The organism is Nocardia sp. NPDC004260, assembly GCF_053603155.1.
The window spans coordinates 113,827-168,855 of record NZ_JBSGEZ010000002.1; the positions used below are offsets into that span (position 1 = coordinate 113,827).

Sequence of the window (55,029 nt, forward strand, 5' to 3'; positions counted from 1 at the left end):
GCTCCTCGCTGTCGCGGTGCCCCCGACCGTGCCCGAAGGCTTCCCGGTCACCGATACGCCTCGATATCGGCGGATCGCCGACAGCTTCGGCATGATCGCCCATGAACAAGGACTGTCCGGATGCCATGTGCATGTCGGTGTGCCCGATCGCGAGACCGCGATACTGGTCGGCAATCACGTGCGTCCGTGGTTGCCGGTATTCCTCGCGTTGACCGCCAATTCGGCGATCTACCGTGGCAGCGAGACCGGATACGCGAGTTGGCGCAGCATTCTGTGGCGGCGCTGGCCCAGTGCGGGACCGCCACCGTACTTCGCCTCCGTCGAGGACTACGACGCGATCGTCGCGACGATGCTCGCCAGCGGCAGCATTCTCGACAACAAGATGGTGTACTGGGACATCCGGCCCTCGGAATCGTTCCCTACCGTCGAGGTGCGGGTCAGCGACGTACCCGCCACCGCGGAGGAAGCCGCGCTGCTCGCCGCCTTGATCAGGGCCACCGTCACCATGGGGGTGCGGGCGATCGAACAGGGTCAACCCGCCCCGCCCGTCCCTGCCGAAGTACTTCGCGCCGCCTACTGGAACGCCGCGCAGTCGGGTCTGGACGGTGACGGACTCGATCCCGTCGAAGGGCGGGTGATTCCACACCGAGATCTGCTGGACGAACTCGTTGCGCACATCGAGCCCGCGCTGCGGGACTTCGGTGACCAAACCTTCGTCACCGAAGCGATCGCCGACCTCGGCAAGCGTGGCAACGGCGCCCGACGCCAGCTCGAAGCGCTGCGTGACCGTCATGAGATCGGCGACGTGGTCGATGAACTGGCACACGCGACCCTGGAAGGGTGCACCTGACGGGGCTGATCGCGGATCGCCCCGGAGCCGCTAGCGCAGAACGGATTCGAACAAGGGCCAGCTGTTGTGCAGGTCGTGCTGCCAGTAGCCCCAGGAATGGGTGCCGCTCGGCCGCAGATCGAAGGTGGCGGGGACGCCGAGTTCTGTGAAGCGGTCGCGCAGTGACCTGGTGCAGCGGTCGGAGATGGCTTCGAGCATGCCGCCGATGGCCAACTGGTCCGCCATCTTCGCGGGGTTGCCGTCGATTCCCGTGCTGTGCGGCTGGTCCAGCGGGCCCGCCTGCCCGTTTCCGGAAGCCACGTAGATCGTCGTGCCGCGCAGCCGATCCGCGTGCACGTAAGGATCGTTGGCCGCCCAGGCCGGATCGCCCGGCGCGCCCCACATGTTCGCCACCGTGCCGCCTTCCGCGGTGACGATCATGGCCACCATGGCCTGTCCGGCGGGGTCGCTGGTGCGCACGCAGCCGCTGTAGGAACCGATGGCCTGGTACAAACCCGGTGCGGCCATGGCCAGCTGGAACACCGAGGTGCCCGTCATCGAGACTCCGGCGATGGCGTTGGCGCCGGTGCCGCCGAAGGTGGCGTCGATGATCGGGGGAAGCTCGCGGGTGAGGAACGTGGTCCAGCGCGGACGGCCGAGGACCGGGTCGTCGGCGCGCCAGTCGGTGAAGTAGCTTCCCGCGCCTCCGACCGGCACCACCACGGTCACCTGCCGGTCGGCGAAGAATCGGTCGACGTCGGTCCGGTCGGTCCAGCCATCGCCCGCGGTGCCGCCGTCGATGCCGTTGAGCAGATACAGCACCGGAGCCGGACGGGACGGGTCCGGGCGTGGCAGCACGACGACCGATACCGATGCGCCCATCGCGGGGGAGAAGACGGTCAGCTCGACTGCTCGCCCGTGTGCGGGTCGCATCGGGGGTGGTTCGGCGACCGCCGGGCTTCCGGAGCAGATCAGCATCAGCAGTGCGAAGAGCATTGCGCGCCGGACCGTTCCGCGTGAGTCGCGGCACAGTCGAGGGAACGCCATGCTCTCGACGCTAGGTTCCGCCGCACCGGGATCGCAATGGTCGCGGGCCCGGTTTGGGAAATACGGCAAATAGTCGACGAATCGAATTGGTAGGAAACACAGGATCATTCGAAAATCCGGCGGGTGGGCCGCCCGATGTTATTGACTGCGAATTCTCGCCCTCCTACCCGGGGCCAGGAGTCGACATGCCCGGATATTCGCATCGAACAGGCGCGGTACTCGCCGCGGTCCTGATTTTCACCTGCGTGATGATCGGCGCACAGCCGGTGGTCCGCGCCGAGCCATCGCGACCCGTCGCGGCGGACGGCTCGCGAATAGTGGAAACCCGGTTCGAATCCGACCGGCAATCCGAACTCGAGGTGTACTCGGCGGCGATGAACAGCGCTACGCGAATTCGGGTGCTGCGCGCGGCCGATCCGGACACACCGGCGCCGACCTTCTATCTCCTCAACGGCGCCAACGGTGGTGCGGAGGGGAATTGGCTCGACGGCACCGATCTAGTCGATTTCTTTCGCGACAAGCAGGTGAACGTCGTGATCCCGTTGGGCGGTGCGGGAAGCTACTTCACCGACTGGCGCAGCGACGATCCGGTGCTCGGCAGGCAGCGCTGGTCGACCTTCCTCACCGAAGAGCTGCCACCGCTCATCGACGCCACCTTCAACGGCACCGGGAAGAACGCCATCGCGGGCATCTCGATGGCAGGCACCTCGGTTTTCCAGTTGGCCATGGCCGCACCGGGTTTGTACAAGGCCATCGGTTCCTACAGCGGCTGCGTGCGCACCAGCGACCCCGCGGGGCAGGCGGTGGTTCAGGCGGTGGTCACGCAGCAGCGTGGCACCGTCGTCAACATGTGGGGGCCGCCGACCGATCCCGCATGGCGCGCCAACGATCCGTACCTGCACGCGGACCGGCTGCGCGGCACCGCCATCTACGTTTCCACCGGTACCGGGCTGCCCGGCCCGAAGGACAACTTCGAGGGCGCGCACGGCGACCTCGCGCACCTGCTCTACCAACTGGTGTTCGGGGCACCGTTGGAGGCGGTGGCGAACCTGTGCACGCACCAGTTGCAGGACCGGTGCGTCAGCTGGGTGTCGCTGCGACCTTCGACTTCCGGCCGAACGGCACCCACTCCTGGGGTTACTGGCACCAGGACCTGCGCAATTCGTGGCCGATGATCGAAGCGGCGATCCGATGACCCGCAAAGAGGCCGCGGTGGCGCTCGGATCGTTCGGGGCGTGCCTGATCTCGGTCTTCATGCAGATGATCGATGTGACGATCGTCAACACCGCCCTCCCGGTCGTCACCGCGGAGCTGCGGGCGTCGCGGTCCGAGCAGTTGTGGGTGGTGGCCGGGTACTCGCTGGCGTTCGCCTGCGTGCTCTCACCGCCGCTCGCGTCGGTGCGATCGTCGGCCGCCGCCGGATGTTCCTGTGGTCGGCGGTGGCCTTCACGGTGGCCTCGGTGTGGTGCGGGGTGTCCACCACCGCGACGGAACTGGTGCTCGCCCGGATCGTGCAGGGCGTGGCGGGCGCGGGGTTCCGGGTCGACGCCGCCGGTGCGATCGAGCGTCACCTGGTGCCCGAGGAGGACGTCGATTTCGTGCCGGTCGACTACGGCCACGTGGACGAGGCAAGGGCGATCCGCGATCACGTCCAGAAGACGACGCCGGGGCCTTTCGACTGGGACTGCTTCACCTTCGGGGCGATCGAACGCGAGGATTCGACGACGGTCTACCTGGCGGTCGATCATCTGCACACCGACGGATTCGGCCAGTACCTATCCGGGTTCGACCTCGCGCTGCTGTATCTGCGCGAGGTGTGGGAAGACGTCGGCATGCTGCATCCCGCGGCCAGCTATCTCGACTACTGCACCGCCGAACGGGAGTACATCGGCCGGATGACGCTCGCCTCGCCCGGCGTACAGAAGTGGCTGGAGCTCATCCGCGGGAACGACGGCGAACTGCCTTCTTTCCCATTGGATCTGGGCAGGCGGACCGATGTGTACAACCGCAGTGCGCACCGCACGGTCACGCTGTTCGACGAGCACACCGCGCTACGGTTCGAGCGGGTCTGCCGCGACAACGGCGCGGAGTTCGTCGGCGGGATCTTCGCCGCGGCGGCGCTGGCGGAGCGCGAGCTCATCGACAGCGACTACTACTTCGGCATGACACCGGTCAGCACCCGCGGTTCCGCCGCCGAGCGCGCGTCGGTCGGCTGGTATGTGACGTTGCTCCCGGTGGCCTTTCCGATCGCGCCTACCACCACCTTCGCCCGGGCCGCGGCCATCGCGCAGCACGCCTACGAGAACGGCCTGCGCCTGGCTCCCACCTCGTTCCAGCGCGTGGTGGAACTGCTGCCCGCCGACTCCGATCTGGACCTGGAACCGGGCTGGTCCACGCCGATGATCTCCTACGTCGACGCCCGAGAATTGCTCGGCAACGAGATGTTCGACCTGGCGTCGTGCGGGTTGTACGCCAATCGTGCCGCGTCCGAACAGGTGCTGATCTGGATCAACCGGCTCGCGTCGGAGACCACGCTGAGCGTCATCTACCCGGACACGCCGGTGGCGCACGGTTCCGTCGAGCGCTACGTGGCCACGCTCGAAGCGGTGTTCGCGGCGGCGGCCGAGGACACGGTGTGAGGAGGACATGTGCGCACCGCTTTTCGTGACCCGGGGATACCCGACGGAGAGAAGTCCGTCTACACCGTCAGCGTGGCCGATCGGCCGCCGAAGCTCGATCTGATCAGCGTGATATCGCACGACGGCGACGGTTACCGCTCGATGCTCGAGGTCGGCCTCGGACCCGCGAATTTCGCGATGACCATCGAGCAGCGGTTCCAGCGCTCGGGAGATCGGTTGTCGGCCGAGCGCTATCGCGCCGAGACACGCTCGGGCACCACGGTCGTCAGCCGCGAGGAGGCCAACTTCGTCGGCACCACCCATCTTCAGTTCGGCGGCGGGATCGCGCCGTTTCCGGCCAACGTGATGCCGCTCGCCGGCGGCATGACGCTGCTGCGCGGCCTGGACTTCGCCGAGGGCGCCGAGGAGTGCGTCGACCTGTGGCTCGCCTTCTCGGTGCACGTCCCGCTCGGGGCGAAAGTGGAGCAGCGCACCGTCGTCGACGTACCGGCCGGTCGCATCACCAGCTGGCAGGTACGTCTGCGACCGCGGCTCACCGGGCTGAACACGATGGTGGAAAAGGTGATCGGCGGGTTCCTGCCACCCGCGGTGGCGCACTTCGACGCGGTCGCCCCGCACCGGTTGGTCCGGATGAGTTTCCCGACCGGGCCGATGCCGTGGGATCCACGCGGCCTGCTGGAACTGGTCGCTTAGCACCGCTGGACTCCGTCAGGCCGCGGACGTGCGTTCCCGGATGCGGTCGACGGTGGCCGGGATGATGCGGCGGCGCGGTGACCACCAGTTGGCCGGGCCCATCAGCTGGACCAGCGCGGGCACCAAGAGCATGCGGACGAGGGTGGCGTCCACGACGAGTGCGATGATCATGCCCAGACCGAGGAAGCGCATCGGGGTCAGCGGGGAGAGGGTGAACGCCCCGGTGACGATGACCAGCAAGGTCGCCGCTGCGGTGATCACGCGCGCGGTCTTGACCGTGCCGACGCGCACCGACGCCGCGGTGCCGGCGCCCGCGTCGTGCGCTTCGACCATGCGCGACAGCAGGAACACCTCGTAGTCGGTGGACAGCCCGAAGACGACCGCGATGATCAGCACCAGCATGCCCGCGGTGATCGGGCCGCTGCTCACGCCGAGCGGACCGGACAGATGCCCGCCGCAAAAGATCCAGGTGAGCACGCCGAAGGTCGCGGCGAGGCTGAGGAAGGCGAGGGCGACGGCCTTGAGCGGCAACACGATCGAACGGAACGCGGTGAACAGCAGCACCAGCGTCGCGCCGACCATTACGAGGATCATCCACGGCATCCCGGCGACGATGGACCGCACGCTGTCCACGGTGGCCGCGGTGTCGCCGCCGACCCACAGCACGGTGCCGTCCGGCGGCGTCAGGGCACGGATGCCGCGCACCGAGGCGCTCGCCGCTTCGGTGCGATCGGTATCGCGCAGGAACGCGTGGAAGACGACGAAATCCTCGGCGCGACCCACCTGGACGACCTGCCGCACACCGTCGACCTTGCCCAGTGCCGCCGCGGCGGCATCCACCGCGGCCGACTGCGGCGGCCCGTTCGTGCCGTGCAGCACGGCGGTGGCTCCGCTGCCCGCCGCGGGAAACTGCGCGGTGAGCTCTTCGATGGTGACGCGCATGGCGTTGTCCGGGGGCAACGCGTGGTGGTCGATGTCGCCCAGCCGCAGCCCGGCCAACGGCGCCGCGAAGACCAGCAGGACGGCGCCGACGACCACGGTCACCAGCCCCGGCCGCCGCAGCACGCGGTCGACCAGGCCGCCCCAGAACCGGTCGGTGCGATCGATCGCGCGCGCGGCGCCGAGGCGCGCGCCGAACAGGGCGAGCAGGGCGGGCAGCACGGTGAGCGAGAGTCCAGCGGCCAGCGCGACCGCGGTGATCGCGCCGATGCCGAGCGAGCGCAGCACCGCCTGCGGGAAGACGAACGTACCCGCGAACGCGCAAACCAGCAGCAGTGCCGAGAATGCGATGGTTCGTCCCGCGGTCGAGTAAGTGCGGGTGATCGCGGAGCGCACGTCGTGCCCCTCGGCGACCTCCTCGCGGAATCGGGTGACCAGGAACAGCCCGTAGTCGATGGCCATTCCGAGGCCGAGCAGGGAGGCGATGTTCACCGCGAATGTGCTCACCTCGGTGAGTTCGGCGAGCACGCGGATGGCGCCCAGCGCGCCGAGCACGGTCAGGCCGCCGACCACGACCGGGAAGGACGCGGCGACCAGACCGCCGAACACCAGCACCAGGATGAGCAGCGTCAGCGGAAGCGAGAGCGCTTCCGCCCGGACCAGATCGTGCTGGGACTGCGCGTTGATCTCCGTGGAGACCGCGCTGTAGCCGGACAGATCGGCCGGAACACCCGGAACGCGAAGCAGCGGTTCGATGTCGGGGTACGCGGCGACACGCTGGTTGGCGTCACCGGCGAGATAGACCACGGCGAGCGCGTGCCGTCCGTCCGCCGCGCGCAGGAACTGCTTTCGCGCGAACCCAGCGTTCCAATAGGTTTCGATCGGCCGTTGCAGCATCGCCGGATCGATCCGCGCCAGCGACTCCTGCACCGAGGGGCCGATGTCGTCGAGCGTCTGTCCCTCCGGAGCGGTGTAGCGCACGACCACGTCGGGATTCTGCGGTCCGAAGTGCTCGCTCACGAGCTGATCCACGTGCGCGGACTCGCTGCCGGGATCGATGAACCCGGCAGCGGTGACCTTGTCCGACGCTCCGATGCCCAGGAGACCGGACAGCAGCATCACCCCGGTCACGACGGCGAGCACCATCCGTGGCCGGGCGAGGACGACCCGGGCGACGGCGGTCATGCCACGGCCGCCTCGTGCGGCGCGAGCTCGGCCTCGAGCCGCGCGGTGATCTTGTCCAGCAGCGCCTCCAGCCGGGTCTCGATGCCCGCGCCGTTGCGGCAGGAGACGGTCAGCTCCAGCTTCCCGCGCGATTCGACCATGGCGAACAGCAGCGGCATCGCGCCGCTGTGCTGCGGCAGCAACCGCATGGTGGTCGGTGTCCAGCCGGGGACGGCCAGCTCATCGAGATCGCAGCTGCCCATGTGGGAGACGGTGGCCGACACCATGTTCCGGTTCAGCCGTGCTCCCAGCCAGTTGCTCCCGCGCAGCACCGTGCGAATGACGGCGTCCGGGAACTTCGACAGCTTGCCGTTGTCCAATTCGTTCAGTTCGCGTTTCTCCCGCAGACCGACCCGCATCCGCTCCCTGACCGCCTCCCAGTCTTCGCCTGGCGCCACGTCGAGAAACAGGGGCAGCGCCAGGTTCGCGGTGGACCGCAAGCCGGGATCGTGCCTGCGCAGATCGACCGGAATCATGAAGCGCGACTTCGTCTCCGACTCTTCGGCCAGGATCGCCGCCACGCGCGCGACGATGCCCCTGCCGGTCGCCTCGATCGTGCGGTGGCGCAGCAGCCAGCGCGGGGCCGCCGGATCCTGGCGGCCGTGTCCGGACGGCGCCTGGAATGTGGGCAGCACCAAAGTCGGTCTGCCCGCAGCGCCGACCCGCGCGACCAGTTCGGCGTCCGCGACCGGGTCGGGAGCGCCGAGCGGCCGCTGCCCCCGCAGGGCGCGCAACACGTCGTCCACCCACATGCGCATGCCCATGCCGTCCATCACGCCGTGGAAGGCGCGGAACAGCACGGTGGTCTGCGCACCCGTGAGCAGCAGCACCTCGGTGGTGCGGTCCGGTGTGGGACCGATCGGGCTGTTGAGCACCGCGTCATGCTCCAGTGCGTCGTAGTTCAGCGACCATCCCGGCACTACGCGCACGGTGGCGGCCAAACCGCTGTCCACCCAGTCGCGGCCGTCGCGGACGAGGCGGGCGCCGGGAGCGGCGGCCGAGGCCACGTCGACGGCGGCCTGCACGGCGGCCGGGTCGAGGCTGCCTTCACCATGGACGGCGATGTGCATCACGAACGGCGGAGTCACCTGTCGCGTGGCGAAATAGAGGCGTTCGGTGGGGGTGATCTTCCTGCGGAAGACGGGGGCGTTGCTCATGCTGGTCTCCGGTAGCGGGGAAGTGCTCAGCGCAGGTCGCGAGTGAGTTCGACCGCTCCGCCCTGGCTTTGCAGCCAGGTGAGGAAGGCGGTCAGCCCGCTGTCGCGGTCCACGACCGGCCGGTAGCCGAAATCGCGCGCGGCGGCGCTGGTGTCGTAGGTGGCGCTGCGGGTGAGCAGAGCGACGGCGTAGCGCGAGAGCGGAGGCGACCAGCGTGTCGCGACGGCGGGGATGCGCCAGATCGCCTCGATGACCCGCACCGCCGCGTCGATCACCTTGGGGTTGGGTTTCCTGGTCGGCGGCTGGTATCCGAGCTGGGCGGTCACCTGGCCGAGAAAGCCCCAGACGTCGGTCTTCTCCGCGTCGGCGATGAAATACGCTTTGCCGCCCACCGTGTCCGAGGCGGCTGCTCGCACACAGGCCTCGACGATGTTGTCGACGTGGCACAGCGAGGCGTACACGGTGCGGCCGAACGACAAATCCGGCAACGTTCCCGCGCCGGCCCGCCCGAGCATCCGCACGATGGGACCGGACCGGTCGCCCGCACCCCAGATCGCGCGCGGGCGCAGCGCGCAGGTGCGGAATCCCTCGGTGTCGGCGGCCAGCACCGCCCGCTCGGCCGCGGCTTTGGTCTCCGAGTACAGGTTCAGGTAGCGCCGCGGATACGGCACCGACTCGTCGACGTCGATCTGGTCGCCGCCATAGTAGTCCATCAGCGCACTCGGGCTGGAGATGAACACGAACCGCGCGGTCCCGCCGCGCCGAGCCGCCTCCAGCAACCGCTCGGTGGCCCGGACGTTCTCGTTCCAGAACTGTTCCCGGGTGCCGCGCTCGTCCACCCGGGCCGCGCTGTGGAATACGATGTCGACGCCGCGGGTGGCTCGCTCGAGCGACGCCGGATCGGCCAGGTCGCCGTAGACCAGCTGGATCTTGTCGAGGTCGGCGCTCAGGTCGGACAGATCGCTGGTGCGGCGCACCAGGATCGACACATGGTGCTCGCCGTCGCGCACCAATCTGCGCACCAGCGCTCCGCCCAGAAAACCGGACGCGCCGGTCACCAGAACTTTGCTCATTGCCTTTCCTCCTTGCCGGGCTGGGTCCGCCACCAGGTCAGGCCGAAGATCTGCGTCAATATCGCCGTACGGAGGCGACCGCTGCCGGATCCCTCGGCGGCGCGCAAGGCCACCGGAATCTGGGCCGCGTGCACGACGACGCTGAGGAACGCGTCGATCCACCAGACGGTGCGCAGGATCCGGCTGTCGGGGGCATGGCCGGTGGTCGCGGCGAGCGCGCCGCCCGCCAGATACAGCCATCCCAGGACGGGAACCGCCCGCAGTGCGGTCGTTTTCATGATCAGGTATCCGTTCCGAGGCGCTCGGCCGCCCACCCTGTGAGCTCTTCGCGCCCGATCTTGGCGTTGTGCCGGATGTCCACCGGGAACGACGGATGGACCAGGAAGTCGGCGATCGTCCTGGTGAGGTCGAACTGCGCCCCGTGGGCCCGCAGCGCCGGCTCGACGACGGCCGGGTCGGCGCCCGGCTTCACTTCGACGCAGAGCACCGGTCGCTGCGCGCCACGCCGACCGATCCCGACCAGCGCCGTGCGGGCCACACCCGCGACGGTGTTGAAGATCTGCTCCACCTGGACGGTGAACATGGGTCCCCGCGCCGTGACCACGCGCTGACTCTTGCGGCCGCAGAACCAGATCCGCCCCTGTTCATCGATCCACGCGAGATCGCCGGTGCGATGCCAGACCCGATCGCCGTCGACGATCTTGCCCAACGCGTTCGCCTGTTCCGGCCAGTAATACCTGGTGCTGACGTTCGGCCCGCTCACCACCAGTTCGCCGATGCCACGAGTGCCCGCAAGGCCGCCCGCGAGTTCTTCGGCCCGCGCCCACGTCGGTATGGGGTCGTCGGTGATGGCGACGACGCGCGCCTGCACCTGGTAGGAGGGCCTGCCGATACAGGTTCCCGCGCCGCGGTGCGCCCGTTCGACCAAGCCGTCCAGCAGTTCCCTGGACTCGATGGTGGACATCGGCAGCGCCTCGGTGGACCCGTATCCCGCCACCACCTTCGCGTCCTCGCCCAGCACCGCGCGCAGTCCGGCGATGCACCAGTCCGGCACCGGCGCGCCACCGGAATAGATGCTCTCCAGCGACGCGAGCGGAGTCGGGTGGGCACGCAGGTATTCCAGTAGCGGGATGAGTACGGCGGGGGAGGCGAACATGGTATTCACCCCGAACTTCTCGATCGCGTCGGCCACATGCGCCGGATCCGTCGCGCCCACCTTGCTCGGGATGAGCGGCGGCAGCACGCAGCGCGAGCCGAGCAGCAGATCCAGCACGCCGACCAGCGGAAGGGTGATCAAGGAGGCTTCCGGCGCCACCTCCCCGCGTGCTACGTGCACCTGCTCCACCATCGCGGCCAGGTTGCCGTGTGTCAGCTGCACGGCTTTGGCCGGGCCGGTGCTGCCGGTGGTGAAAGCGATGAGCAGCAAATCGTCTCCGGTGGCCGGGCGGCCCACAGGCATCGAGCCGGTGGGCGTGCGGCCCCAGTCCCGCAGTGACTCGCCGCGCCAGAACCAGCGTCTGCCGACCGTCACCGCCGTGTGGACGGTGCGGAAGCCGCGCCGGAACAACACGCGCAGCGCATGCGCCTGCGGGATGCCGATGAACGCCTCGGCATCCACGGCGCGCAAGCAGCGCAACATCTTTCGCACGCCCATGCCCGGGTCGATCACCACGGCCACCGCGCCGATCTTGAGCAGCCCGAACATGATCGCGTACAGCTCCGGGCTCGGCAGCACCAGCACGATGGTGCGCGTCCCGGTGCCGACACCCGACGCGGCGAGCCGCTGGGCGATCGTGTCCGACCACGCGTCCAGCTCGCGATAGGTCAGGTGCCGGTAGGCCGGCAGGCCATCGGGGCCGACCCCGTCCGCGTAGCGCACGGCCACCCGGGTGGGGTCGGTGCGGACGACCGCACGGAACCGATCGATGGCCTGCCAGTAGGTTCCCGTTGTCACGCAGGCGCCCCGGCGAAGGCGGGCAGCCGGTAGAGCACCGCCGCCGCGGAGGGACCCGCGCCCGCCGCGACGAACAGCAGTTGGCGATGAGCGGCGAGGGTATCGTCCGCTACCGCCTGGTCGTAGGCCGCGGTGAGCGCGGCCGTGTGCGGGTCGCCGTCGCGCAGATCCGGTGTGCGGACCGAGCTTTCGTCGATGCCGAGCGCGGCGGCCAGCTTCTTCGGGAACTCCGGGCTCGGCGTCGAGGCGATCAGCGCGATCTCGTCGAGCGAGGCGTGGTCGGACTCGGCGAGCGCCCGGCGCGCGGCGTCGACGGCCACCTCCAGCAGGCGGTCCTCGAAGCCGGGCTCGCGTTCCACCGTCATGGCGCCGCGGCCGGTGTTGCCCATGGTCGTCACGTCGACGTAGGCCTCGATCGCGGGCGTGCCCTCGCCCGCGACGGTGTGCACCCTGCCGAAGCCGGTCGGCTCGTCGGTGTGTTCGAGCAGCAGCGCCGCGCCGCAGGTGGCGTACGGGAACCGGTCGTCGCCGACGGAACGCAGCAGGGACGGATGGGTGTCGCCGGAGACGACGAGCACGTGCTCGGCGCTGCCGGTCTCCAGGACCGACGTGGCCACCTGCACCGCGTTGAGCACGCCGATCGCGCCGTTCATCAGATCGAACGAGAACGTCCTCGGGTCGTCCTTGGCGTATTCCAGGCCGATTCCGGCCGCTTTCTGGATCAGCGCCGACACCGCGGGCTCGACCGTGTTGGAATCCCGGAAGATACCCGCGTTGATCAGCAGGCCGACCTGGTCGGGACGGATGCCGGCCCGCTCGAGGCACCGCTTGGCCGCGCGGCCGTTGTGCTCCACGATGCTGTTGGTGTCGCCGCCGCGGCTGATCGCGGTGGACTTGATACGCACACTCATGACCGGCCTCAGACCTTCAGTGACGAGATGGTGGTGGACAGGAAACCGGTGACGATGCCGGAAGCCGCGGGCACCAGCAGCAACTTCGAGCCCGCGGGGATGCTCTGCTCGCTGAGCTGATCGTGCAGCACGATGAAATGCGAAGTGGTGGAAGTATTTCCGTACTTCTCGATGACCCGCAGGTCCGGCGGCATCGGACTGCCGAACTCGCGCTCGGCGATCGCGTTCATCCACGGGATGGCGGTGGCGCCGAACTGATGGTGGATGACGTAGTCGAACTTCTCGTCAGCGAAGGTCTTGCCCTGTGCCTCGAGGAATTTCCGCTGGGTATTGGTGCCGAGCAGGAAGCGATCCTCGTTGTGCATCCTGCGGTTGTCGGTGTACATCGCGATGCCTTGCGTCTTGCCGCTCGGCATGCCCAGACACAACTGCGCGTATTCCGCGGCGGTCATCATTTCGATGTAGTGGATCATGTCGTTTTCATCGACTGCGCGATCCAGCACGATCGCGCATCCGGAGTCGCCGACGGACAGCGAAGCGAATTGCGGATCGTATTTCTGGGAAATCTCGGCAACTGCGGTCTCGGCGATCGGGGAAATGGCTTCACCACTGACCACGAGGCCATTGCGAACGGCGCCGGAACGGATCATCCGATCCAGGATGTACGTGCCGGTGAGCATTCCTGCGCAGGCATTGGTGATATCGAATGTGATCGCGTTCTTCGCGCCGATAAGGCGGCTTATCGAACCGGCGAACGACGGCTCCATGTACACCCTGGTCGCGTTCTTGCTCCGCGTGATCGAGGCGGAGATGATGACGTCGATCTCCTCCGGTGCATACTGTGACCTGGACAGACAGTCTTCGACAGCTTTGATGGCCAGTGTGAACGAGTCCTCGTGACTTTCCGGCCTGGTATCGCGGAACCGGCGCTCACGGACGCCGGTGATTTTCTCAAGATCGAATGAAGGCGGTTCTTTCAGCCCGGAAAGAAGCTCCTCCGTGGTGACGACTCTGGAAGGCAGATAGGCGCCGATGGATTCGAAACGAGAATGGGGAGACACGAGCGCTCCTGAAATCGTGGGGAAATACGGTTCCGGATCGACTCTGATCGTCGGTGCAGTGAACACTACCCGACAGTAACAACGAATGGCTATATCACCTTCGAGCGCTCCGTCTGAGACGGAAATCACTGCCGATGGTATCTGTTTCGTGAGGTATCACCAACCGGTGACCGGCTGGCTATGGCGTTCGCAGTATTGCGATGTGGACTGCCGTTTCGGCTTGTCGCGGCGTTTCCCGTCGCGGGCCGTATGCGGCGGCCCGGGTGGGCGAATGCGTCGCTTTCGGAATGGCAACCGATCGGCTATTGCCGAATGGCGGCAATGTGTGAGTACTCGGGGAGACGTCTCTCTCGTCGGATGTGAGTGACTTCACTGCGAACCGTGCGCCCGGTGCGGGATCGGAGTGCTGCGGCCGGTGCTCCGATCCGTGCCGAACATCGCTGTGGCACAGAAGGTTTGCCCACTATTGGACGTGCCGAACGATCCGGGCGGCGCCGCAGTGTGTGCGGTCGCTGCTCGGCAGGGGTTGTAACTCGACGGTGGAGATGGTCAGGGCGCGATCCCGGTGAGGGAGAAGAACTCCTGGCGAGAGCGGGCGTCGTCACGCAGTGTGCCGAGCATGGTGGAAGTGACCGTGGTCGCGCCGACCGCCTGCACGCCGCGCAGGGTCATGCAGGTGTGTTCGGCTTCGATGACGACCCCGACCCCTTTGGGGCTCAGATTGGTCGCCAGCCAGTCGGCTATCTGTTTGGTCAGTCGTTCCTGCACCTGCGGGCGGCAGGAGAAGTGCTCGACTATGCGGGCGAGCTTGGACAGTCCGAGGATGCGGTCGCCCGGTAGATAACCGACGTGGGCGACCCCGACGAACGGCAGCAGGTGGTGCTCGCATACCGACCGCAACGGGATGCGGCGGGCCAGTACGAGCTCGTCGTAGCCCTCGTCGTTGGGGAAAGTGGTCAGGTCGAACGGGCGGGGAGTGAACAGTTCGGCGTAGGCGCGAGCCATGCGGCCCGGGGTGGCCTTCAGGTGTTCGTCGTCGAGGCCGACGCCGAGCGCGGAGAGGAACTCGCCGGCGGCGCGCTCGGCGGCGGTCAGGTCGACGGTCGTGCCGGAGTCGTGGACGACTCGTAACGCGGAATGGGACATGAACGCTGGCTCCCATGTCGAGGGCGGCTCGTGGCGCACCGCCGTGGCTGGTCCGAATACGGTCGGCTTATTACGACAATTATTATTGGTTAAATTCTCCGATGTGGTCAAGAGCTGGGCATATATCGCTTCAAACTGATTTCAACCAGTGTGGTGAGTGCTATCGTGATCCTGTGACCAGCGATGCGGCGATCGGTGCAGTGGCCGCCCTCGACGACGAACTGCGCCGCGGGATGTACCGGTTCATCCGTCGCGCCCGTCGCCCGGTGACCCGGGACGAGGCCGCCGAGCAGGTCGGGATATCCCGCAAGCTGGCCGCGTTCCACCTGGACAAGCTCGTCGACGCCGGATTGCTGCGGGCCCGCTACGAGCAGGTCGGCGGCGTCCGGCGGGTCGGGCGCACGCCGAAGGTCTACGAGCCCGCCGACACCGAGGTCCAGGTCAGCATTCCCGAACGCCGTCACCAGGTGCTGGCGGAGATACTCGCCGACGCCGTTCTCGCCGAGTCGGCCGACGAGACCTCGCGGGAGGCCGCGATGCGGATAGCCCGCGATCGCGGCGCCGAACACGGACAAGCGCTACGGCAACAGCTTCGGCCGGGACGCCTCGGCGCCGAACGTGCGCTGACCCTGCTGCAGTCGACGCTCACCGATCAAGGGTTCGAACCCGGCCGGGAAAGCGCGGGATGTCTGCGCCTGCGGAACTGCCCGTTCCACCCACTCGCGGCCAAGGCTCCGGACCTGGTGTGCGGAATCAACCACGCCTACCTGCGTGGGTTTCTGAACGGCCTGGAAGCCGACACTGTGACGGCAATGCTCGCGCCGGCGGCGGGCGAGTGCTGCGTCGAGCTGCGTTCGCCCGGCGGCCGCGTGTGATCGATCACCGGCCCGGAGCGGCCGGTCGGCCACGTTCGGGTGGCGCCCGTCGAGCCGCGTGGTCCGATCGGGCGCTCGGCGTCGGAGCTAGGCTTCGGTGCTCAGCGAGGAGCGCGCTGTGGCGATCCGTTCGAGCACGTCGGACGTGTGCGCGTCGAAACGCTCTCGGGGGACCTGGATCTCACCGTCGAGCCAGGGGCGATAGAGGTAAGCGAGCGCACCGAAGATGGCGCTGGCGTTGAGTTCGTGGTCGTGCTCGTCGGGCATCGGCTCGGTGTAGTCGCCCGCGCTGATGACCAACGCGATCGGCGCGGTGAACAGGCCGATGAGTTCATAGGCGCGCGGCAAGAGCACGGGCGTGGCCTGCGACTCGACGAACATGATCCGCCCGCGGCGGCGGTCCTCCAGCAGATAGTCGGTGAAGACGGCGACCATGTGGCGGAACATCGCGTCGCGTTCGACGGGTGCGTTGGGCAGCTCGTCCAGCAACCGGTCCCGCGCGCCGAGCACCACGGTGTCCAGCACGGTGGTCAGCAGCGCGTCCAGGTTCGGAAAGCTCTCGTAGAAGTAGCGCTCGGTGAGTCCGGCCTGTCGGCAGACACCTCGCATGGACGTCTCGGCCGCGCCCACGGTGGCCATCAATTCCGTGCACGCCTCGATCAGCTGTTCCCGGCGCGCGGCGACGCGATCGGCGGGGGATTGCCCGCGCCAGCGGCGCATGCCAGGAATCGACCCGTCGGCTTCGTCCATGGCCGTCATCCTCTCATAGCGGCCGAATTGACATCATGTGATGTTGACAGCATGTGATGTCACCAATACATTGCGAAGACCGCCGATCGATCACGAGGGGTGCGAGATGGGTTCTGCCGTATATGCCGACCAGACACACGCCATCAACGCGCGGGCCGTGGAGTTCGACTTCGCCACGGTGCCGATGCATTACATCCCCGGCGAGGCGATGGCCACCCACATCATCAACGTGATGCACCTGGTGCTGCCCGAAGGCGAGCGCGCGATGGCGCAGGCGCTGGCCGAGGCACTGCCGCTGATCGACGACGAGCGGTTACGCGAGGAAGTCCGCGGCTTCATCGGCCAGGAATCCATGCACGCCAGTTCGCACGAGAAGGCGCGTGAACAGTTGGAGCGGCTCGGCTTGGAGGTCGGCCCGATGGTCGACCGGGTCACCTGGCTGGTCGACCGGATACTCGGCGATCACGGACTGTCCGGCCGGGCCAAGCGGGAGTGGTTGTGCGAGCGGCTGGCGTTGTTCGCGGGCATGGAGCACTACACCGCGGTCATCGGGGAGTGGCTGCTCACCAACGACAAGCTCGAGGCCAAGGGCATGCACCCGGCGATGCTGGATCTGATCCGCTGGCACGGCGCGGAGGAGGTCGAGCATCGCAGCGTCGTCTACGACGCGTACATGCACGTCGACGGCGGATACGCGCGCAAGGCGCGGCAGGCGCTGTTGGCCAGCGCGGGCCTGCTCGTGTTGTTCGTCATCTCCGGGGGCTACCTGTTCCACAAGGACCCGTCGAAGCACAAAGGCCGATTCTGGCCACTCCAAATGGCCAGCGCCTCGGTGCGCGGCGTGGTGCCGAGCTTCACGACCTTCTTCACCGAGATTCCGCGTTACCTGCGGCCGGGCTTCCACCCGTCGCAGCTCGGCCCGATGGACAACGCCCTGCGTTACCTCGCGCAGTCGCCCGCGGCACGGGCGGCGCGCGGGTGACCGCCGTCGAGCGGTTCCAGCCGGGGACCGCGCTGCGCCTGATCGGCTCGGCGGCCGACGCCTACAAGCGGCTGTTCGTGGAAGGCGACGCCGCCCGACTGCTCTCGCGCCCGGATCCGGTCCGCCGCACCGGCTACGAATTCGAGGTGGTCGTCGACCGGATCGGCCAGGAGGCCGACGGTGTGGTGAGCTTGTGGTTGCGCCACCCCGACGGCGGCCCGCTGCCCGCGTGGACGCCCGGCGCGCATCTGGACGTCTTCCTGCCGTCCGGTCGCCAGCGGCAGTATTCGCTCACCAACGACCCCGCCGACCGCGGGTTCTACCGCATCGCGGTCCGTTTCATCGCCGACGGCGAGGGCGGCTCCGCGGAGATCCATCGGGATCTGCGGGTGGGTGACCGCCTGGGCGTGCGCGGGCCGCGCAACGCGTTCCCTTTCGTCGCCGCGCCGTGTTATCTGTTCGTCGCGGGCGGCATCGGGATCACGCCGATCCTGCCCATGGTCGCCGCGGCCGAGCGTGCCGGGGTGCCGTGGCGGTTGATGTACCTGGGCCGCTCCAGGACGCGCATGCCGTTCCTGTACGACTTGGCCCGCTACACCGGCGGTGACGTGGTGGTGCGGCCGGACGACGAGTTCGGCGTACCCGACGCGCGGATGATCTTCGAGCAGACGCCGCCCGGCGCCGCGGTCTACGTCTGCGGGCCGCCGCCGCTGGCCGAGGCCGCGCGCGGGGTGCTCGCGCTGCACGATCCCTCGGCCTCGCTGCACACCGAGCGGTTCTCGCCGCTGCCCGTGCGGGACGGGGAGCCGTTCCGGATCAGGTTGCGTCGCAGCGGGTTCGACGTGCAAGTCGCCGCCGACGAGTCCGCGCTCAGCGCGATCCGCCGCGTGCTGCCCGGCGTGGCCTACTCCTGCGGGCAGGGTTTCTGTGGCACCTGCAAGACCCGGGTGCTCGCGGGCGCGGTGGAGCACCGGGACCGGTCACTGCTCGAGTCCGAGCGCGCGGAGGCGATGCTGACCTGCGTCTCCCGCGCGCACGGCGGCGAACTCGAACTGGATCTGTGAGCTCGCCGGCCAACGTCGCCCGCGGGTGGGAGGAGGACATGGCAGTGGCTGCGCATGCGGAGCACGTCCCGATCGCGGTGATCGGAGCCGGGATAGCCGGAATCGGTCTGGCGGTCGCGCTGCGCGAGGCGGGTATCGAGGATTTCGTGCTGCTCGAGCGCGCGGACGACCTCGGTGGCACCTGGCGGGCGAACACCTATCCGGGCTGTGCCTGCGACGTGCCCTCGCATCTGTATTCGTACTCCTTCGCGCCCAATCCGGATTGGTCGCGCACCTACGGGTCGCAGCCGGAGATCCTCGCCTACCTCCGCTCGGTCGCGACGCGCCACGACGTGGTGCGCCACATGCGGTTCGGCGTCGAACTGCTCGAGGCGCGCTGGGACGAAGCGGCCACGCGGTGGCGGCTGCGCACCGATCGCGGCGATCTGACCGCGGACGTACTGGTCTCCGCCGTGGGGCCGTTCAGCGAGGCGCGGATCCCGCGGCTGCCGGGCGCGGAGACCTTCGAAGGGGCGCAATTCCATTCGCTGCACTGGGACCACGAGCACGATCTCACCGGCGAGCGGGTCGCGGTGATCGGCACGGGCGCGTCGGCCGTGCAGTTCATCCCCGAGATCCAGCCGCTGGTGGGCGAGTTGACCGTGTTCCAGCGTTCGGCGCCGTGGATCGTCTCGCGGTTGGATCGCCGCACGCTGCCCGCCGAACGCGCGCTATTGCGCCGGGTGCCTGCGCTCGGCCGCGCGCTGCGCGGCCTGTACTACACCGGCATCGAAGGGTTCGGCCTGGTCGGCTTCGTGGACAAGCGATTCCGCCATCCGTACGAGGCGCTCGGCAGACTCCAGTTGCTGCGTCAGGTTCGCGATCCCGAGCTGCGGCGCAAACTCACCCCCGACTACGTGATCGGATGCAAGCGGGCGATCTTCTCCGACGCCTACTATCCGGCGCTGACCCAACCGAACGTCGAGGTGGTGACCGAGGGCATCCGAGAGATCCGCGCCGGGTCGATCGTCACCGCCGACGGCGCGGAGCACCCTGTGGACACGATCATCTGGGGTACCGGATTCGGTGTTCCCCCCGCCGTTTTCGATCGGGTGCACGGAATCGGCGGGCGCTCCATCGGTGAGCGGTACCGGGAGCGGCCGAGCAGTTACCTCGGCACGACCATGGCCGGGTTCCCGAACTTCTTCTGCACGCTGGGTCCGTTCGGGGCGGCGGGCAATCAGTCCGCCATCTATATGATCGAGGCGCAGGTGCGCTATATCGTCGATGCCGTGACCACCATGCGTGCGCAGAACATCCAGCGGATCGATGTGCGCGAGGAGGTGCAGCGCGCCTTCCTCGACGAGGTGACCGAGCGCAGCCGCGACACCGCTTGGCTGACCGGCGGTTGCCGCAGCTACTACCAGACCGCCGACGGCGGCAACGCGGGCCTGTACCCGAACTGGAGCTTCGAATATCGCAGGCGAACAAGTCGTTTCGACCACGAGTCCTACCGGCTGCGGGCGGGGTGAGGGCCGTGGTCGTCGGCCTGCTGCGTCAGCTGCTTTCCTCGCCCGCCGAGCACCCCTTCGACGTCCGCGACCGAGTGGTGGTGATCACCGGCGCGGGCACCGGCATCGGCCGGGCGCTGGCCGAAAAGCTCTACGCCTCGGGCGCTTCGGTGGCGCTGATCGATATCGACGAGGCCGCTGCCGCGGCCGTCGGGCGCTCGATGGGGGAGCGCGCGCTGGTCGTGCGCGCTGACGTCTCCGATCGAATCGGCATGCGCGAAGCCATCTCCCGGGTGCGCGAGCGGTTCGGACGGATCGATGTCGTGGTGGCCAACGCGGGCGTGGTGCCCGAGCCCGCGACCATCCGGACGATGAATCCCGGCGACTTCGATCGGGTCATCGGCATCAACGTGACCGGCGTGTTCAACACTGTGCATCCGGCGCTGGACGACGTCGTCGCCGCGAAAGGGCATGTGGTGGTGGTGTCCTCCGCCGCGGCGTTCGCACCGGGCATGGCCGGTTCGCCTTACATGGTCAGCAAGGCCGCCGTCGAGCAGTTCGGGCGGGCGCTGCGGGTGGAGCTGGCCGCGGTCGGCGCGACCGCGGGCGTGGCGTACTTCGGCATCGTCGACACCGCGATGACCCACGGCACCCTCGACGAAGACGATCTGGGCGCCGATCTGGGCGCGTTGCTGCCGTGGCCGCTCAACCTGCGCATCACCGTGCGCGACGCGGCGGAATCCATCGCCGACGGCATCGCCCGTCGCGCCGCACGCACCATCGCGCCGCCGCAGTGGGAGCCCTACGCGTTGTTCCGCGGCGCGATCAACGTGGTGCTGGACAGCAGGCTGGCCCGGGACCCGCGCGTGCACGACCTGATCCACCGGGTCGAACAGCGCGTCCTCGACAGCCACCCCGTCACCCCGGTTCCGCGCTGACGCGCGGGCCGGGCTATGGCTCGGCGGGGAAGATCGTGGGCAGCGTCAGCGCGTATTCCACATCGGCCCGCGTGCCCAACGTCGTGAGCAGCACCCGGATCATGGTCAGGCGTGCCGCCGCGACCGTGTCCGCGTCCGGCTCGGCGCCGGGTGCGGTACCGGCGGAGATCCGGTAGACCACGTACTCGCACAAATGCAGCGCGGCGTCGAGGTCCAGCGGACTCGGCACCGGGCGGCCCAGCCCGGCGAACGTCTCGCGCACCAGCGCGCGGATGTCGTCGAGCGCGCGCTCCCGGTACACCGACACCGGCGAGCCCGGATCGTGCAACTCCGCGAACAGTGGCCGCAGCATGGGACCGTGCCCGCGCGCCCAGTCCAGGTAGGCGTCGATCAATCGGATGCCGAGCTCGACCGGCTCGTCGGTGCCGGTCAGCGCCGTACGAATGCCGCCGACCAATCCCTCGTTGGAACTGTCCAGCACCGCGAGCAGCGGTTCGTTCGCGTTGGCGAAGTAGCGGTAGAAGGTCGGACGCGCCAACCCGGCCTGCTCGATGATCTGCGCGACGCTCAGCCCGCGGGAACCGGTGCGGGTGAACACTTCCGCCGTCGCCAGCACGATCCGGGCGCGCACCTCTTCGGCTTGTTCCGGGGTCTGCGGCGGTCTGCCGCGCCGCGCGGCCGACGTCTCAGCGGGCATGGTGCCACCTCACAAAGCGGCCCCCGGGATATCTGTGCGCCACGACGAACAGCTTGACACGAGCAGTGACATAGACATTAATCTAACACCACTGTTCATTTAATAGGGCGCGCACGCGGCCCACCGTTCTCGAGAGGGCCGAACATGACCATCGCCTCCCACCCGGTCACCGTCGCCGCGCTGCCCTCCGCGTTGGTGCGCCCGTTGCTCGCGCACGCCGTCGCGGGCGGCGCCCCCGCGGTCGAAGTGTTCGCGCCCGCGACCGGCGCGAAGATCGCCGACCTGCCGCAGTCCTCCACCGGCGACATCGAGACCGCGTTCGCCACCGCCCGCGAAGCGCAGCGCCAATGGGCGCGGCGTCCGGTGCGGGAAAGGGTCGCGGTGCTGCGCCGGTTCCACGACATCGTGCTGGCCGAGCAGGACACCATCCTGGACATCGTGCAGACCGAGACCGGCAAGGCACGGGCGCATGCCTTCGACGAGGTCGGCGACGTGGCCGTGAACGCCAGGTACTACGCCTCGGTGGCCGGGCGGCTGCTGGCCATCCGCAAGCCGCGCGGAGTGCTGCCCGTGCTCACCCAGGTCGACGTGCTGCACCGGCCCAAGGGCGTGGTGGCGGTGATCTCGCCCTGGAACTACCCGTTGGCACTGGCCGTCTCCGACGCGCTGCCCGCCCTCGTCGCGGGCAACGCGGTGGTGGCGCGCCCGGACAACCAGACCGCGCTCACCGCGCTATGGGCCATCGATGCCGCCGTGCGCGCCGGACTGCCGCGTGGGCTCTGGCAGGCGGTGCTCGGCCGCGGCTCGGTGATCGGCGGCGATGTGATCGCCCGCGCCGACTACGTCGACTACACCGGCTCCAGCGCCACCGGGCGCACCATCGCCCAGCAGGCGGGCGAGCGGCTGATCGGCTATTCCCTCGAACTGGGTGGCAAGAACCCGCTGCTGGTGCTCGCCGACGCGGACCTCTCCCGTGCCGCCAAGATCGCCATCCGCGCCTGCTTCGCCTCGGCCGGGCAGCTGTGCGAGTCGATGGAACGGATCTACGTACACGACAGCGTCTATGACCGCTTCGTCGCCGAATTCGTCGGGCACGTCGAGGCCATCGAACTCGGCGGCGGGCTGAACTACGACAGCGACATGGGTTCGCTGACCTTCCAGCGTCAGCTGGACACGGTGCTGGCGCACGTGAACGACGCGGTGGCCAAGGGCGCCACGGTGCTGGCGGGCGGTCGCGCGCGCCCGGACCTCGGCCCGTACTTCTACGAGCCCACCGTGCTGGCGGGCGTGCGGCCGGGCATGACGGTGCATCGGGAGGAGACCTTCGGCCCCGTGGTCTCGATCTACCGCGTGAGCAGTGACGACGATGCCGTTGCGCAGGCCAATGACACCGCCTACGGCCTCAACGCCAGCGTCTGGACCAAGGACACCGCCCGCGGCCGTGCGGTGGCGGCGCGGATCAACGCGGGCTCGGTGAACGTCAACGAGGGCTTCATCGCCGCGTGGGGCAGCGCCGACGCGCCGTCGGGTGGGCTCGGCATCTCCGGCACGGGGCGCAGGCACGGTCCCGAAGGCCTGCTCAAGTACATCGACACCCAGACCATCGCGGTGCAGCGGGTGCTGCCCATCGCGCCGCTGCCCGGCATGTCCGAAGCGCTCTGGGCCAAGACCATGACGCTGTACTTCGGCGTCATGAAATCGCTTCGGCAGAAGTAACTCGCAGGACTCACGGATCAGGAAGCGGTACGGATGAAACTGGACACGGTGGCGGGCAAGAGGGTCCTGGTCACGGGGGCCGCGATGGGCCTGGGCAAGCTGTTCGCCGAGCGTGCGGTGCGCGAAGGCGCCGCGGCGGTGGTGCTGTGGGACATCAACGAGGCCGCGCTGAAGGAGACCGCCGCCGAGCTGACCGGCCGCGGCAGCGCCGTGCATCATCTCGTGGTCGACGTGGCCTCGGCCGAGTCGATCACCGAGGCGGCGGCGAGCGCGCGCGAGCAGGTCGGCGGCATCGACATCCTGGTCAACAACGCGGGCATCGTGCGCGGCAACAGCTACTTCTGGGAAACCGACAATCGCGCCGACATCGACAAGACGATGGCGATCAATTCGCTCGGCCCGATGTACGTCACGCTCGAATTCCTGCCCGCGATGGTCGCCGGATCCACCGAGGCGCGAGTGCTGACCATCGCTTCCTCGGCGGGCCTGGTGTCCAACCCGCGCATGAGCGTCTACGCCGCGTCCAAGTGGGCGGCGCTGGGCTGGTCGGACTCCGTGCGCATCGAGCTGGAACAGGCCGGCCACGACCACGTGAAGATCACCACGGTCTGCCCGACCTACATCGACACCGGAATGTTCGAGGGCGCCAAGGGATTCCTGTTCACGCCGATCCTGGACCAGCAGAAGGTAGTCGACACCTCGTGGCGGGAGATGAAGAACGGCACCCCGCTGCTCGTACTGCCGTGGACCTCACGCTTGAACAAGGCGCTCTCCGGTCTGCTGCCGATCAAGCTGCGCGACCTGTTCCTCGACACCGTCGGTGTCTACCACTCGATGGACGAGTTCACCGGCCGCAAGAAGTAGCGCGGCGTCCGGGTCGGAGCCGGGCGATGCGTCCTCGTCACCGGGGGCGGGTGCCGATGACCACGGTCGCGTACTGCTCGTCCGACTCCGCGACGCGCCCGGCGAGGCCGTGCTCGGTCAGCACGCCGAGCGCGATCGGCGCTTGGTCCTCGCTGGACTCGACGAGCAGATGTCCGCCCGGGGCCAGCCACTCGGCAGCATCGGCCGCGACCCGGCGGAAGACATCCAATCCGTCCGGGCCGCCGTCGAGGGCGGTGCGCGGCTCGTGATCGCGTGCCTCCGGCGGCATCCGCGCGATCATCTCCGAGGGCACGTAGGGGGTGTTGCAGAGCAGGACGTCGACGCAGCCGCGCAATTCCCCCGGCAAGGGCTCGAAGAGGTCCCCTTCGTAGACCGGAACGCCGAGCGGGGTGAGGTTGCGGCGGGCGCACGCGACCGCGACCGGATCGATGTCGGCGGCCGCAAGCGTGATCGATCGGCCCGCGTCGGCGGCGGCCCGCGCCGCAGCGAGGCCAAGGGCGCCCGAGCCGCAGCACAGATCGACCACCACCGGATGGCCGGTGCGGTCGCGGATCAACTCGACCGCAAGATCGACGAGGAACGTGGTGCGCTGCCGCGGCACGAAGACGCCGGGCGACACCGCGACCCGCAGTCCGTGGAACTCCGCCCAGCCGAGCAGGTGCTCGAGCGGACTGCCGGTGACGCGCCGGGCGACCAGCGATTCGAGGGGCACACCGGTCTCTGCGGCGGCGGCCGTGAGCAGCCGCGCCTCGTCCTCGGCGAACACGCAGCCCGCCGCCCGGAGCCGAGCCACCACATCGGTACTTCCCGCTGACGTCACCGGGCCATCCTGCCGCGCGCGCGTGACGCCGCCAACGGATTTCCCCGGGCGATCGGGACCGGCGTCTCGGGCGCGGGTCCCGATCGGCCCGGAGTCAGCGTGCCGTGTCGAGCTGGAAGGTGCGGGTGGCGTCGAGGTAGATGCCGCGCTGGCCCGCTCGGCCCGGCGGCGGCAGTTGCGAGACCAGCTGTTCGAGCGAGGTCGTCGCGCCGACGACCCTGGCGCCCGCGACGATGAAATCCGCCACGGCACGGCGGATGTGATTGGGCGAGGTGACCACGATCGCGCTCGTCGCGCCTACGTCCCGCAGCAGCCTCGTGCTGAACAGGGCGTTCTGCACGGTGGAGCCCGCGCGGCTCTCCACGTGGACGCGCGTGGGGGGCACGCCGTGGGTGACCAGCCAGTCGCGCATGGCCTCGGCCTCGGTGATGCCGTTCTGCGGATTGCCGCCGGTGACGACGATCGGCGACAACGGCGCGGCGATCGACTGCAACCAGGCCGCGGTGAGCCGGTTCACCAGCTCGGGACGCAGCGCCCCGTCCGGGAGCAGGCCGTAGCCGAGCACGACGATGCCGGTCTGCGGCCCCGCCAGCGCGGGCAGCGGGTTCGGCAGGGTGCCCACCGCGGCGCGGATGGCGCCGAGCACGTTGTCGGTGCCCTGCGCCAAGCCCGGATCGACCGCGTGCAGCCGGGCCATGGCGTCCACCAGCGCGGGCAGGTCACCGGCGTAGTCCGACCAGATCGCCTGCAGGGCCAGCGCTTCGGCGTCGGCGGGGTCGGCGCCGATCAGGTTGCGCAGGTCGGCGCGGCCCGCGTTGTCGTCGCCGTTGGCGAAGTGCCGCTGGGCGGAGTTGTAGAGGGCGTCCGTTTCCGGCGCGGCGTGCGCGGGGACACCGGCGAGCCCGGTGAGCGAGAACGCGGCGAACGACGCCGCGACGAGAGATTTCCAATGCCTCGAGATCATCACTACAGTCGTCACCTTTCCGCTGCGGAACGGGTTGGCACGTGCTAGCAGTTAGCTGGGGCAAGCAGGAATTACCATACGGCCGAAGTTCCCGGTGATCCGGCAATTGGCGAACGGGTCATGCGCCGCCGTCATGGCTGCGTGTGCTCGGCGGAACGACAGGTCGCGAAATCCGCTGCCGGCGATCTTCGATGCCGAGTCGGCACGTTCATCTTCGTTCGGTACCACGAAGGCGTTCAGTTCGGCGCAAGGCGGGCTGCCATGGACAATGGTCGTCCGTGTCTGCCGGCCCGGTGGTGGACGAGTGCCTTCCGGCGTGTCGGAACGGTCTTCGTTCGATTCGCCGAGCGTCCGCCCGCGGTACGGCATTCGATTGCCATGCATTAGCTCAACTCGACGTGGGCGCGGGAGGGATTCGTCCGGCCGCGCCCGTTAGGCTGTGTCAACGTGGATACCGTTTCGCTGTCCGGCAAGGAACTCGCCGCCGCCATCAACGCCGACACCAAGGCCCGCGCCGCCGCGCGCACCGAAGGCGGCGCTGCCCCGCGTCTTGCTCTGGTCGTGGCGAACGACGACCCCGCGAGCGCCTGGTATGTGAACTCACTTCGCAAAGCGGCCGAACGACTCGGAATCGCTTGCGACACGGTCGATCTGGGGGCAGCGGCCGGTGCGGCGGAGATCCGTGCCGAGCTCGCCGCGCGCGGTGCGGATCCGGCGACCGACGCGATCATGCTGCAGACCCCCCTCCCGAAGGGCGTCACCCTCGACGACGTGAGTTCCGCGATCGTCGCGTCCAAGGACGTCGACGGCGTCAGCCCGCTGTCGCTCGGCCTGCTGGCGGCCGGGCTGGACGGCTTCGTCCCCGCCACCTCCGAGGCCGTGGTCGAACTGCTCGAGCACCACCAGATCCCGCTGGCAGGCCGCCACGTCGCGGTCGTCGGCCGGTCGAACGTCGTCGGGAAGCCGCTCGCTCAGCTGCTGCTGGCGAAGGACGCGACCGTCACGGTGTGCCATTCCCGCACCGCCGACCTCGCCGCGGTCACCGCCGCCGCCGACATCGTCGTCGCCGCGGCGGGCCGCATCGGCCTGATCTCCGGCAAGCACGTCCGGGAGGGCGCGGTGGTCATCGACGTCGGCACCAACGAGGCCCCCGACGGCAAGATCGTCGGCGATGTCGACGCGGACTCGGTACGCGGCAAGGCCGCCGGGCTCAGTCCCGTCCCCGGCGGCGTGGGCCCGGTCACCACCGCCCTCCTCATGCGCCACGTGGTCACGGCCGCCGAATCCGACTGAGCGGGCGCTCGCGCCTGCAGAGAGCTGCCGGATGGGTGCGGTCGGACGTAGTCCGTCCTCAGCCCGCGCATGGCCGGAGCGAAGGCGGGGGTACGCAGCTTGCGCATGGCCGGAGCGAAGGCGGAGGTACGCAGCACGCGCATGGCCGGAGCGAAGGCGGAGGTACGCAGCACGCGCATGGCCGGAGCGAAGGCGGAGGTACGCAGCACGCGCATGGCCGGGGCGAAGGCGGAGGTACGCCTAACCGCGGGCGATGGCGCTGATGAGAGTGCGCTCGCCCTCCTTGGTGGTGGTGACGATCTGCGGATTGTAGGTCACCGGTTGCTGTCCTGGGCGGTGCTCGGTGATCACCACGATGTACTGGCCCGCGAAGGCGCCGGGACTGATCGCGACACAGTGGGTGGTGCCCGTGGGAATGCTGTCGATGCCGCGCTGGATCGCGTCGGCTGCTTGTACGGCGGCGTCCGCGGTGGTGGTGGCGCGGACCTGCTCGCCGGACCGGTCCACGTAATAGGCGTGCTGGAAAGCGAAGATCACCGCGGGGCCGGAGTCGAAACCGCCGACGCCATTGCCCTGGATCCGGTTGCCCACCCGCTCGGCGGGGCACTGCGCGGTCGGTGCGGCGGGCGCGGTGGCCTGCGCGGACGGAGCCGGTGCGGCGGCCTGCCGATCGGGGCCGCCGGTCCCGACCAGCACATAGGCCACGAGGGCCAGCGCGGCGATACCGAGTATGCCGAGCAGCGGTACCGCCCACCGCCGTGCCGCACGCGGCGCGGGCGAGCGGTCGATCAGCCCGGCGAATTGATCCTCGTACGGGTCCGGCCCGGGTTCCGGCGGCTGCCCGGGTTCGGACGGCGGCACGGGCGGCCGATCCACCCACGCGGCCCACTCGCCGCGGTAGTCCTCGCCGGACGGCGCCTGTACCGGTCGTTCGGCGCCGTACGGATGCCCCCGGTCGTAACCGGGTCGTGCGCTCATCTCCGGTCGATCCATCGCCCCACCCTTCATCAGGTCCCCGTCAGATTAACCGCATCGTCCCGAGCCGGGAACGCCCTGCCGCGTTCACAATTGAGCCGTCCCGCCCCTCGGAGGGTACCGCCCGGTACGTCGATCCGGCGCACGTGTGCCGCGCCCATCGGCCCGGCTCGCTGATTCGCGCCGACCGCGACCGAGTCGCACAACGCCGTTCCGCGGCGCCGAGAGTGCGGGCGCTGTCGCCCGAGAAGCATTTCGGGAAGCCGGCACTACCGCAGTAGATCCAGCCATTCGTGCTCGGGATAGTGGTCGGTCACGTAGGTCCGCACCACCGCGCGCTGTGCGGCGCTCAGCTCCGGCCAGGTCCGCTCGAGATCCACGCGGTCTTTCGGCCTGCGCTGCTTGGCCTTGAAGATCAGCACCAGCTCCGGGTTGAGGTATCGGATGCCGTCGTCGGCGATCCAGGTCACCTCGTCGAGCGGTGCGACCATGGAGCGATCGCGCCGGTTGACCCATGCCCCGTCCTGCCCCGGATTCAGCAGAAGGTCGATCAGCCACGGGGATCGCGCGTTCGCGCGCAGCCACACCTGATCGGCGCTCTCGGCTACGTCGGGGCAGCGCTCGTCGACGGGGCGGATGCCATCCGGGCCCGCCGACCAGATGTGCAGGCGACCGCGCGCGGCGGTGCGCAGGGCGGGCAGATCGGCACGGAACATCGCCACGTCCACGTCGCTGTGCCGCCGCCGGGTGCCGGTGCAGGCGTCGATCGCCCAGCCTCCCGCGATCCACCAGGGAGCGTCGATGTCGCCGAGTATCTCGCCGACATCGCCCGGCGTGACGAATGCCCACGGGCCCCAAAGGTCTTGGAAATCGGCTTCTTTCGCGTCACGAGGCGGTGGGATCGGAAACTCGCGCAACGGTGGCCCTCCCTCGGGTACGTCTTCCGAACGCTACTCGGAGGAGGGCGCCGTTCACCAGTGCGTGATGACCAGGTCGCCGACGCCGATCGTGTGATAGACCCATTCGGCGTCGTCGCGGGAGAGGTTGATGCAGCCGTGGCTCACGTTCGAGTAACCTTGCTGGTCCACCGACCACGGAGCCGAGTGGATGAAAACACCGCCCCACGTGAGCCGTTCGGCGAACTCGCCGTTGATGATGTAGCCCTCCGGCGAACTCAGCGGAATGCCGATGGTGCGGGAGTCGAACACGACGGACCGGAATTTCTCCAGAACCGGCCACGTGCCCGTGGGCGTTTCGTATCCGGGCTTGCCCATCGAGGCGGGCATCGTCCGGACGACGGTGCCGCCGACGGTGAGCGTGAAGGTGTGCGCCGACATGTTCGCTTCGCCGAAAACGCCTGCGTTGGTGGTGAATTCCGTGCGCACGCCGCCGACCGAGACGAGGATGTTGGAACCGGCGGGTAGGAATCCGGTGGGCGTCCACGTCACTTCGCGATCGTCGGTCCACGCGAATGTGCCCGGCAGTGGCCGGGTCGTTCTGATGTCGATGGATTGTTCCGTCTGCGCGCGATTCGCGACAGGTGCGGCGAAACGAACGGTCACGGGCTGGGCCACGCCCACCACCTGGCCGTTCGAGGGTCCGATCGCCGCCACCGCGGGCGTCGACGGCTTTCCGATCATCGTCGCTGTCGCCGCGCCCGACCCGAACGCGGCCAGTGCCACGATCACGGTCGCGAGGAACAGGTACCGAATGGCGCTCCTCATGGCGTCCACCCCTTCGAGCTGGTGTGGTAGGCAAGGGACAGTCTAAGGCCCCATGATCAACTCGGCCACGGATAGAACTTGGTCCGTGGTCCAGTTGTGATCGGGGACACGCCCACCGCTGAGCGCTTACCCCGCGCGGTCGCGTCGAAACGGGCACGCGTACCGATCGGGGCCTCCGGCGACGGTCAGCGCGCGCCGCCGACGGGCAGCGGTTCCGGCGCGGCTGCCGCTCGCGCGTCGAAATCCGCTCGGGCGGCGAGGATCCGGTCCTGGTGCTCGACGGCCCAGATGCCCATGGCATGCGTGATCGCGCCGATGCTCGCGCCGAGTTCGGTGAGCGAGTACTCCACCCGGGGCGGCACCGTGGGGTAGACCGCGCGGTGCACCAGTCCCTCGCGCTCCAGGTCGCGCAGCGTGCGGGTGAGCATCTTCTGGGTGATGCCGTCCAGGCGGCGGCGCAGCTCGTTGAAGCGGATCGGCCCGCCGTGGCCCCGCAGCACGCCGAGCACGAGCATCACCCATTTGTCGGCGAGCACGGTCAGTACTTCTCGTGCGGGGCAGTAGTGCAAGTAGTTGTCGACCAGGCTGCCGGCCGCGGGCCGGTCACAGATAGTATCCATTGGGTACCTCGGTATCAAAAAGGTGCCTTCTTTCCGAAAGGTACCACGGGTGGCCAGAATCGATGCATGCTCGCAATCACGCAATACGCGTTCGGTGGCCCGGAAGTGCTCGAAGTGGTCGAGGTGGATCGGCCGCGGCCAGGTCCGGGGGAGGTGCTGGTGCGGGTCGCCGCGACCAGCGTCAACGCCGCCGACTGGAAGGTGCGCGCCGGACTGGTCGGGAAGCTCGGCGACCCACCGCTGACGCTGGGGCTCGACGTGTCGGGTGTCGTGGCCGAACTCGGACCCGGTGTGGACCGGTTCGCCGTCGGTGATCCGGTGTACGGCATGGTCTTCGGCGGCGCGAACGCGGAATACGTTGTGGCGCAGGCGCACGCCCTGGCGCCGAAGCCGAGGAGCCTCGACCTGGTGCACGCCGCGGCACTGCCGACGGCGGCGCTGACCGCGTGGCAGGCGCTGGCCGCTCTGGGGGCGGGGCAACGCCTGCTGGTGCACGCAGCCGCGGGAGGCGTCGGGCATCTGGCGGTGCAGATAGCCCGGCATCGCGGCGCGTACGTGATCGGCACCGCACGCGCGGTCAACCACGAATACCTGCGCGAACTCGGCGCCGACGAGGTGATCGACTACACCGCGGTCGATTTCGGCGCCGCGGTGCGCGACGTCGACGTTGTGCTCGACCTGGTCGGCGGTGCGTACGGTTCTCGCTCGGTCCCGGTGCTCCGGCCCGACGGCAGGTTGATCGACACCCAGGGCTCGGATGCGGAAGCCGATCCGCGTTACGAGCGGTTCTATGTGGAGCCGTCCGGGGTATCGCTGCGCGAGATCACCACGATGGTCGAGCGCGGTCATCTGCGCGCGACCATCGACCAAGTGCTACCGCTCGCGGATGCCGCGAAGGCGCACGAGCTCAGCGAATCCGGACGGGTGCGCGGCAAGATCGTGCTGGTCGCTTGGAACCCGCCCGCCTGACGGAGCCGGTCCGCGGGCCGCGCGAGCGAGTCAGCGGCGAACGGCGTGCACGACGTCGGCGTGCAGGGCGTCCGCCCGCGCGGTGAGCTCGTCGATCCGCACCAGGACCACGGCGAACAGGTCGCCCTCGGCGGCGGGCAGCGACGCCACGTTGATCTCGATGTTGAGCTGCGAGGAGGTCGCGGCGGCGCGGCAGGCGTCGGCGGCCGCGCCGATGTCGGTGACGACGTTCGGATTCCCGATCGGGAACAGCTCCGCCGCCAGCGACAGCACCTCGTCTGCCTCGTCGACGACGGCGGCGGGCACGCGGGCGGCCTCGATCAGCGCGGCGTTGATCGCCGCGGTGCGGGCGGCGAGGTCCTCCGGGGTGTCCTTGGGCAGCTTGTAGGCGGCGCCGACAGCCGTGAACGCGGCGGCGTCGGCGTCGGCCAGCGCGAGAGCGCGCTCGCGGGCCGCGTCGGCGGCCTCGATGATCCGATCGACCACCGGCCGGTTCTCGGCGTCCTTGGCGCGGGTGGTGTAGCGCGCGACCATCGCGACGAGCGCGGCGGCCTGCGCGGCGTGCAGCGCGGCTACCGCGCCGCCGCCCGGTGCGGGAATCTTGGCGGCCAGATCGCTCAGATACTGCGCCAGGGCGACCCCGCCGAAGGACGGCGCAGTTTCCATGGACGACGAGCTGGTCTGCGACACGAGGGTGTTGCCTTTCGTTTACGGCGAGGATGGTCTACGAGTAGACGCTACCCCCTGACGCCGGTCGTACGGTCGTGACCACGCCTTGCCGGGCCTTCCCCCGTGGCCGGTGCGCGGCCCGACCGTACCCGCCGTTATGTTGAGTGCCATGCGCATCGGATTGAGCATCAACTACTCGGGGGGTTTCAAAGAGGCGGCGGCCGAAGTCGCCGACCTCGAGCGGGCGGGCCTGGACATCGTGTTCGTGCCCGAGGCGTACTCGTTCGACGCGGTGAGCGCGCTCGGTTACCTGGCCGCGAAGACCACGCGCCTGCAGTTGGCCTCCGGCATCCTGCAGCTCTACACGCGTACCCCGAGCCTGACCGCCATGACCGCGGCGGGCCTGGACTTCGTCTCCGACGGACGCTACGTGCTCGGCCTGGGCGCGTCGGGTCCGCAGGTGATCGAGGGCTTCCACGGCGTGCCCTATGACGCGCCGATCGGCCGGACCAGGGAACTGGTCGAGATCTGCCGGAAGGTCTGGCGGCGCGAGCGCCTGGAATACCAGGGCAAGTACTACCAGATCCCGCTGCCCGCCGAACGGGGCACCGGTCTCGGCAAGCCGCTCAAGCTGATCAACCACCCGGTGCGTGAGCGCATTCCGGTGCTGCTGGCCGCGCTCGGACCGAAGAACGTGGAACTGGCCGCCGAGATCGCCGAGGGCTGGCAGCCGATCTTCTTCCTGCCGGAGAAGGCGAAGGATGTGTGGGCGGACTCGCTCACCGCGGGTCTGGCCAAGCGCGACCCCGCCTTGGGCGACCTGGACGTGTACGCGGGTCCGGCCCTGGCCATCGGGGACAACGTCGAACCGCTGCTGCAGTTCGTGAAGCCGCATCTGGCGCTCTACATCGGCGGCATGGGCGCCAAGGGCAAGAACTTCTACCACACCCTGGCCACCAAGTACGGCTACGGCGCCGAGGCCGACCGCATCCAGGAGCTGTACCTGGCGGGGGAGAAGGAGGCCGCGACGAAGGCGGTCCCGGACCAGCTGGTCCGGGACATCTCCCTGGTCGGCTCGGCCGGATACGTCAAGGAGCGGGTCGCGGCCTTCAAGGAAGCCGGCGTGACGGTCTTGAACGTCGTTCCGATGGCGGCCACCGCCGCCGAGCGCGTCAAGCTGATCGAACAGCTGCGCGAACTGGTCTGAGAAAGGCGCTGCCGCCGTCGACGGGCGCGACGGCGGCAGCGGCAGGCGTCATCTCTGCCGGAGCGCCGCCAGCGCGGCGTCCAATGTCGAATGCAGCGCGAACACCTGATCAAGGCTGGTCATCTTGAGCTGCCGACTGGTCGCCGGGCCCTCGGCGACGACGGCGATCGCGGTGGTCGAGCCGGCGCGCTGGTGGGCCGCGACGAGCGTCGCCATGCCCGCCGAGGCGAGGAAGCTGACCGCGGTGAGGTCGATGATCAGGGCCGCGGGCTTGCCGCTGAGAATGGCATCGATCGCATTCTCCAGCGCGGGCGCCGTCGCCAGATCGACCTCGCCGGCCACCGTCAGCACCGTGGCGCCGTCGTGGGCCGCGACCGTGGTGGTCATCGTGTCCGCGAGGGGATACGCGTCTCCGGAAGTGTTGGTCACAACTTCACAACACACAAATCGCGGCGGATTCGCAACCTTTGGGTGTTCATAGAGCTAACCATACCCCGTTTCGCCGACCGGCCTGCCGAGCCGACGGCCGCGGTGGCGGCGCTCGCACGCCCTCAGCTCGGCAGCCCCAGCCGATCGGCGAGCGTGCCGAGGATGCGATGCAGGTCGGCACGCTCGGCGGCGGTGAGGTCCGTGGTGATCTCGGCATCGATCGCCCGCGCGGCGTCGAGGCATTTGCGCAGTAGTGCGCGGCCGTGCGAGGTCAGGTTCAGGTTCTGACGGCGGCGATCCTTCGGGTCTCGTACCCGTTCGACGGCCCCGAGGGACTCGAGGTGGTCGGCCAGCGCGACGACCAGACTCGGCGCGACGCGCAGTATTTGTGCCATCTCCATCTGCGATGTCGGTCCGTTGGCCGCCAACACATTCAGCATCCCGGCATGCTTCGGCTTGAGCTCGAGATCCGACACGTCGGCGCTGAAGCGGTCGGTCAGAAACGCGCCCAGCAGTCCGAGCCGGAAGCTGAGGGTCTCCGGCAGCTTTTCCGCCTTGACGTTCTTCATGGCGAGCATAATACTGTCCCTAAATCAGTCATAGTCTGAATGATTTTTGGAGTGAAAGATGCAGGACCAGAAGCTCAATCGAAGCACGGTGATTCTCAACGCGATCGGCGCGGCCACCGCCGTGGCGTTCAGCGTCGCTGCACTGGTCGATCCGACCGCCGCGATCTCCACCGGCGCGGCATCGCCCGGGATCGATCTGTATGCCCAGGCGTACGCGGTCCGCGCGATCCCGCTGGGCGCCGCGCTGCTGTTCAGCCTGGCCGGCCGCCGCAACCGGGCACTCCTACCGCTGCTCACCGTGTCGGGCGCGGTACAGCTCGGTGACGTCGCCATCGGCGCCGCGCAGGGAATTCCGGGCATGATGGCAGGCGGTAGTGCGCTCGCGCTCATTCACCTCGCCACCGCGGGTCATTTGGTTCTCCGCAGTAGCCGCTCCGCCCCGGTCGCGGCCTGAGCCGCGACTTCGGCGTGAGTCGGACATGCTCGGCGAAGCCGAGGTCGGCGACGATGGAAATCTCGGTTCGGATGGCTCGTGTCAGCAATCTCCGAGGAAACTTCTGTGGCAGGGTGGTCGGCTGTGCGGACAATCCTGATCACGGGGGCGACATCGGGTATCGGGCTGGAGTCGGCTCAGCAGCTCGCGGCGCAAGGGAATCGGCTCGTGTTGGTCGGGCGGAATCCGGAGAAGCTCTCCGCCGCGGCGAAGCTGGTCCGAGGCGCGGGGGCGGCGGGAGTCGACACGCTGGAGTGCGATTTCGCGTCGCAGTCGTCGGTCCGGCAGCTGGCGAAGGAGGTTTCGTCCGCCTACGACCGGCTGGATGTGCTGGCCAACAACGCAGGTGGCTACCACAAGACCCGGAGCGAGACCGTGGACGGTATCGAGGCCACGTTCGCCGTCAACCATCTCGGTGGTTTCCTGCTCACCGAGCTGCTGACGGATCTGATGGTGCGCAGCGCCCCGTCGCGCATCGTGTTCACCTCGTCGGTCATGCAATTCGGCGCCACCATGGATTTCGCCGATCTGGAGTTCCGGCAGAGTTATTCGGGAGAAAGGGCATACAGCCGGTCCAAGCTGGCGAACGTCCTGTACACCCGGGCGCTGGCGCGGCGTCTGGAGGGAACCGGCGTAACGGTCAACGCCTTTCACCCCGGTGCGGTGGCAACCGGGATCTGGGATTCGATGCCGTGGTTCGGGCAACCCTTCGTGGCGCTCGCCAAGCGATTGTTCATGATCTCCGCCGCGGAGGGAGGACGAGCGCTGACCTACCTGGCCGCCGACCCGGAAGTCGCCGCGGTCAGCGGCTGTTACTTCCAGAACAACCGCGTCAAGGCTCCGTCCCGTCTCGCGCAGGACGTCGCGCTCGGGCAGCGGCTGTGTGAAGTCAGCGCCGCTCTGGTCGGACTCACCGGGTAAGCGCACACACGACCAGCGACACCGTTATCGCTGAGCAACACGACAATCGACGCCGACTGAAGCGGAAAGCGGGGGAGCATGCTTCGTACTCGTTTCGAGTCGATCGGCGCGTACACCCGACGACTGTCCGCTCCACCGAGGATCTGATCGCCGAGCTGGCCGTGCCGCGGTCGCTGGATCTGGAGAGCATCACCGGCATCAAGAATCGTCGTGTCTACGACTCGGATCCGGACCGGTACGAATCATCCTTCGAGCTGGCGTTGCACGCGATCGAGGACTGTCTGTGGCATTCCGGGTATCGGGCCGACGAATGGACGTCGTCATCTCGGCCTCGATCACGCGTACAGCGGCGCGGGAATCTTTTGCTACGCACCGTCTTTCGCGCTCATGCTCGGCAATGCGATCGGCGCGAACGCGGCTCGGCACTTCGATGTCTCCAATGCCTGCGCCGGGATGATCACCGGAGTGAAGGTGCTCGATCGCATGATCAAGGCCGGTGCGGTGCGCAACGGCCTGGTGGTCAGCGGCGAGCAGATCACGCCGATCGCCGAGACGGCGTGCACGAGATCAGCCGCCCCTACGACCCGCACACAAGCAATACGCGGGTGTCCATGCTGTGGACATCCGCGACAGCGCCGAACCGATACGGCCGGGCCTCGTCGACGCCCGACGGGCTCAGGAATCCGCGATGCGGTCCGTCGGGGCGGCTGTCGCACCAGCGGACAGCAGTTTGTCGGCCAGCGCGCGGGCGCGGTGCACGAGCTCGGGCGGGTCGAGTATCTCGAAGTCGTGCCCCAGCAAAAGCACATGCACGAGCACGATGTCCAGGCTGTGGTCGGCTCCGCTGCGGACCTCGCAGCGTCCGCTGCCGCACGGCCGTACGACGGCCGCCGACGCCGGAATCTGCGCACGCACCGTGTCGGCGGAGGCGTGCACCAGGAAGCGGGCCCGCAGCGGGTACACCCGGCTCGCCACGCCTTCCTGCACGTAGGCCGCCGCCTCGGGCGCCGCACGCGGGCGGAAGCGCCACGTCCGTGCGGCGACATCGGTCATCCGGTCGACGCGGAAGCTGCGCCAGTCCTCGCGATCGAGGTCGAAGGCCAGCAGGTACCAGCGCCGGTCGGAGGCGACCAAACGGTACGGCTCGACCCGCCGCCGTCGCACCCCGTCTCCGGCGGGATAGTCGAAACCGGCCTCGACTTCGTCCCGGCACGCTCTGGCCAGCGTCATCAGCACCTCGGGGTCGACGGGCGGGTGACCTCCGCCGAAGGACTCCACGGAGCCGGAGAGCGCCTGCATTTCGTGCCGCAAACGGGTGGGCAGCACCCGGTCGAGTTTGGCCAGCGCCCGGAGCGCGACATCCCCGGCGCCCGCGACCGCCGCGCCCGCGCCGCCGAGGAGCGAGACCGCGGTGACGATCGCTTCCTCGTCGTCGAGGAGCAGCGGCGGCAGCTCCTGCCCGCGGCCGAGCTGATAGCCGCCGCCGACGCCGTGGCAGGCGTGCACCAGGTAGCCGAGCGCCCGCAGGCGCTCGACATCGCGCCGTACCGTGCGCGGCGTGACGCCCAGCCGCTCCGCGAGCTCGCGCGCGGTCCAGACCTGGCGTTGCTGCAGCAGTCCGAGCAGGGTCAGCACCCGCTCGGTCGTGCCCCGCTCGGCACCGCTCGCCGCCTCCATGTCGCTCAGCCTGCCAGAAATAGCGGACCGATTCTGTCCGCTAGGGGTGCCAGGGTGGGCGGCATGAACGCAGACGCACTCGACTGGAACAGGACACTGCGGGAGCAGTGGGAAGCCCACTGGAACCATCAGCTACGCGACCGGCTCCACGGTCTCACCGACGACGAGTACTTCTGGTCGCCGGTACCGGACGCCTGGAGCGTGCGGCCGCGTGGCAGTTCGACGGCGCCCGTGCAGGCAGGGGCCGGGGACTTCACGATCGACTACGCCTTCCCGAATCCCGTCCCCGCGCCGTTCACCACGATCGCCTGGCGACTCGGTCACGTCATCGTCGGCGTGCTCGCCGCGCGCAACGCGACCCATTTCGGCGCACCGGCGGCCGCGTACGAGACATGGGAATACGCGGGCGACGCGGCCACCGCGCTGGACCAGCTCGAAGCCCAGCTCGACATCTGGCTGACCGGAGTGCGTGGTCTCGGCGATGCCGGACTCCGGGTCCCGATCGGCCCGAACGAGCCCTTCCCCGAGGCGCCCATGGCCGATCTGGTGCTGCACATCCACCGTGAGCTGATCCACCACCTGTCCGAGGTCTGCGTGATCCGCGACCTCTATACGCACTCCGACGCTGTCAGGAAACCCATGATCACGAAGACGACCCACCTCGACCCCGAGGAACTGCAGCACAACCCGGCCTTCACACAGGGCGTGATCGCGCCCGCTGCCCAGACCGTCTATGTCGGCGGTCAGCTCGGCACCGACAGCACGGGAGAACTGCTGGACGGCTTGGAAGCGCAGACCATTCAGGCCATGCGCAACGTACTGACCGTGCTGGCGTCTGCGAATACCGGTCCCGAACACGTCGTCAAACTGACGATCTACCTTGTCGCCGGGGCCGACGCTCAGGCGGGCTACGCGGCGGCGCGAAAAGTGTGGGGCGATCACCGCACTGCCATCACGGTCGTCTCCACCGCGGGACACGCTCGCCCCGGCGCGCTGGTGGAGATCGATGCTGTAGCGACCATCCCCGAATAGCCGCGCCTGTGGCCGATTCGCCGCGCGGTCGGGCATCGCCGCGCGGAGAGATGGGCGGCTTCGCGGACCCCCGTGCGTTCAGCGGTGCGCCGCGCGGTCGGCGCTGATCTGGGATGCGACGATGCGGACGAGGTCGCCCAGTGCGATCTCCACGTCCGCGAGGTGCAGGCCCCAGGTCGCGTCCGGGACGGCGTACAACTCGGCGCTGCCGGGTTCCGGCGTCGCCAGTAGCGCCGTCGCGTCGCCGTCGCGGACGCATTGGAGCCGGTACTTCTCGGCGGGGACCAGCCACGGAGTCGGCGCGGCGACAGCGGACGGCCCGTGGCGCAACGCCAGTTCGGCGGCGAGTGGGCTGGGCACGGGACCGGTGCGGAGCACGGTGGCCGCGGTGCGGGACTCGTTGCTGCTCAACGAAGTCGGATTGGTGCAGGCGACCTCGTAGTCCGGGCCGTACGGACGCGGCAGCGGCTCCGGGGTCGTCGGGTTGCGACCGAATCGGCTGTCCGGGGGCGGGGTCGCGCCGAAGGTCTGCCAGGCCAGGACGCACCGTGTCTGCTGTTCGCCGCGGCACAGCGGAAGGTGCTGGAAGTCGCCGCCGACGTCACCGTTCTTCGGCACCACCACATTGCCACCCAGCAGGATCGCCGACAGGATCCGCTCGCGCACCGCCTGCTGCGGGTCGATCTCCTCCCGGATCAGTTGGCGCAGCATGCGGGCACCCTGCGAATGCCCGAGAAGGACGATCGGCCTTCTGGTTTCGCGCTCCGCGAGGAACTGCCGCCACGCGCGCAGGACGTCCTCGTACGCGATACGCGCCATCTCGGCGCGCTCGTCGGGGGAGTATGCCCGTTCCCGCGCCAGCGCGGTGAGGGTCCGCTGCCGGTACACCGGCGCGAATACCTGACAGACCTGGGAGAATCGGGCGGCCTGTTGTTCGGCCACCGCCCGCACCTCCCGGGTCGCCGCGGTATCGGAGTTGGGCGTCGGCTCCAAAGACACCGTCGGATACACGTAGAAGCAGTCCACCCCGGAATCCCCAGCAGGCGTGGGGTCTTCCCGCACATCGGGTTGCCCCGCCTGCCGCACCGTGGTCGCCGAACTGCCTCGGCAGGGGTCGTCCGCTCGATCCGGCCTGCACAACCACACGACACCGGTGTCACCGGCCGGGTCCGCCACCGCGCCGACCGACGATCCCGCCAGCACTCCGACTCCGCACACGACGGATGCGACCACCCGCCGCCACCGACTGTCCCGCATAGCGCATACCTCGCTTTTCCGCGCCCGACCGTTGAGGACGGCCTCGCCACACCGGGATCGGCCGTTCGGTCACCTTCGACGGCGTCAGCCTAATGGCGAACGCACCGGCTCACGCACGCATCGCCTCGGACGGCGGAGAACTCGCTCGCGGTGGCGGATGGCTCCGAGAGCGGTCAGGCCCGGCGGGACAGTCGGCCGCCGCCGTTGCGGAAACGCGCTCGGCCGTCACGGATGTCGTGAAAGGAGACGAGCAGCAGTCGCAGGTATCCGTCGAACGTCTCGAACGGGTATCCGGCGGGCGCGAAAAGGCCGGGCCGGATCGGCACGTACCGCTGCGGAGGGGCGGCGGTCGTGCCCCCGGCGAACTCGGTGAAGATCCGCTCCTGCGATGCGTCCGCCGGTTCGTAGGTCACGCGCTCCTCGAGTTGGCCGTCGACGACGCCGACCTCGACGCGCAGCTGATCGGAACGGTAGGTGCCCACGTAGGGTGTGAGATCGATGTCCTGCGCCGATTCGTTGATGAGGGTGGGGATCCGAACGCCGAGGTGTTCGCTCAGCAGCCAGCGCAGGATCTGGTCGTGCAGCATGATCGCCCCCGGGGTGTTGCCGAAGGCGGTGAACACGAGGTCGTGCTCGGGCACGACGCACAGAATGGACACGCCGCCGGGTGACGCGCCCGACATCGCGAGGACGATCGTGTCGCCGAACGGATACCGCACCCAACCCAGGCCCATCGGGGGGACGTTCGGGGTGGCCATGTCGTGCGAGACCTGTTGCATCAGTGCGGTCGACCCGGCCGAGAGGACGCGCGTTCCGGAAGGGGACACACCGCCCGCGAGATGGGTGCGTCCGAAGGCGAGCAGGTCGGCGACGGTGCCGATCGGCGTGCCGCCCGCCGGTCCCCAGGTGTCGGGCAGTGTGAACATTCCGGTGGGCTCGGCCGCCATGGTCTCGGGGTCCGGGAAGTGCCCGATGGCGGTGCTGCGCAGGATCGCCCGTTCGGCCGACGTGCTGGAGTCGGTCATGCCGACAGGTGCGTAGACATCGCGCTCGAGCAGGTCGGGGAAGGACAGACCGGTCACCACCTCCAGCAGGCGGCCCGCGACGATCATGCCGCCGTTGGAGTAGCTGAGCTGCTCGCCGGGCTCGAACAGGACACCGCAATTGCGCGCGAGACCCTCGACGTAAGTTTTCAGGGAGTCGCGCCCTTTCGCATCGGGGAAGAACAAGTCCGCATCGATGCCGTTGGTATGCGAAATGAGGTGGCGAACCAGGATCTTCTGCGCGGCGCCCGGCGCGGTCAGGGCGAACTCGGGCAGGTACCGCACCACCGGCGCGTCCAGATCGAGCAGCCCCCGCTCGACCTGCTGGAGGACCAGCGTGGTGGTCAGCACCTTGGTCACCGAGCCGAAGAGGAACCCGGTGTCCGCGCGCATCGGCGCCCCGGAGGCGATGTTCGCGGTGCCGTGGGCGACGACGATCTGCTCGCCCGCACAGTAGACGCCCGCGACGAATCCGGGGACTTCGTTGGACATGCAGTAGGCGGCGATCTGCTCGCGGATCCGGGCTTCGGCGGTGTGCAGTGCGTTGTTGTTCATGCCGACCACCGTCCAACCTTGCCCCCGGGGCAAGGTCAAGCCCGTGCGACGGAGTCCATTCCCGCCTACGCCTTACGTGGCGGCGTGGCGGGGTGCGCGGTGCAGGACCAGCTTCGTGGTGTGCACCGTGTAGGCGTCCGGGGCGTCTTCCCAATCGGCGGTGATGGTGGTGTGCGGGCACAGTGTCGCGCAACAAGTAGAATGATCATCAACATGATCTGGTCGGCTCGCTGCTCTCATGGGCCTATGACCTGCATATATCCAGATTATCGGTCCGGATCTCTCAATATCTCTTCCGTATATGAAAGAATATCGACTAACATAAGGCGCGGATCTCGTTGACTGGCGCGTGCGGCCGGACGCCCCTTCCGGTGGAGTCCGATGCGTGTGCGGCGGCGTGGATCGAAGCGAAAGGATGCATCGACGCATGCTCAAGAAGCTGGACCGAATACTCGGTTACGAGATGAAGGTCTCCGAGTTCCTCGGCACTCTCATCATCATCGGCGTTCCCTACGGCGTGGCCGGGGTGATCTGGACGCTCACGCACACCGGTCATCTGCGCGATATGCACGGCATCGATCTGCTGATGTCGTTCCTGGGCTCGATCGTGTGCTGGCCCGTGCTGACCTTCTCGAACGTGTGCATGACCTGATGATGGCTTTGGTGTGGCTCATCGACGTTCTCGTGATCGTGGTCAAGATCCTCGGTGGGCAGATGAAGGTCAATCCCGTGCTCCGCTTCGGGCTGTGGGTGGCCGTACTCGGTCTCTTCCTGGCCGGCTGCGCGGTGCTCGTCGCGCTCGTGGTGCTGTTGCAACGTTGACTGGAGACCCTCGCCTAGCGGCTTCGCCGACTCGACTCTGGTCGTACGAGTGTGGAATAGATGATTACTTAACAGCGAGAGGCGCTTTCCGGCGGGGTCATCTATGTGCGGTGTTCGTACATATTCGCAGGAAAAGACAGTACCGGGCGAGGTCCTCGGCGCGGACCGGTGCAAGTCGGCGGATGTCGACTGAATAGAATAGCGAATAACTTGTTACTTGTCTGGCGTCTGTGAGGTGTGCAACACTTCACCCGCTCCGCGCCATCGAAGGGGCGGCCGCCGGCGCGGTGGACGAGAAATCGGAAAGGAACGGCTACCGGTGACTGCCTCGTTGCGAACGCCAGCCGACAAGCAACCGCCACTGGAACCGGGCGAACTCGGGAAGTTGATCGACAGTGCTTCGGGCTTGTGGCGGCGACATCCCCAGCGTTCGCTGGAAACACTGGGCAGGCAGGTCACTCTGGGCCGCGAAGCCTTCGTCCAGCTGTTCGTCTCACTGGTGCGGGGACGATTCCCGTACCGGGAGTTCATCAAGCAGTGCGCCTTCATGGCCAACGTGTCGGCGGCGCCGACGGTATTCGTGGCCATCCCGATCGCCGTCGTGGTCTCCATCCAGGTCGGCGCGCTCGTGAATCAAGTCGGCGCAACGACATTCATCGGCGCGGTCGCCGGATTGGGCATCATCCGCCAGGGCGCTCCGCTGGTGTCGGCGTTGATGGTCGCCGGTGCGGTCGGTTCGGCGATCTGTGCCGATCTGGGATCGCGAACCATCCGGGAAGAGATCGACGCGATGATGGTGATGGGCGTCGATCCGGTACGCCGCCTGGTCGCGCCCCGGCTCGCGGCGGCGGTGCTGGTGAGCGTCCTGCTCTGCGGATTTGTCGTGTTCGTCGGATTCGCCACCGCGTACATGTTCAACGTGTACGCCCAATCCGGTACGCCGGGCTCGTTCATCAGCTCCTTCGCGTCCTTCGCGGTGGCGAACGATCTGATCATCGCCTTGGTCAAGGCCGCGATCTTCGGGGTGCTGACCGCGGTCATCGCCTGTGATATCGGCTTGCACGCGCACGGTGGCCCTGGCGGTGTCGCGAACGCGGTGAACTCGGCGGTGGTCAGCTCGGCGCTGATGTTGTTCGCCACCAACATCATTCTCACTCAGCTGTACAACACGCTCTTCCCGGCGAAAGTGGTGTGAGCATGGCGAGCAGCTACACACCTCCGGCGCTGCGGCCCCTGCATGCCGCCGGGAAAGTTGCGCTGGCGCCGGTGCACGCCAATCAGCGTGTTGGGCATCAGGCCATCACGTTCTTCCAGGCGCTGATCGCCATCCCGTTCGTCCTGAAGCACTATCGCCGTGAGGTGGCCCGGCTGACGGCCGATGTCGGCTGGGGCAACGGCTCGCTCATCGTGGGCGGCGGCACGATCGGTGTGGTCGTCATCCTGTGCGCGTTCGGCGGCATCATCGTCGGCATGGAGTCGTTCACGGCTCTGAATCTGCTGACGATGTCTCCGCTCACCGGAGCGATCTCCGGATTCGCGACCACTCGTGAACTCGCGCCTATCCTGGCGACCTTGGCCTTCGCCATCCAGGCGGGATGCCGATTCACCGCACAACTGGGCTCGATGCGGATCTCCGAGGAGATCGACGCGCTGGAGTCCATCGCCATCCGCCCGCTGCCGTATCTGATCAGCACCCGCATGATCGCCGCGACCCTGACCATCATCCCGCTCTACAGCATCGGTCTCGCCACCGCCTACCTGGCCACCAAGATCACGGTGCTGTTCCTGGGCGGCACGGCGGCGGGCACCTACGATCACTACTTCTTCCAGTTCCTGATCGGCCCGGATGTCTTCTTCTCGCTGCTCAAAGTGGTGGTGTTCGTGCTGCTGTCGACGTTCATCCAGTGTTACCACGGCTACGTCGCCACCGGTGGCCCGGAAGGCGTCGGGGTGGCGGCCGGGCGCGCCATCAAGATGGTGATCGTCGTGATGGTTTTCGCGAATCTTTTTCTCACGCTGACGATCTGGGGCATCGATCCCGGATTCCGGATCTCGGGGTAAGGCCGACGATGATTCTTGACCCCAGTGGTCGCGGACCGACCGCGAGACAGCTGACCCTCGCCGGGTCGGCGGTGCTGACGACGATAGCGGTCCTGCTGTACCTGCTCGCGCTGCGCTACACCGGCTACTTCGAGGACAAGGTCCCGGTGACCGTGGAACTCACCAGCACCGGCGACGGCTTGCCCGGCCGGGCGGACGTCAAATTCCGCGGCATGGTCGTGGGCCGGGTGGCCGCGGTGGACGTGGTGGCCCGCGGCGCCCGGCAGCAGGCGCGCGTGGATCTGAAACCGGGTGTCGCCTCGACCATTCCGGTGAACGTGACGGCCAGGGTGATCCCGAACAACCTGTTCGGCGTCACGGCGATCGAATTCGTCGACAACGGCCCGGAACCGAGGACGCTGCGCGCCGGCGCCACCATCGCGGAGGACACCAGCAGCGAGACGGTGGCGTTGCAGACGACGTTGAATGTGCTGCGGAACGTGCTCGAGAACATCCAACCGGAGAAATTGGGCCGAGTGCTGGCCACTCTCGCGGCCGCGCTGGATCCCGCGGCGCGTGCGCCCGGCTCGACGGTGGAGAGACTGGACCACTGGCTGACCGAAATTCGGGCGACGCCCGGCATCGACGCGCTCCTCGGCGATCTCGGGCGGGCCTCGATCGCGTTGAGCCAGTCGGCTCCCGAACTGGTCGGGGTGCTGTCGGAGTCGGTGACCACCGCCCGAACGCTGGCCGAACGACGGACGAAGCTCATCGACTTGCTGGCCACCGGCAACGCGACGGTCGAGTCGGTCAATTCACTGTTCGCTCGCAACCCCGACGCGGGCAAGTTCCTCGTCTCCGGTCTCGACGATCTGTTCGGCGGGCTGGCCAAGGATCCCGAGGCCATCCCGTACACGGCCGCGAATCTGAACGTGGCCCTGCAACGGCTGGCGCCCACGTTCCACTTCGGTCCGTCCAGACAGATGGTGTGGAAGATGGATGTCTCGTTCACGCCGTTCCAGCAGTACACGGCGAAGGACTGCCCGCACTACGGCGACCAGTACGGTCCCCGCTGCGGAGGCGCCACGGTGCCCGAGGTGGCGCCGGAGCAGAACTACCCGCCGCAGCTGATGCCGAAGTGGCTCGACGCGGCGGGGCCCGCACCCGTACCGGTCGCGCCAGCGCCGCTGGGCGCGATGGGGCTGGTGCTGCCAGGCCTACCGGCGATACCCGGTCTCCCGTTCATCCCGGGTCTGCCGTCCATCCCCGGCCTTTCGCCGAGCGCCGTGGCACCCGGCGAGCCCGGCTCGCAGGGTCCGGGTCCCGAGGCGCGGCCCATCGCGCTGCGCGGTTCCGACGCCGTGGCGGCGATCGTGGGAGCGCGGCCGACCGTGGCCCAGTACCTGCTGCTGACTCCGGTGCTGGCGGGCGGATCGGTCACCGTGACCGCCGCCTACGAGGGAGGGACGCGCCGATGAGATCAGGCAAGGCGCTGGCGGGATTCAGCTTGTTCGCGGTGCTGGCGATCGCGCTCACCGTTACCATCTGGTCCACGTTGCAGCGGTCGGTAACCGGGGATACCGCGCGCTACTCGGCGGTCTTCTCCGACGTGCTCGGCCTGCGCGTCGGGGACGACGTACGCATGGCAGGCGTGCGGGTCGGTCGCGTGGACAAGATCGACTTCACCGACGGCTACCGCGCCGAGGTGGAGTTCCGGATCGATGCGCGCCAGCATCTCACCACCACGACGAAGGCGCTGGTGCGCTACCAGAATCTGATCGGTCAGCGCTATATCGCCCTGGCGCCGGGCAAGGAACCGGGCGCCGTCGTCGCGGCGGGCGCGCGGATTCCGCTGGAGCGAACCGAGCCGTCGTTCGACGTGTCCGCGTTGTTGTCCGGCTTCGAGCCGTTGTTCAGCGTGCTGCAACCCGATCAGGTCAATTCCCTGTCCGAGACGTTGATCCAGGCCCTGCAAGGCAATCAGGTGTCGCTCAGCGGCCTGATCACCCAAGCCGCGGATCTGGCGGGCACCTTCGGGCAGCGGGACAAGGTCCTCGGGGAGGTCCTGAGCAATCTCAGCTCCGTGATCGGCGGCCTGGCCAATCGCAGCGGCGAGCTGGAGACGCTGCTCACCCAGGCCAGGGCTCTGGTCGAGGCGCTCTACTCGCAGGGCGAGAGTCTGAAGCAGTCGGTGGACCGCGTCGCGCACACGACCGACTCGCTTACTCAGCTGATCATGCAAGTCAAGCCAGGTTTGTCGAAGGCGCAGAACGATGCCACCACAGGTGTGGCGTTGCTGCTGCTCAACGGCGCTTCCTTGGACCGGACGGCGGTCGAACTGCCCGCCGTCCTCAACGGCGTCGCGCGCTTCACCAGCAACGGCGCCTACGGCAACGCGTATTTGTGCAGCCTCGACGTGTCGTTGTGGGGCGTGCTATTGCCTCCGGGACTGTTCTCCCAGGTGGGCGGCAAGTCGCATTCGGAGGTGTGCCGATGAGCAAGCGCATTCCGTGGCCGGGATTCCTGCGGAACCGGTATCTGCGGCTCGGCCTGATCGCCGCCGCAACGGTGGCCGCTCTGTTGATCGGCTCCAGTGTCCTGACCCAGGCCCGGTTGGGCGACAAGACGATTCACGCCGAATTCGCCCAGGCCGCGGGTCTGCGTCCGGGCGCGACGGTGGACGTGTCGGGGATCGAAGTGGGTGCGGTGCGCGCGGTCCGGCTCGAAGGCGCCAAGGTGGTGGTCGATCTCAAAGTGCGTCGCGATCTCCGTGTCGGCCCCGACGCGCGTGCGGCGATCAAGATGTCGACGATTCTCGGCCGCCTGCACGTGGACCTGGTCCCGGGAGACGGAAAGGGCTTGCCGGGCAACCGCATCCGCATCGAGAACACGTCGGTGCCGTACAACCTGAGCAAGGTCATCCAGGACCCGAAGTACAAGAACTCCTTCGAACGCATCGAACGCCTCGATCCGCAGAAACTCCGCCAGGCGCTCGACCTGGTCGACCAGCAGATGGGGGATTCCCCTCAGCTGGCGGTCCAGGCGCTCGACAGCATCGGCGCGCTCGCCAAGGTCGTGACCGATCGCCGCGACGAAGTGGACTCGCTGCTGAAGAGCATGGACCAGGTGTCCCAGCTGGTCTCGGACAATCAGAACAGCGTGCTGTTGCTGCTGACCCGCGGCGAGGCGATCGGCAACGCCGTCCAGAAGCGACAGGATCTGTTGAAACAGTTGCTCGACAACGTCGCGGCCCTGTCGAGATTGCTCCAGGAGATGGGTCTGGAGAACAACGGCCGGCTCGGGCCGTTGATCCACGACCTGAACACCATGTCCGAGGGATTGGTCAAGAACCGCGACAATCTGGACCGGCTCTACGAGAACATGCCGATCGCTCTGCGGCAGTTCAACAACGCCGTCGGCAACGGTCCATACGGCGACGTCTGGGCGCCGTGGTTCTTCCCGGACAACTGGCTGTGCTTCGCTCGAGCCGTACAGGGGTGCAATTGATGAGAACACGACGATTCGCGCAGCTCGGCGTGCTGATCGTGGCCGCGCTGGTCACCGCCGGTTGCGGGCTCGTACCGGACAGCCTGACCGCGCTGCCGAGGCAGTACCTCGGCGAGCACATCCGCGTCAGCGCCGATTTCGAGAACGTCGCCGGGCTGTACGCGGGCAACGAGGTCGCGGTGCTGGGCGTTCCGGTCGGCCGGGTCGACACCGTGGAGGCCAAGGGCAGCTACGTCCAGGTCACCATGAGCCTGGAACAGGGAACCAAGGTCCCGGCCGATGCCATCGCCGCCTTGGTGTCGCCGCAGCTGATCACCAATCGGCATGTCGAACTCGCCCCCGCGTACAGCGGGGACGGGCCGCTGCTCACCGACGGGACGCACATCCCGCTGGCCAGGACGCGCACACCGGTCGAGCTCGACCGCATTCTGCAGAATTTCGACCAGCTCGGCGCCGCGCTCAAAGGCGACGACCGGAACGGTCCGATGGCCAGCCGTGTCCTGTTCCCGCTCTTGGACGGCAACGGCGACAAACTGCGCGCGACCCTGGACGCGCTGTCCTCGGCGTTCGAGGTGACCTTCGCCAACAGGGACCAGATCTCGAACACGATCATCGAACTCAACGAGATCACGCAGATCATCGCCCAGAACGACCAGACGGTACGTGATTTCAGCGGCCGCCTCACCGAACTGGTGCAGCTGATGGGCGACCAGGCGCCCGGTCTGCAGGCGGTGCTGCGGCAGTTGGACCAGTTCGTCACCAACACCGCCACGCTGGTCGGCGAGAACTCCGATCAGCTCGCGGGTGCGCTGGAGCGATTCACGACCATCACCGAACAGATGCGGGCCAACTCCCGCGGCCTCACCGAGATCGTCGACGTCGGGCCGTTGCTGTTCGAGAACTTGTCCAACGCGGTCAGCCGCGAACACCAAGCGCTGCGCCTGCACGCGCTGACCGACAAGGTCCTGCTCGACAACGAGGTCGTGTCCCAGTTCTGCGAACGTATCCAGATGCGCCTTGATGGCTGTCGCACCGGGAAGATCCAGGACTTCGGGCCCGACTTCGGCCTCACCGCGGCACTACTGGGGATTTCGAAATGATCGGGACGAACCCGCTCCGACGCACCGCGGTGGCGGCGGCGCTTGTCGCGGTCATGGGCACCGCGACCGGCTGCGGCGTGACGGTGGCGAATCTGCCGATGCCCGAACCGGGTATCGGCGCACCCGGTTACACCATTCGCGCGGCCTTCCGTGACGCGCTCAATCTGCCCGATCGCGCGCACGTGAAGATCGGTGGCACCGATATCGGCGTCGTTACCGCGATCAGCACGACCAACTTCATCGCGGAGGTGGAAATGCTGATCAGGGCGGACATCCAGCTGCCACGCGGTACCACCGCGGAGTTGCGTCAGGCGACGCCGCTCGGCGACATCTTCGTCGCGATGACATTGCCCGCGACCACATCCGGCGGCGAGAATCTGCGCGCCGGTGAGGTCATCGGAACAGAGCACACGTCGGCCGCCGCGTCCGTCGAGCAGCTGATGATGTCGGTCTCGATGTTGATCAACGGCGGCGGCATCAACCAGGCCGCGAAGATCACCTCCGAGATGGATTCGATGTTCGCGGGCCGCGCGCCACAGCTCGCGCACCTGCTCAGCGAACTGACCGATGTCATCGCCGCGCTGAATCGACGCACCAGCGACATCGACAGCGTCCTGACCGGCCTGAACGTGCTCACCGGTGAATTGGCCATGCGGAAGGCCGAGTTGGGCGACGCCGCGGATACCTTCCCCGGGCTGCTGGCTCTGCTCGCGGAGAACAACCAGTCCATCGTGGACCTGCTCGACAAAGTCTCGGCCACGATGACCGCGCTCGGCGATTTCACCGAGACGACCGGCCCGCAGGCGGTCGGCTTGTTCGACAGCATCCAGCGGTTGATGGCGGGTTTCACCCAGATGGGCGACGACCTGGGCGGAACGTTGAAAGGCCTGCACACCATCTATCCCGCGCTGATGGCGAGCCTGGACGGGCCCGCCCTGGCCGTCGCGGCGACGGTGTCCTACCTCAGCGTCGGGGCCTTGACCGATCCCAGCGGCAGCAGGATGCCCGAGATCGGCGACGTACCCGCGTTCATCGGCAGCTTGGCGCAGGTGATCGAGAAGGTGATCGGCCGGGTCACCAGTCCGCCACAGCAACCTCAGCAGCCCCAGCAAGGAGGAGACCGATGAATCCCCCCTTGTGGCGATGGCTGGTCCGCCGCCGCGTCGCGGTGGCGAATTTCGGATTGATCGTGGTGCTGATCCTCGGCGCGGCCTATCTCGGCGCCGAAGTCCTGCGGTTCGATCCGCTGTCCGACGACTACACGGTGACCGTGGAGTTGCAATCGTCCGGCGGCTTGTCGGCGGGCAACGACGTCACCTTCCGCGGCACCAGGGTCGGCACGGTCCGCGAGGTGAAAGTCGCGGGCAGCGGCGTCGCGGCCGTGGCCTTGATCGACTCCGCGGCCAAGATTCCCGTGGGCGGCACGGTCGCCGTCGGCCGGTTGTCGGCGGCGGGCGAGCAGTACCTGGACTTCCGCCCGGATTCCGACACCGGCCCCTACCTCACCGACGGAGCGCTGGTGGAACGCTCCCAGACCACCGTGCCGGTGACCGTGCAGTCGGTACTGACCAATCTCAGCGGCTTCATCGGGGGATTGAACCCGGACCGGTTGAACGTGATCATCGACGAACTCGACAAGGCGCTCGCCGGAGGCCCCGGCCAGCTGCGCAACATGGTGTCGGGCATCAGCCGCGCCATGGCCGGGCTGACCGACCTGCTGCCGCAGACACGTCAGCTGATCGAGAACCTCGAAGTGATCGCGGAGACTACCTCGCATGCGCAACCGGACCTCGCGACACTCACGCGCACGGGCGGCGTGCTGTTCGAGCAGCTGACCGCGGCGGATCTGGAAGTACGTCACCTCCTGGACGAAGGGCCGGCCCAGCTCAGCACACTCGGCGGCTTCGTGTCCCGCACCCAGGATCCCATCACGAACCTGGTGACGAACTTCGTCGCGATCACCAAGGCGGCCAAGCTGCGTGCCCCGGCGATCGCGGCGCTGTTCCCCGCGTTGCGGGTCGGCTCGGAGGCGCTGGGCATACCCGCCCACGACAACGCCTTCTACACCCTGGTCGACATCTGGCCGCGCCCCACATGCGAATACGACACCATCCCCGTGGTGCCCACGGACAAGATGACCGACACCCGGGTCCGGCTCTACAACTACTGCGTCACCAACGATCCCGCCTTGCAGGTGCGTGGTTCGGCGAACGCGCCGCGTCCCGGGATTCCGGACAACGGGGCCGCCCGGCCGCCTGGTGCCCGTGGCGACGAACTGTCCCGCCCGGTCCCCGGCAACTAGGAGATTTCCGATGAAGAGTGAAGACGTCGATCCGGCCGCCGAAACCGGCGCGCCCGCAACACAACCGGACGAGAAGGACGCCGAGTCCGTGCGCACCGACTCCGCGGGCACGACTGCGCCGGTCGCGAATCCCGCCGGAACCGGCACAGCGAAATCCGGGGATCGGTGGCGCCGGCTGCGCGGTCTGCCGATCCGCCGTCCCGGTGCGATCGCCCTGCGTTCGGCGGCCGCGATCCTCGTGGGTGTGTCGGTGGCGTCGGCCGGTTACTGGTACGTCCAGGATCACAACAGCAAGAACCTGCTGGCGGCACAGGAAGACGCACGCGCCGCGGCCTGCCGCTACGCGCCCGTCCTGGCGAACTACGACGCGAAGAATCTCGACGCCTACTTCGCCGCCGTCAGCGACGGCGCCACCGGCGACTGGAAGAAACAATTCGAGTCCACCAGCACGGAGCTGCGTACGGTGCTCGGCGAAGGACAGGTCACTTCGGCCACGCGCGACGTGCAGTGCGCGATTCGCGCCGGTGACGAACACTCCGCCGAAGCGATCGTGGTCATCGGCCAGACCATCACCAGTCTCGGCACCAAGGGCAAGCCCGCGCCGGGGCAGTTGTCGATGGTGATGCGCTTGGAGAAGGTCGGGGACCGGTGGCTGGTGAACAAGGTCAACTCGCCGTTGGCATTACCCGCGCAACCCTGACGCCGGTGCCCGTCGACCTCGGCAGGGCTCTGGGGGACGGCAGGCGCGGCTGTCCGCAGGATGCCGTGGCGCGCTTGATGCAGGTCACCTTGTTCGATACGGCGACACAGCCGCCCGGCGCGCGGAAATGAGCGACCCGACACGGCGATTCCGGCGGCCTGGCGAACTAGGTGAAAACTGAGAACGTATGCCCACTTATGACACCATGTGGCCGGGAAATATTGCTTTTGTTACCAGTTTTATTGTGTCGGCGACATCGAGTCTAGTAGAATGGTCAGTAACATAATCGCGGTGGCCGGTCCCGGTCATCGAACGCAGGAGAGTCCGATGCGCGCCGATGTTCTCGTGGAGGAGCGGCCGAAGTGTGAACGCAGATGGAAGGACATCCCGATGACCGCAGTCGCTCATCAACCCGATCGCGACCACAGCGCGCCGCTGACGAAGGACCGCACCCGCATCGGTATCAGCGTCACGCATCGGCCGTACACCAAGCGGCCGATCGAACTCACCGACGCATTGGACTTCTGGTCCTTCGCGGGCGCCGCGGCCAATGTCGTCATGCAGATGGCCCGGCCGGGCGTCGGCTACGGCGTGGCCGAAAGCAAGGTGGAGTCCGGCTCGCTGATGAAGCACCCGTGGAAACGGGCGCGCACGACCACGCAATATCTCGCGGTCGCCATCCTCGGTACCGACGAAGAGCGCACGGCATATCGCGAAGCGGTGAATGTGGCGCACCGGCAGGTGCATTCGGCCCCGGGTGCCGCCGTGAAGTACAACGCCTTCGACCGCAACCTCCAACTGTGGGTCGCCGCCTGCCTTTACATCGGTTTCGAGGACACCTACCAGCTGTTGCACGGGAGAATGAACGACGAGCAGGCCGAAGCGTTCTACACCTCGTCCTCCACCCTGGGCACCACCTTGCAGGTCACGGAGGACATGTGGCCTGCCACCCGCGCGGAATTCGACGAATATTGGAACACCACGTGCGAGCAAGCCGTGCTGGACGACTACGTCCGGGGCTACCTCGAGAGCCTGCTGAATCTTCGCATGATCCACTGGTACCTGCGGCTGCCTTTCCGGAACCTGCTCCGGTTCCTCACCATCGGATTCCTGGCCCCGATTTTCCGGGAACAGCTCCGGGTCGAGTGGACCGACGCCGACCAGCGGAGGTTCGAGAACCTGTTCGTATTCGTTTCCTTTGTCAACCGCTTCATTCCACGCTTCGTGCGGCACGGCGGATCGCACGCGCTGATGGCCGATCTGCGTCGGCGAATCCGCAAGCAGAAGAACCTCATATGAGTCCGAACAAGTTGCTCGTTGAACCATTCCGCCCCTGCGGAACCCGGGTTTGGTGATTTCGCGTACAGCCCGGTACATTTGTCTTGTCAAACTACCGAGCGATCGGTGGATAGGCGCGAATACCCCCGAGCGAGCCCCGAACCGATGTATACCGGTTCGGGGCTCGGTTGGTTTCCGCGCGCTTTTCGGTCAGTCTTGCCGAGGTACGGCCGTGTGGTCGTCGTCGGCGAGAAAATCGCTGAGCAGCGACACCAGTTCCGTCGGTGCGTGCAGCGGGATGATGTGTCCGCAACCCGGAATCTCATGGCGGATCAGCGCATCGGTGATGGGAGCCAATTGCCGAGCCAGCGCGTCACCCACCGGGTGTGCGCCGACGGCCATGGTCGGCACCGTGAGCCGTGCGGTGTCCACCGCGTCGTGTATCTGCCGGGCGCTGGCCGGCATCGCACGGTAGTAGGAGAACGCGCATCGCAACGCCTCCGGGTCGCCGTAGGCCTCGACGAAGGCGTCCCGAATCGGCTCGGGGACACCGTGGCCCAAAGTGCCCGCGGCCAGAAACCAGTCGATATACGCCGCCTCGTTTCCGGTGATGACCTTCTCCGCGAGGCCGGGCACCGCATGGAACCCGAACCACCAGGGCGGCCCGGCGGACAGGAAATCCTCGGCGCCGGGCAGCGTGCCCAGCAGCGATTCCATCAGCACCAGTCGCCGCACCCGGTGCTGGTGCCGCATGGCCAGCAGAAAGGCGGGTGGCGTGCCCGCGTCGATTCCGACGACCGCCGCGGTCGGCTCGCCGAGCGCGTCCAGCAGTCCTATGGCGTCGACGGCCAGATTCCCCGCGTCATAGCCGTCGGCCGCGCGCGTGCTCGCCCCGAGGCCGCGCAGGTCCGGTGCGATCACTCGGTGCCCTCGCGCGAGCGGCCCGATCACCTCGGACCACAGCTGCCAGGTGTGCGGGAACCCGTGCAACAGCAGGACCGCGGGCCCGCGTCCGGCGATCGCGACATTCACCTCGATGCCATTGGTCGCGATGCGGCGCAACGAGATCTCGGAAGACAAAGTGGTCATCACCTACTCCTGGTCACTATTGGTTATCAGGTGACCGTAGGTAAGCTGTGCGGCGCTGCCAAGACCGCACCTTCGAATCAGGTGGTGAGCCCGAGGTGACTACCGATCCCCTGCGTAAGCACGCCGAAGCCACCGGTGACCTGTTCGATCCCGCCTGTCCCACCCGGCGGCTGCTCGACCGCATCGGCACGAAATGGGTCTCCATGGTGGTGAAACTGCTCGCCGAGGCCGCGCCCGGCGAGGTGCGCTTCGCCGAACTCCAGCGCCGCATGCCCGGTGTCTCGCAGAAGATGCTCTCCGTGACACTCCGGAATCTGACCGGGGACGGGCTGGTCGCACGGCGCGTGGAACCCACCGTGCCGCCGCGCGTGTACTACCGGCTCACCGAACTCGGTCTGTCGCTGGAAGTTCCGCTGGCGGCACTACGCGCGTGGGCCGAAGCGCACATGGCCGAGATCGACCACGGCCGTCCCGACAACCACTGACACGACGGGGGAGTCGAGACCCGACGACATCGGGTCAAGGGCAGCCCTGGACATGACGTTCGTGCGCGGTGAGCAGCACGTGGTCGAAGCGCGTGCGGGTCTGCACATCCGCACCGCCGGAATCGATCAGCGCGGCCACGAGTTCCTCGGCCAGAACACGCAGTTTCGTATTCGTCTCTTGCGACCGCCAGGTGAGCACACGGAATGCCTGATCGGCCGAGATCCCGTACACCAGCATCAAGGCGCCCTTCGCCTGCTCGATCACTTCGCGGGCGGCGACCATCTCCGGCAGCGTGGCGTCGATGATCTCCTGGCGCTCCTCGTCGACGGTGTCGGTGACATCGATGTAGTACCCCGCCGTGCCGACCACCGCACCGATGGCGTCACGCATCTGATCGCCGACGACCAGCACGTGGTGC

General features: G+C 68.1%; 54 protein-coding genes and 3 pseudogenes (2 of these 57 cut by a window edge). 31 read left to right on the forward strand and 26 right to left on the reverse strand.

All coding sequences use genetic code 11. The annotated features are described in order from the left end of the window. Positions 1-850 carry the 3' portion of a glutamate--cysteine ligase 2 gene (locus ACWEO7_RS02120; protein ID WP_452420258.1) on the forward strand. Its footprint begins 254 nt before the window's first position, so 850 of the gene's 1,104 nt are visible here — the last part of the coding sequence; its start codon lies off the left edge, out of view; its stop codon occupies positions 848-850. A gap of 30 nt (positions 851-880) precedes the next feature. Here ACWEO7_RS02120 and ACWEO7_RS02125 read toward each other — a convergent pair whose 3' ends face one another. Then, positions 881-1,876 (reverse strand): alpha/beta hydrolase, encoded by a 996-nt coding sequence (locus ACWEO7_RS02125; RefSeq protein ID WP_452420116.1) that lies wholly within the window; start codon positions 1,874-1,876, stop codon positions 881-883. 185 nt (positions 1,877-2,061) lie between these two features. Here ACWEO7_RS02125 and ACWEO7_RS02130 point away from each other — a divergent pair. From ACWEO7_RS02130 to ACWEO7_RS02140, 3 genes and pseudogenes are all read left to right on the forward strand, one after another. Beyond that, positions 2,062-3,071 (forward strand): annotated as a pseudogene (locus ACWEO7_RS02130) (alpha/beta hydrolase). Positions 3,072-3,213: 142 nt separating this feature from the next. Next, positions 3,214-4,515 carry a condensation domain-containing protein gene (locus ACWEO7_RS02135; RefSeq protein ID WP_452420117.1) on the forward strand — a complete coding sequence of 434 codons (1,302 nt, stop codon included), beginning with the start codon at positions 3,214-3,216 and terminating at the stop codon, positions 4,513-4,515. Between the two features lie 9 nt (positions 4,516-4,524). After that, positions 4,525-5,208 carry a hypothetical protein gene (locus ACWEO7_RS02140; RefSeq protein ID WP_452420118.1) on the forward strand — a complete coding sequence of 228 codons (684 nt, stop codon included), beginning with the start codon at positions 4,525-4,527 and terminating at the stop codon, positions 5,206-5,208. Between the two features lie 15 nt (positions 5,209-5,223). Here the strand turns inward: ACWEO7_RS02140 and ACWEO7_RS02145 are convergent, their stop codons facing one another. The 8 genes from ACWEO7_RS02145 to folE all read right to left on the reverse strand — a co-directional run bounded on the left by ACWEO7_RS02145 (position 5,224) and on the right by folE (position 14,673). Further along, positions 5,224-7,332, reverse strand: a complete 2,109-nt coding sequence (locus ACWEO7_RS02145; protein ID WP_452420119.1) for an MMPL family transporter — start codon at positions 7,330-7,332, stop codon at positions 5,224-5,226. Beyond that, positions 7,329-8,528: a peptide synthetase gene (locus tag ACWEO7_RS02150; RefSeq protein WP_452420120.1), complete on the reverse strand. Its 1,200-nt coding sequence runs from the start codon at positions 8,526-8,528 to the stop codon at positions 7,329-7,331. Before ACWEO7_RS02150 ends, ACWEO7_RS02145 begins: the two co-directional genes overlap by 4 nt. A gap of 26 nt (positions 8,529-8,554) precedes the next feature. After that, entirely contained in the window at positions 8,555-9,601 is a 1,047-nt protein-coding gene (locus ACWEO7_RS02155) for an NAD-dependent epimerase/dehydratase family protein (protein WP_452420121.1), read from the reverse strand. Beyond that, a complete protein-coding gene (locus ACWEO7_RS02160) occupies positions 9,598-9,879 on the reverse strand; it encodes a hypothetical protein (RefSeq protein WP_452420122.1) in 282 nt (93 codons plus the stop codon). Before ACWEO7_RS02160 ends, ACWEO7_RS02155 begins: the two co-directional genes overlap by 4 nt. 2 nt (positions 9,880-9,881) lie before the next feature. Then, complete coding sequence (locus ACWEO7_RS02165; RefSeq protein WP_452420123.1) at positions 9,882-11,555, reverse strand: fatty acid CoA ligase family protein; 1,674 nt, start codon at positions 11,553-11,555, stop codon at positions 9,882-9,884. Continuing rightward, positions 11,552-12,466, reverse strand: a complete 915-nt coding sequence (locus ACWEO7_RS02170; RefSeq protein WP_452420124.1) for a hypothetical protein — start codon at positions 12,464-12,466, stop codon at positions 11,552-11,554. Before ACWEO7_RS02170 ends, ACWEO7_RS02165 begins: the two co-directional genes overlap by 4 nt. An 8-nt stretch (positions 12,467-12,474) precedes the next feature. Beyond that, a complete protein-coding gene (locus ACWEO7_RS02175; protein WP_452420260.1) occupies positions 12,475-13,527 on the reverse strand; it encodes a 3-oxoacyl-ACP synthase III family protein in 1,053 nt (350 codons plus the stop codon). A 549-nt stretch (positions 13,528-14,076) separates the two neighbouring features. Next, complete coding sequence (folE, locus tag ACWEO7_RS02180) at positions 14,077-14,673, reverse strand: GTP cyclohydrolase I FolE (RefSeq protein WP_452420125.1); 597 nt, start codon at positions 14,671-14,673, stop codon at positions 14,077-14,079. A gap of 173 nt (positions 14,674-14,846) precedes the next feature. Between folE and ACWEO7_RS02185 the strand changes: the two genes are divergently transcribed. Next, the gene (locus ACWEO7_RS02185; RefSeq protein WP_452420126.1) at positions 14,847-15,548 is read left to right on the forward strand and encodes a helix-turn-helix transcriptional regulator; all 702 of its coding nucleotides are present in this window, start codon (positions 14,847-14,849) and stop codon (positions 15,546-15,548) included. Between the two features lie 87 nt (positions 15,549-15,635). Here the strand turns inward: ACWEO7_RS02185 and ACWEO7_RS02190 are convergent, their stop codons facing one another. Continuing rightward, positions 15,636-16,298: a TetR/AcrR family transcriptional regulator gene (locus ACWEO7_RS02190; protein WP_450014877.1), complete on the reverse strand. Its 663-nt coding sequence runs from the start codon at positions 16,296-16,298 to the stop codon at positions 15,636-15,638. Positions 16,299-16,404: 106 nt separating this feature from the next. On the opposite strand from ACWEO7_RS02190, the gene ACWEO7_RS02195 reads away from it, so the two are divergent. Genes ACWEO7_RS02195 through ACWEO7_RS02210 form a run of 4 tightly spaced genes read left to right on the forward strand, consistent with a single transcriptional unit; the run spans position 16,405 to position 20,772 of the window. Then, a complete protein-coding gene (locus tag ACWEO7_RS02195) occupies positions 16,405-17,280 on the forward strand; it encodes a metal-dependent hydrolase (RefSeq protein WP_356961934.1) in 876 nt (291 codons plus the stop codon). After that, positions 17,277-18,344, forward strand: coding sequence for a PDR/VanB family oxidoreductase (locus ACWEO7_RS02200; protein WP_452420127.1), 1,068 nt, complete (start codon positions 17,277-17,279; stop codon positions 18,342-18,344). The genes ACWEO7_RS02195 and ACWEO7_RS02200 overlap by 4 nt, the downstream gene beginning before the upstream one ends. A gap of 38 nt (positions 18,345-18,382) precedes the next feature. Beyond that, complete coding sequence (locus tag ACWEO7_RS02205; protein ID WP_452420128.1) at positions 18,383-19,855, forward strand: flavin-containing monooxygenase; 1,473 nt, start codon at positions 18,383-18,385, stop codon at positions 19,853-19,855. Positions 19,856-19,860: 5 nt separating this feature from the next. Then, complete coding sequence (locus ACWEO7_RS02210) at positions 19,861-20,772, forward strand: short-chain dehydrogenase/reductase (protein ID WP_452420129.1); 912 nt, start codon at positions 19,861-19,863, stop codon at positions 20,770-20,772. Between the two features lie 13 nt (positions 20,773-20,785). Here the strand turns inward: ACWEO7_RS02210 and ACWEO7_RS02215 are convergent, their stop codons facing one another. Continuing rightward, on the reverse strand, positions 20,786-21,469 hold the full coding sequence (locus ACWEO7_RS02215) for a TetR/AcrR family transcriptional regulator (RefSeq protein ID WP_450014873.1): 684 nt from the start codon (positions 21,467-21,469) through the stop codon (positions 20,786-20,788). Between the two features lie 144 nt (positions 21,470-21,613). Here ACWEO7_RS02215 and ACWEO7_RS02220 point away from each other — a divergent pair, with 144 nt between their 5' ends. After that, positions 21,614-23,185, forward strand: a complete 1,572-nt coding sequence (locus tag ACWEO7_RS02220; RefSeq protein WP_452420130.1) for a succinic semialdehyde dehydrogenase — start codon at positions 21,614-21,616, stop codon at positions 23,183-23,185. A 33-nt stretch (positions 23,186-23,218) separates the two neighbouring features. Continuing rightward, entirely contained in the window at positions 23,219-24,049 is an 831-nt protein-coding gene (locus tag ACWEO7_RS02225; RefSeq protein ID WP_452420131.1) for an SDR family NAD(P)-dependent oxidoreductase, read from the forward strand. Between the two features lie 37 nt (positions 24,050-24,086). On the opposite strand, the gene ACWEO7_RS02230 is transcribed toward ACWEO7_RS02225, so the two are convergent. The 3 genes from ACWEO7_RS02230 to ACWEO7_RS02240 form a co-directional block, all read right to left on the reverse strand. Continuing rightward, on the reverse strand, positions 24,087-24,890 hold the full coding sequence (locus tag ACWEO7_RS02230) for a putative protein N(5)-glutamine methyltransferase (protein ID WP_452420132.1): 804 nt from the start codon (positions 24,888-24,890) through the stop codon (positions 24,087-24,089). A gap of 94 nt (positions 24,891-24,984) precedes the next feature. Then, positions 24,985-25,854 carry an ElyC/SanA/YdcF family protein gene (locus ACWEO7_RS02235; RefSeq protein WP_452420133.1) on the reverse strand — a complete coding sequence of 290 codons (870 nt, stop codon included), beginning with the start codon at positions 25,852-25,854 and terminating at the stop codon, positions 24,985-24,987. Between the two features lie 51 nt (positions 25,855-25,905). Next, positions 25,906-26,238 carry a hypothetical protein gene (locus ACWEO7_RS02240; RefSeq protein ID WP_452420134.1) on the reverse strand — a complete coding sequence of 111 codons (333 nt, stop codon included), beginning with the start codon at positions 26,236-26,238 and terminating at the stop codon, positions 25,906-25,908. 63 nt (positions 26,239-26,301) lie between these two features. On the opposite strand from ACWEO7_RS02240, the gene ACWEO7_RS02245 reads away from it, so the two are divergent. Continuing rightward, entirely contained in the window at positions 26,302-27,147 is an 846-nt protein-coding gene (locus ACWEO7_RS02245; RefSeq protein WP_356961946.1) for a bifunctional 5,10-methylenetetrahydrofolate dehydrogenase/5,10-methenyltetrahydrofolate cyclohydrolase, read from the forward strand. A gap of 240 nt (positions 27,148-27,387) precedes the next feature. On the opposite strand, the gene ACWEO7_RS02250 is transcribed toward ACWEO7_RS02245, so the two are convergent. From ACWEO7_RS02250 to ACWEO7_RS02265, 4 genes are all read right to left on the reverse strand, one after another. Beyond that, a complete protein-coding gene (locus ACWEO7_RS02250; RefSeq protein ID WP_452420135.1) occupies positions 27,388-28,125 on the reverse strand; it encodes a hypothetical protein in 738 nt (245 codons plus the stop codon). Between the two features lie 266 nt (positions 28,126-28,391). After that, positions 28,392-29,039: a nucleotidyltransferase domain-containing protein gene (locus ACWEO7_RS02255; protein ID WP_452420136.1), complete on the reverse strand. Its 648-nt coding sequence runs from the start codon at positions 29,037-29,039 to the stop codon at positions 28,392-28,394. A 54-nt stretch (positions 29,040-29,093) separates the two neighbouring features. Then, complete coding sequence (locus ACWEO7_RS02260; protein WP_452420137.1) at positions 29,094-29,846, reverse strand: L,D-transpeptidase; 753 nt, start codon at positions 29,844-29,846, stop codon at positions 29,094-29,096. Between the two features lie 185 nt (positions 29,847-30,031). Next, positions 30,032-30,466, reverse strand: coding sequence for a winged helix-turn-helix transcriptional regulator (locus ACWEO7_RS02265; protein WP_452420138.1), 435 nt, complete (start codon positions 30,464-30,466; stop codon positions 30,032-30,034). Between the two features lie 66 nt (positions 30,467-30,532). Here ACWEO7_RS02265 and ACWEO7_RS02270 point away from each other — a divergent pair, with 66 nt between their 5' ends. Then, positions 30,533-31,435 carry an NADP-dependent oxidoreductase gene (locus ACWEO7_RS02270; RefSeq protein WP_452420139.1) on the forward strand — a complete coding sequence of 301 codons (903 nt, stop codon included), beginning with the start codon at positions 30,533-30,535 and terminating at the stop codon, positions 31,433-31,435. 30 nt (positions 31,436-31,465) lie between these two features. Here ACWEO7_RS02270 and ACWEO7_RS02275 read toward each other — a convergent pair whose 3' ends face one another. Then, positions 31,466-32,101, reverse strand: coding sequence for a cyclodeaminase/cyclohydrolase family protein (locus ACWEO7_RS02275; RefSeq protein WP_452420262.1), 636 nt, complete (start codon positions 32,099-32,101; stop codon positions 31,466-31,468). Positions 32,102-32,273: 172 nt separating this feature from the next. Here ACWEO7_RS02275 and ACWEO7_RS02280 point away from each other — a divergent pair, with 172 nt between their 5' ends. After that, positions 32,274-33,311: an LLM class F420-dependent oxidoreductase gene (locus tag ACWEO7_RS02280; RefSeq protein ID WP_355077418.1), complete on the forward strand. Its 1,038-nt coding sequence runs from the start codon at positions 32,274-32,276 to the stop codon at positions 33,309-33,311. A gap of 48 nt (positions 33,312-33,359) precedes the next feature. On the opposite strand, the gene ACWEO7_RS02285 is transcribed toward ACWEO7_RS02280, so the two are convergent. Then, entirely contained in the window at positions 33,360-33,698 is a 339-nt protein-coding gene (locus ACWEO7_RS02285) for an STAS domain-containing protein (protein WP_355077676.1), read from the reverse strand. A gap of 164 nt (positions 33,699-33,862) precedes the next feature. Then, positions 33,863-34,309, reverse strand: a complete 447-nt coding sequence (locus ACWEO7_RS02290) for a MarR family winged helix-turn-helix transcriptional regulator (RefSeq protein WP_452420140.1) — start codon at positions 34,307-34,309, stop codon at positions 33,863-33,865. Between the two features lie 58 nt (positions 34,310-34,367). Between ACWEO7_RS02290 and ACWEO7_RS02295 the strand changes: the two genes are divergently transcribed. Both ACWEO7_RS02295 and ACWEO7_RS02300 read left to right on the forward strand, forming a co-directional pair. Continuing rightward, entirely contained in the window at positions 34,368-34,763 is a 396-nt protein-coding gene (locus ACWEO7_RS02295) for a hypothetical protein (protein ID WP_452420141.1), read from the forward strand. A 123-nt stretch (positions 34,764-34,886) separates the two neighbouring features. Then, entirely contained in the window at positions 34,887-35,723 is an 837-nt protein-coding gene (locus ACWEO7_RS02300) for an SDR family oxidoreductase (RefSeq protein ID WP_452420142.1), read from the forward strand. Between the two features lie 675 nt (positions 35,724-36,398). Here the strand turns inward: ACWEO7_RS02300 and ACWEO7_RS02305 are convergent. Further along, entirely contained in the window at positions 36,399-37,400 is a 1,002-nt protein-coding gene (locus tag ACWEO7_RS02305) for a helix-turn-helix transcriptional regulator (protein WP_452420143.1), read from the reverse strand. Between the two features lie 63 nt (positions 37,401-37,463). Here ACWEO7_RS02305 and ACWEO7_RS02310 point away from each other — a divergent pair. Together ACWEO7_RS02310 and ACWEO7_RS02315 are read left to right on the forward strand one after the other, a co-directional pair. Next, a pseudogene (locus ACWEO7_RS02310) lies at positions 37,464-38,021 on the forward strand (DinB family protein); the annotation flags it as partial. A gap of 81 nt (positions 38,022-38,102) precedes the next feature. Further along, positions 38,103-38,432 (forward strand): annotated as a pseudogene (locus ACWEO7_RS02315) (RidA family protein); the annotation flags it as partial. A gap of 78 nt (positions 38,433-38,510) precedes the next feature. Here ACWEO7_RS02315 and ACWEO7_RS02320 read toward each other — a convergent pair. Together ACWEO7_RS02320 and ACWEO7_RS02325 are read right to left on the reverse strand one after the other, a co-directional pair. Then, the gene (locus ACWEO7_RS02320; RefSeq protein WP_452420144.1) at positions 38,511-39,689 is read right to left on the reverse strand and encodes a DUF3089 domain-containing protein; all 1,179 of its coding nucleotides are present in this window, start codon (positions 39,687-39,689) and stop codon (positions 38,511-38,513) included. Positions 39,690-39,862: 173 nt separating this feature from the next. Next, a complete protein-coding gene (locus ACWEO7_RS02325) occupies positions 39,863-41,287 on the reverse strand; it encodes a serine hydrolase domain-containing protein (RefSeq protein WP_452420145.1) in 1,425 nt (474 codons plus the stop codon). Between the two features lie 427 nt (positions 41,288-41,714). On the opposite strand from ACWEO7_RS02325, the gene ACWEO7_RS02330 reads away from it, so the two are divergent. The 12 genes from ACWEO7_RS02330 to ACWEO7_RS02385 all read left to right on the forward strand — a co-directional run bounded on the left by ACWEO7_RS02330 (position 41,715) and on the right by ACWEO7_RS02385 (position 53,057). Next, entirely contained in the window at positions 41,715-41,939 is a 225-nt protein-coding gene (locus tag ACWEO7_RS02330; RefSeq protein WP_452420146.1) for a hypothetical protein, read from the forward strand. Further along, positions 41,939-42,109, forward strand: a complete 171-nt coding sequence (locus ACWEO7_RS02335) for a hypothetical protein (protein WP_452420147.1) — start codon at positions 41,939-41,941, stop codon at positions 42,107-42,109. The genes ACWEO7_RS02330 and ACWEO7_RS02335 overlap by 1 nt, the downstream gene beginning before the upstream one ends. A 361-nt stretch (positions 42,110-42,470) precedes the next feature. Beyond that, positions 42,471-43,304, forward strand: a complete 834-nt coding sequence (locus ACWEO7_RS02340; protein WP_452420264.1) for an MlaE family ABC transporter permease — start codon at positions 42,471-42,473, stop codon at positions 43,302-43,304. A 2-nt stretch (positions 43,305-43,306) separates the two neighbouring features. Continuing rightward, positions 43,307-44,170, forward strand: coding sequence for an ABC transporter permease (locus ACWEO7_RS02345; protein ID WP_356961971.1), 864 nt, complete (start codon positions 43,307-43,309; stop codon positions 44,168-44,170). A gap of 8 nt (positions 44,171-44,178) precedes the next feature. Further along, positions 44,179-45,627: an MlaD family protein gene (locus ACWEO7_RS02350; RefSeq protein ID WP_452420148.1), complete on the forward strand. Its 1,449-nt coding sequence runs from the start codon at positions 44,179-44,181 to the stop codon at positions 45,625-45,627. Continuing rightward, complete coding sequence (locus ACWEO7_RS02355; protein ID WP_452420149.1) at positions 45,624-46,646, forward strand: MlaD family protein; 1,023 nt, start codon at positions 45,624-45,626, stop codon at positions 46,644-46,646. Before ACWEO7_RS02350 ends, ACWEO7_RS02355 begins: the two co-directional genes overlap by 4 nt. Beyond that, positions 46,643-47,656, forward strand: a complete 1,014-nt coding sequence (locus ACWEO7_RS02360; RefSeq protein ID WP_452420150.1) for an MlaD family protein — start codon at positions 46,643-46,645, stop codon at positions 47,654-47,656. The genes ACWEO7_RS02355 and ACWEO7_RS02360 overlap by 4 nt, the downstream gene beginning before the upstream one ends. Further along, positions 47,656-48,756 carry an MCE family protein gene (locus ACWEO7_RS02365; RefSeq protein ID WP_452420151.1) on the forward strand — a complete coding sequence of 367 codons (1,101 nt, stop codon included), beginning with the start codon at positions 47,656-47,658 and terminating at the stop codon, positions 48,754-48,756. Before ACWEO7_RS02360 ends, ACWEO7_RS02365 begins: the two co-directional genes overlap by 1 nt. Beyond that, positions 48,753-49,883, forward strand: coding sequence for an MCE family protein (locus tag ACWEO7_RS02370; protein WP_452420152.1), 1,131 nt, complete (start codon positions 48,753-48,755; stop codon positions 49,881-49,883). Before ACWEO7_RS02365 ends, ACWEO7_RS02370 begins: the two co-directional genes overlap by 4 nt. Then, positions 49,880-51,058 (forward strand): MCE family protein, encoded by a 1,179-nt coding sequence (locus ACWEO7_RS02375; protein ID WP_452420153.1) that lies wholly within the window; start codon positions 49,880-49,882, stop codon positions 51,056-51,058. The genes ACWEO7_RS02370 and ACWEO7_RS02375 overlap by 4 nt, the downstream gene beginning before the upstream one ends. A 10-nt stretch (positions 51,059-51,068) precedes the next feature. After that, positions 51,069-51,758: a hypothetical protein gene (locus ACWEO7_RS02380; protein ID WP_452420154.1), complete on the forward strand. Its 690-nt coding sequence runs from the start codon at positions 51,069-51,071 to the stop codon at positions 51,756-51,758. A gap of 390 nt (positions 51,759-52,148) precedes the next feature. Further along, positions 52,149-53,057: an oxygenase MpaB family protein gene (locus tag ACWEO7_RS02385; RefSeq protein WP_452420266.1), complete on the forward strand. Its 909-nt coding sequence runs from the start codon at positions 52,149-52,151 to the stop codon at positions 53,055-53,057. 189 nt (positions 53,058-53,246) lie between these two features. Here the strand turns inward: ACWEO7_RS02385 and ACWEO7_RS02390 are convergent, their stop codons facing one another. Then, entirely contained in the window at positions 53,247-54,125 is an 879-nt protein-coding gene (locus ACWEO7_RS02390; RefSeq protein ID WP_452420155.1) for an alpha/beta fold hydrolase, read from the reverse strand. 95 nt (positions 54,126-54,220) lie between these two features. On the opposite strand from ACWEO7_RS02390, the gene ACWEO7_RS02395 reads away from it, so the two are divergent. Next, entirely contained in the window at positions 54,221-54,610 is a 390-nt protein-coding gene (locus ACWEO7_RS02395; RefSeq protein ID WP_452420156.1) for a winged helix-turn-helix transcriptional regulator, read from the forward strand. Between the two features lie 34 nt (positions 54,611-54,644). Here ACWEO7_RS02395 and ACWEO7_RS02400 read toward each other — a convergent pair whose 3' ends face one another. After that, on the reverse strand, positions 54,645-55,029 hold the 3' portion of the coding sequence (locus ACWEO7_RS02400; RefSeq protein WP_452420157.1) for a PAS and ANTAR domain-containing protein. The gene runs 254 nt beyond the window's last position; only the last 385 of its 639 coding nucleotides appear in the window; its start codon lies beyond the right edge, outside the window; the stop codon is at positions 54,645-54,647.

Excerpts from the sequence above, each read along its gene's own strand:
- ACWEO7_RS02125 (WP_452420116.1), bottom strand. The coding sequence starts at position 1,876 with ATGGCGTTCCCTCGACTGTGCCGCGACTCACGCGGAACGGTCCGGCGC.
- ACWEO7_RS02145 (WP_452420119.1), bottom strand. The coding sequence starts at position 7,332 with ATGACCGCCGTCGCCCGGGTCGTCCTCGCCCGGCCACGGATGGTGCTC.
- ACWEO7_RS02150 (WP_452420120.1), bottom strand. The coding sequence starts at position 8,528 with ATGAGCAACGCCCCCGTCTTCCGCAGGAAGATCACCCCCACCGAACGC.
- ACWEO7_RS02155 (WP_452420121.1), bottom strand. The coding sequence starts at position 9,601 with ATGAGCAAAGTTCTGGTGACCGGCGCGTCCGGTTTTCTGGGCGGAGCG.
- ACWEO7_RS02160 (WP_452420122.1), bottom strand. The coding sequence starts at position 9,879 with ATGAAAACGACCGCACTGCGGGCGGTTCCCGTCCTGGGATGGCTGTAT.
- ACWEO7_RS02170 (WP_452420124.1), bottom strand. The coding sequence starts at position 12,466 with ATGAGTGTGCGTATCAAGTCCACCGCGATCAGCCGCGGCGGCGACACC.
- folE (WP_452420125.1), bottom strand. The coding sequence starts at position 14,673 with ATGTCCCATTCCGCGTTACGAGTCGTCCACGACTCCGGCACGACCGTC.
- ACWEO7_RS02190 (WP_450014877.1), bottom strand. The coding sequence starts at position 16,298 with ATGGACGAAGCCGACGGGTCGATTCCTGGCATGCGCCGCTGGCGCGGG.
- ACWEO7_RS02195 (WP_356961934.1), top strand. The coding sequence starts at position 16,405 with ATGGGTTCTGCCGTATATGCCGACCAGACACACGCCATCAACGCGCGG.
- ACWEO7_RS02205 (WP_452420128.1), top strand. The coding sequence starts at position 18,383 with ATGGCAGTGGCTGCGCATGCGGAGCACGTCCCGATCGCGGTGATCGGA.
- ACWEO7_RS02215 (WP_450014873.1), bottom strand. The coding sequence starts at position 21,469 with ATGCCCGCTGAGACGTCGGCCGCGCGGCGCGGCAGACCGCCGCAGACC.
- ACWEO7_RS02220 (WP_452420130.1), top strand. The coding sequence starts at position 21,614 with ATGACCATCGCCTCCCACCCGGTCACCGTCGCCGCGCTGCCCTCCGCG.
- ACWEO7_RS02225 (WP_452420131.1), top strand. The coding sequence starts at position 23,219 with ATGAAACTGGACACGGTGGCGGGCAAGAGGGTCCTGGTCACGGGGGCC.
- ACWEO7_RS02235 (WP_452420133.1), bottom strand. The coding sequence starts at position 25,854 with ATGATCTCGAGGCATTGGAAATCTCTCGTCGCGGCGTCGTTCGCCGCG.
- ACWEO7_RS02240 (WP_452420134.1), bottom strand. The coding sequence starts at position 26,238 with ATGCATGGCAATCGAATGCCGTACCGCGGGCGGACGCTCGGCGAATCG.
- ACWEO7_RS02250 (WP_452420135.1), bottom strand. The coding sequence starts at position 28,125 with ATGAGCGCACGACCCGGTTACGACCGGGGGCATCCGTACGGCGCCGAA.
- ACWEO7_RS02260 (WP_452420137.1), bottom strand. The coding sequence starts at position 29,846 with ATGAGGAGCGCCATTCGGTACCTGTTCCTCGCGACCGTGATCGTGGCA.
- ACWEO7_RS02265 (WP_452420138.1), bottom strand. The coding sequence starts at position 30,466 with ATGGATACTATCTGTGACCGGCCCGCGGCCGGCAGCCTGGTCGACAAC.
- ACWEO7_RS02270 (WP_452420139.1), top strand. The coding sequence starts at position 30,533 with ATGCTCGCAATCACGCAATACGCGTTCGGTGGCCCGGAAGTGCTCGAA.
- ACWEO7_RS02275 (WP_452420262.1), bottom strand. The coding sequence starts at position 32,101 with ATGGAAACTGCGCCGTCCTTCGGCGGGGTCGCCCTGGCGCAGTATCTG.
- ACWEO7_RS02280 (WP_355077418.1), top strand. The coding sequence starts at position 32,274 with ATGCGCATCGGATTGAGCATCAACTACTCGGGGGGTTTCAAAGAGGCG.
- ACWEO7_RS02285 (WP_355077676.1), bottom strand. The coding sequence starts at position 33,698 with ATGACCACCACGGTCGCGGCCCACGACGGCGCCACGGTGCTGACGGTG.
- ACWEO7_RS02290 (WP_452420140.1), bottom strand. The coding sequence starts at position 34,309 with ATGAAGAACGTCAAGGCGGAAAAGCTGCCGGAGACCCTCAGCTTCCGG.
- ACWEO7_RS02295 (WP_452420141.1), top strand. The coding sequence starts at position 34,368 with ATGCAGGACCAGAAGCTCAATCGAAGCACGGTGATTCTCAACGCGATC.
- ACWEO7_RS02305 (WP_452420143.1), bottom strand. The coding sequence starts at position 37,400 with ATGGAGGCGGCGAGCGGTGCCGAGCGGGGCACGACCGAGCGGGTGCTG.
- ACWEO7_RS02320 (WP_452420144.1), bottom strand. The coding sequence starts at position 39,689 with ATGCGGGACAGTCGGTGGCGGCGGGTGGTCGCATCCGTCGTGTGCGGA.
- ACWEO7_RS02325 (WP_452420145.1), bottom strand. The coding sequence starts at position 41,287 with ATGAACAACAACGCACTGCACACCGCCGAAGCCCGGATCCGCGAGCAG.
- ACWEO7_RS02330 (WP_452420146.1), top strand. The coding sequence starts at position 41,715 with ATGCTCAAGAAGCTGGACCGAATACTCGGTTACGAGATGAAGGTCTCC.
- ACWEO7_RS02335 (WP_452420147.1), top strand. The coding sequence starts at position 41,939 with ATGATGGCTTTGGTGTGGCTCATCGACGTTCTCGTGATCGTGGTCAAG.
- ACWEO7_RS02345 (WP_356961971.1), top strand. The coding sequence starts at position 43,307 with ATGGCGAGCAGCTACACACCTCCGGCGCTGCGGCCCCTGCATGCCGCC.
- ACWEO7_RS02350 (WP_452420148.1), top strand. The coding sequence starts at position 44,179 with ATGATTCTTGACCCCAGTGGTCGCGGACCGACCGCGAGACAGCTGACC.
- ACWEO7_RS02355 (WP_452420149.1), top strand. The coding sequence starts at position 45,624 with ATGAGATCAGGCAAGGCGCTGGCGGGATTCAGCTTGTTCGCGGTGCTG.
- ACWEO7_RS02360 (WP_452420150.1), top strand. The coding sequence starts at position 46,643 with ATGAGCAAGCGCATTCCGTGGCCGGGATTCCTGCGGAACCGGTATCTG.
- ACWEO7_RS02365 (WP_452420151.1), top strand. The coding sequence starts at position 47,656 with ATGAGAACACGACGATTCGCGCAGCTCGGCGTGCTGATCGTGGCCGCG.
- ACWEO7_RS02370 (WP_452420152.1), top strand. The coding sequence starts at position 48,753 with ATGATCGGGACGAACCCGCTCCGACGCACCGCGGTGGCGGCGGCGCTT.
- ACWEO7_RS02375 (WP_452420153.1), top strand. The coding sequence starts at position 49,880 with ATGAATCCCCCCTTGTGGCGATGGCTGGTCCGCCGCCGCGTCGCGGTG.
- ACWEO7_RS02380 (WP_452420154.1), top strand. The coding sequence starts at position 51,069 with ATGAAGAGTGAAGACGTCGATCCGGCCGCCGAAACCGGCGCGCCCGCA.
- ACWEO7_RS02385 (WP_452420266.1), top strand. The coding sequence starts at position 52,149 with ATGACCGCAGTCGCTCATCAACCCGATCGCGACCACAGCGCGCCGCTG.
- ACWEO7_RS02390 (WP_452420155.1), bottom strand. The coding sequence starts at position 54,125 with ATGACCACTTTGTCTTCCGAGATCTCGTTGCGCCGCATCGCGACCAAT.